Here is a 55041-nt window from a genome sequence, read left to right as displayed (position 1 = left end):
GAATTGAGCCTGACCAATGAACAGGTAGCTATTATTGAGGAGAACGTGCGATCAGAGTTGGCTTAGGGCCACACCGAGATCCCAGGGTTCTTTAAGAGCCTTGGGATCTCAGCTACAAAAATGTACCGTTTGATCAGCTATACAGGATCTTAATGCGATGAACTATTCTGAAGCAGAACAGAAATTAAAGAAGATTTTTGAATCTCAAAACTATGAGATCTTAGTCCAAAAAGGGCTGCGCCATGAAAAACATCGTTTAGCTTATAAGTGCTCTAACGGATCTGAGATTCATATTAGCTACCCTGGCTTAAAGACAGGATTTAGATACGGCAAGGTCGTCTATGATTATAGAGTTGATCTTGTTACCCCAGATTTTAAAGTCTCACTTTCTCATGTCAATATTATTGTAGATATCTACAATAAATGTCTTCATGGATTTGATCCTGAAGTTATGAGAAAACTTCTTGTCGAAGTAGCACAGAGAGGTCAAATTAGCTTCTCTGAAGAAGCTGAAGTTAGAGATTATTCTCTTCGTCCTGTTCATAAGGCTATCCTTAGACGTGCTGAAGAGGTTCATGCAAAATTAGGTAAAACTTACAATCCAACGGCTAATCAAAAAGACTTAGGCTTTGATGAATTATTCAATTCGATTTTTTGGATAGTCCTTCAAGAAGACATTAACTATCCCATGCCAAGGTTTCAGGGCAGAAAAATGCCTTTCGCACGGTATCTTGAGGCACTGCATTGCTTTCAGGACAACAAGCATAAACACAAGCTAGGCGAGGTTATGAAGCGAGCTTTAGTAGAAGGTCGGCCGCCGCAAGACTGGAGTGATATGAGTTATGCTTTTCGAGATCAAATTTATTAGTACTTTCTCTTCATAGAAATTAGTTATCTACGGGCAAAGGAATTGAGTATCCTGATCCTAAGATGTGTGCAACAAAATTAGTACGAGCATAGAAGGCTCTTGATGTGCTTCCGTGCCCCTGTCCCTTAGTTCTAGGCTGAACAAGCCTTCCCATTTTGCCACTAAGCCTCAAAAATCCTTCCTCTTTAATGGTGTTTCGGACAAGTTCATAGTCCGCCTTTACTTGATTGAAAATATCAGGATCGTCAAGATCAAAGGAAGCTACTGAATGCACTAAGGATCGATTATCGTTTTGACTTTCAAAGACACGGGCCACAACAACAATTTTCTTTAATTTGTTGAATAAGTGGCTTTCCTCAAACTCTTTATTCACAACTTCTACAGGATCAATCATAGTGATAGCCATCGTTTCCTTTACTCTAAGTTTTCCAGTCTTTCGAGCTACTAACGGCACCAATTTTAGTTCCCAACTACCGAAATTAGGAGAACGAGAGGAATTGAGAGCCAAGCCTAAGTAACGTTCAATAGTATGGCCAGCCCAGCCTTTATTTTTCTTTCCTTCTTGACTCCAGACCGTGACGTTAAATTGATCTGCTAATTGTCGGAGATCTTGACCTATCAGTGTTGTGAGTCTAGCTACTGCATCTACTCTTTCCATAAATGTCCTTGCTTTAGCATAGGGGGGAGTTTGACCTCAATAGGATTAGACAGTCGCTTGATGGATAGTTCAGCATGACCTGCATCTGCTTCGCAACCAATAAACTTTCGCCCCAAGGCTAAAGCTACAACTCCAGTAGTAGAAGATCCTGAAAAAGGATCAAAAACTAGATCTCCAGGATTTGTACTTGCACGAAGACATCGTGAAACAAGTTCGACAGGTTTTTGTGTTGGATGTTTACCATATAACTTTTCGCCCTTGCTAGGGGCAGACATTCTCCAGACATTTTTCATTTGCTTGTCGCCATTTTCGGCTTTCATCTCCTCATAATTAAATGTGTAACGCTCTTTCCCTTTACGTGCTTTTGTTGCCCACAAGATTAACTCTGTTGAATGAGTGAAGCAGCGACATCCTAGGTTAGGAGGAGGAGCAGATTTTTCCCAGATAATATCATTTAGAATACGAAAACCGATTTGCTGCATAGCAAAACCCACTGATGGATATACGTGCAGAGTCCCTGTTACCCATATAGTTCCTGTTGGCTTAAGCAGTCGATAGCAAGCCGTCAACCAAGTTCGATTAAACTCATGATCTAAGTCAGCGCCTTGGCTACGATCCCATTCACCTTTATTCACTTTAACCATGCGTCCAGAGACACAGGTAATTCCATCGTTAGAAAGATTATAGGGAGGATCCGTCCAGATACAGTCTACACTCTCAGCAGGTAGTGAGGCCATAAGATCCAAGCTATCACCATGATAAAGCTGGGAAGCTCCATCACTGGATTTCCAAACTAATGATGGCTGAATCATATCGACGTGGATCTGTTCAACTGGCAACTGCGCTGTCATTAGACTTACTTCTGTATCAACATAAGCTACACACACTATCTGATATGAGATAGGATTAGAATTATAATACTTTTCTGTATTTTTGGACAGACACCCTTAATTGCGTGCTATCGTTTTCAGTTCAAGAGTCCACCGCTTGAGTCGCTAGAGCTACCAATAAACGAAGAATCAGCGAGATGTGAAACCTCATGCTGCTGATGTTTGTTACTAGAATCTCACCAACTACTGGCAATACCTAATTTCTAAACATCCCAAGATTTCTATTTGAGGATATCTTGTTTACTGCTAGAAGTATATACACAGAAAGAGGTGAGCTATGCCAACTGAAATCCAGAAAATTTATACCCATATTCTATCAACATTATCCTCTAAAGAGCAATTACAACTAGCCACGCTAATCCTAAATAACCTAGTTCAAGGAACCGTCGGTGTAGACGACAGCGATACCTGGACAGAACAAGATCAGCTTGATCTCGCCACATTTTCCTTGCAATATGCCATGACTACATTTCCCGACGATGAGGAGATAGCCGAGTGAGCTTTAACCCAGGTGATATAGTAATCGTTGACTTTCCTGGCGTAACAGGCATTAAACGCCGCCCAGCCGTTGTATTATCTTCCAACGAGTATCACGCCATTCGTCCAGATATCATCATTGGCCTCATCACCTCTCAAACTAAAAGGCTAGGCACCACAGACTATATCCTCCAAGATTGGGAATCCGCAGGATTAAGGGTGTCATCCGTTTTCCGTAGTTTTATCGTGACATTACCCCGCTCCGATAACCTGGTTGTGGTTGGTCATGTGTCGGAACAAGACTGGCAAGGCATTACAGCCTGTCTTAAAGTTGCCTTGGCTCCAATGGATAATCAATAATCCGTTGAAATTTGAAACCTCCACACTGCTATATGGAGATGTTCACCAAGCCGAACTGCACTGGAATGAAGCCCACGGGGTAGGTCGGCACAACATGAAGGTTAAGCGTATCCTGGACTAAAACTGATGTATACCGTAGATTCAAACATCAAATTCGCCATCTGTATCGCCGCTGAAAAAGATAGCGATCTGGAAGCATGGAAGATTTATCGAGTCTTGCCAGATACAAAAGCCGCAGAAGTCGAATGCCTACGAGTCATTGACGAATCTGGTGAAGACTATCTTTATCCACAAAAACGATTTGTGATTGTGGAATTGTCCAAAGAAGTTCAAGAAAGGTTGCTAGCAACCATCGAGAACCGAGAATTACTTTGACTGAAAAACTTTCAATATTTCTAACCACTCACTTGACTTAAATTATACGGGCACTACAAACTGGGAACAAATGAAGTCTCAATATAAACTCGGTCAGTTTGTACAAGGTAAAGTTGAATTTCATATACCCTTTGGAGTTTCTCTCAAGATAGACGAATCTCCAGTCAAAGGATTAATTAAAATTCCTGATTTCTTAGATGAGGGAGAAATGAGTGGATCGATGTATCCAGAAATTGGTACAACTGTAGGTGCCGTTGTCGTTGGCTATAACGATAGCAACTGCCACGAAATTTACCTCAGTGCAAAACCCAGTATTCTACACAAAGCACTTGTTCCCCTAAAAATTCGGCAGAACGCGCCTTGCGTCCCGCCGTGATTTGGCGGCGCACCAGTTTTGGCGCTCAATCCCAGGCGGGCAGTGAGTTTGTCGCCCGTATGTTGACGGTAGTCACCTCCTTGCAGGCCCAACAGCGCGATGGGTTGGACTTCTTGACCCAGACCATTCAGGCCGAACGCTTTGGGCACGAGCACCCTGACCTGCGGCCTCAACCCTCGGCTGAGGATGAAACCCCTTTGGCGGCGTAGCCCCCTGAATCTTTACCAGGTTGCGTCGGTTTCCAAAGCCCGACCGAAGGAGCCGAAACTGGGGCCAAGTAATGCCAGATTGAACAATGCGCTGATCGGTAGCGGGGGCTTGCATCGTTCAGATTGGTAGTGAACCATCGGCTGCTCTTTCCTAGCTTGGCTTCCGATTGACGTTAGGCGGCGGGGCGACTGACAATCCCCGACCATTGCACCTGCTTTTTCCCAGTGCGGCGGTAGGAAAAGAACTGATCCGGTTCTTGGAAGGTGCAGTGGGGGGCGACGGAGATCTGATCGCGGCTGAGGCCGAATCGCATGAGTTGCCACACATTTACCTGGCGTACATCTAACCGCGCCTTACCCGGTTCAGGGTCGGGGAGGATGGGGGAGTGGTCTAGGGTTTCTAGGTGATCGACGAGGGTGGTATCGTCCTTGGTATGGTGGGTCTCTGGGGCAATGGTTCGGCCCACTTCAGCCGCAACGGTGGTGGCAACCTGGTACACCGATCCGTCTATGGCGGGGCCAATGGCAACGCGCAGATCCTTGAGCTGGCTACCTTGGGCCTGCATCTTGGCGACCGTGTGGAGCACAATTTCGAGCGCTGTGCCGCGCCATCCCGCATGGATCGCCGCCGTGTGGCCCGTGGCGCAGTCGCCAATCAGCACCGGGTTGCAATCGGCTGAGCAGACCCAGAGTGCCTGGTGGGGGGCATCGCTCATCAGGGCATCGGCTTCGTGGTGTTGGGCCTCCGGTGGAATCTGGGCCATCACGGTGGGGGTCAGCACTCGATTGCCATGCACCTGCTTCACCCGTTGCACCGCCGCCTGGGGATGGAGAACGGGAGTCAGATCTTCGGGGGTCTGGGGCCAAAAGTGGCGAGTAAAAAAGCCGTGGGGCCAAGGGTTGAGTAACTCACAGGTCAGGAAAGCTTGGCCATCCTGAGAAATCCATTGCCAGGGGGAAGAGTGCATGGGAGAACGCTAAGACAGGCCAATGACATATTTTCTCCATTCTTGGTGCACGCCGCTGTGGATTTGGCGGGTAACTTCAAAATAGAGACTGCTATGGGGTTTGCGGGGTTGGCTAAAGAGGGGCATTTCGGCCTCCCTGGGGGTGCGGTTGCCCTTTTTCACGTTGCAGCGCACGCAGGCGGTCACCATATTTTCCCAGGTTTCGCCGCCGCCGCGAGACCGAGGGATGACGTGGTCTAATGTCAGCCCTTCGCCGCCGCTATAGCCGCAGTATTGGCAGGTATGATTATCCCGCTGAAGCAGGTTGCGACGGGTGAGGGGGATGTCTTTGTAGGGCACCCGCACATAGTGGCGCAGGCGAATCACCGTGGGCAGCGGAAACCCAGCATAGATATACTTGCCGTTGTGTTCTAGCTGTTCGGCCTTGTCTTTAATTAGCAGTACCGCAGCGCGTCGCCAGCTCGTGATATTAAGTGGCTCGTAGGAGGCGTTGAGTACCAAAACCTTACTCATCCGCGTCTGTTGGGGTAGGTAAAAGATTAGCCCGATGGTAGCACAGAAGCCCAAGGACGGGGTTTGCGGCAGATACCCTGTGGGTGAACAAAAAAGCGCGACTAGCGAATTTAGGGCGCACGTACCCAAGTCTTTCTACGGCTGAGCGCGATAGATGATGGGACTCCGAGCCAAGATCTCGACTAGGTGAAACAAGACCCAAAAAACAGTCCTCCCATGGATGAAAGGACTGTTTCTCTCTAACTAGACGTTCTAACTAGACGTTGCGGACTAGGTTGGATTAGCTACGTCTGGCTTTAGCCCAGCAAAGCTTTGGCCTTGTTGACCACGTTTTCCACGGTGAAGCCAAACTTCTCCATCACCAGGCCACCGGGGGCGGAAGCCCCAAAGCGATCCACGCCAATCACATCACCTTCGGCACCCACGTAGCGGCACCAGCCCATGGTGATTCCGGCTTCTACGGCAAGGCGCTTGGTAACGGCCTTGGGCAGCACAGATTCTTGGTAGGCGGCATCTTGGGCGTCGAACAGTTCCCAGCAGGGCATGGAGACCACGCGCACCTGGGTACCAGCGGCCCGTAGTTCCTTGGCGGCATCCACACAGAGGCTCACTTCGCTTCCGGTGCCGATCAGGATCAGGTCGGGGGTGCCGTCGCAGTCATCCACCACGTAGGCCCCCTTGGCCACGCCCTCGATGGAGGCACCGGGCAGGTTGGGGAGGTTTTGACGGCTGAAGGCCATCAGCGTGGGGGTCTTGCGATGCTCTACGGCCACCTTGTAAGCTCCGGAGGTTTCGGTGCCGTCGGCGGGGCGAATCACCAGCAGGTTGGGGATGGCCCGCAGAGAGGCGATGGTTTCCACGGGTTGGTGGGTGGGGCCGTCTTCGCCCAGACCAATGGAATCGTGGGTCATCACGTAGATGACGCCAGCCTGGGACAGGGCGGAAAGGCGAATCGCCGCCCGCATGTAGTCGGCAAACACCAGGAAGGTGGCGCAGTAGGGGATCAGGCCAGAGTTGTGCAGGGCGATGCCGTTGCAGATCGCACCCATGCCGTGCTCCCGCACGCCGAAGCGTAGGTTGCGATTTTCGTAAGCGCCCTTTTGGAAGTTGCCGGAAACCTTCATCTCCGTCAGGTTGGAGTGGGTGAGGTCGGCGGAGCCACCGATCAGCTCAGGCAGGGCCGGAGCCAAAGCGTTCAAGGTCATCTCGGAGTTCTTCCGGGTGGCCAGGGCCTTGTCTTCCGGGGTGTAGGTAGGCAGGCTATTGGCCCAGCCTTCGGGCAGCTTGCCGGAGAGCATCCGCTCAAATTCGGCGGCTTCGGTGGCGTACTTGGTGCGGTAGGTGGCGAGGGTCGCTTCCCATTCGGCTTGCAGGCTGGCACCGCGCTCCACGGCCTTACGCATGTGGCTGAGGGCATCTTCGGGAATTTCAAAATCGCCGTAGCTCCAGCCCAGATTTTCGCGGGTGAGCTTGATTTCGTCGGCCCCCAGAGCGGCACCGTGGACACCAGCGGTGTCTTGCTTGTTGGGGGAACCGTAGCCGATGGTAGTGGTGACCTTGATCATCGATGGGCGATCGGTCACAGCCTTAGCGGCTTCGATGGCCTTGGCGATGGCCTCTAGGTCGGTGTTGCCGTTTTCCACGTGCTGAACGTGCCAACCGTAGGCTTCAAAGCGCTTGGCCACGTCTTCGGTGAAGGCGATGTCGGTGGAACCATCGATGGAAATATGGTTGTCGTCGTAGAGGGCAATCAGTTTGCCCAGACCCAGGTGACCCGCCAGGGAGCAGGCTTCCCCAGAAACACCTTCCATGTTGCAGCCGTCGCCCAGGATGACGTAGGTGTAGTGGTCTACCAGGGTGGTGTCGGGCTTGTTGAACTTGGCGGCCAGGTGCGCTTCGGCCATGGCCAGACCGACGGCATTGGCAATCCCCTGACCGAGGGGGCCAGTGGTGACTTCCACACCAGGGGTTTCAAAGTTTTCGGGGTGGCCGGGGGTGCGTGCGCCCCACTGGCGGAACTGCTTGATGTCGTCCAGGGTGACGCTGTCGTAGCCCGTCAGGTAGAGCAGGGCGTATTGCAACATACAGCCGTGACCCGCTGATAGCACGAAGCGATCCCGGTTAAACCACTGGGGGTTCTTGGGGTTGAACCGCATGAACTTGTCCCACAGCACGTAGGCCATGGGAGCCGCACCCATAGGCAGACCGGGGTGGCCCGACTTGGCCTTTTCCACGGCGTCAATCGCCAAAAAGCGAATGGAATTAATACAGAGTTCTTCTAGGGATTGGGTTGCAACAGCCATAGTTTCAACAGCTTAACGACGGGTTTATTCGGAGCAGCGGACGAGGAACCAGAAAATCTCGGAATCAGAGAATCGACGACAGAAAAACGAAACCAAAACCGACAAACACGACAACACACCTTGACTACCCAAGGCCATCCACAATTGCCCTCGCCTTCAGCAGACCGTTCAACCGGGCAATTGTCAACACCTTCACGAGGTAGAACCGACCCAAGACGGCTCCTAACGCCAAATCTTTAGGTCATTATACCTATGCTTTTGTAACTCTAGCTACGGTACTTCCGGAAAGCTAGGGTAACATTGTGGCCCCCAAATCCAAAGGAGTTGGACAGCGCCACCTCAATGGGCATGGGCCGACTTTGGTTGGGCACGTAGTCCAAATCGCAGTCGGGATCCGGGTTATCCAAATTCGCCGTGGGAGGAGCTACATCGTTCGCCATGGCCAGACAGGTCGCGACCGCCTCGATGCCACCAGATCCACCCAGCAAGTGCCCGGTCATCGATTTGGTGGAACTCACCGCCACTTTATAGGCCGCTTCCCCCAAGGCGGTTTTGATCGCCTGGGTTTCGGTGGGGTCGTTGGCTCCGGTGCTGGTGCCGTGGGCGTTGATGTAGCTAATTTGATCCGGCGTCAGTCCCGCATCCTTGAGGGCCATGCGAATACAGCGGGCCGCGCCTTCCCCACCGGGGACGGGGGCAGTCATGTGGTAGGCGTCGCAGGTCATGCCGTAGCCCACCATTTCGGCGTAGATAGTGGCTCCTCGGCTAAGGGCGTGTTCGAGTTCTTCGAGGATCAAAATGCCGCAGCCTTCGCCGATCACAAAGCCGTCACGGTCTTTATCAAAGGGACGGCTAGCACGAGTCGGCTCATCGTTGCGGGTCGATAGGGCACGGGCGGACGCAAATCCAGCTACGCCCAAAGGCGTCACCGCCGCTTCCGTCCCGCCGCAGATCATCGCCTGTACGTAGCCCGTTTGAATCAGCCGAAAAGCATCGCCAATGGCGTTAGACCCCGCCGCACAGGCCGTTACGGTACAGGTGCTTGGCCCCTTGGCTCCGGTGTGGATTGCCGTTAGCCCAGCGGCCATGTTGGCGATCATCATCGGAATCATGAAGGGGCTACAACGGCTAGGCCCACGGGTGAGGTAGATTTCCTGCTGGTCTTCCAACACCTTGAGGCCACCGATGCCTGACCCGATGCAGGTACCCACCTGCTCGGCATTCAGATCAGTAATTTGCAGGCCCGAATGCTGAAGGGCGCGTTGACTGGCGATCACCGCAAACTGGGAGAAGCGATCCATCCGCTTAGCGTCTTTCTTGTCCAGAAAGTCGGTGGGGTCAAAGTTCTTCACTTCCCCGGCAATTTGGGAAGCATGGTTAGACGGATCAAAATGGGTGATCCGAGCAATGCCGCTCTGCCCTGCCTTCAGCCCCTCCCAATAGTCCGCCAGACTATTGCCGATGGGGGTGATGGCATCCATGCCAGTGACAACAACACGCTTGAGTTCAGAATGAGCCATGACCAAAGGTGGATGAAAAATAGAACCAAGCCCCACGCAGGATTAATGCCCAGCGGAGGCTAGATTCGATGACGTTTTAGTAAACAGATCAATGAGGTTGCTTACCGATGCAGTCGGCTAAACCTCAAGAAGCTAGGAACAATGGCCTAGGCAGACTTCTCGACAATGAAGTTCACGGCATCTTGGACGGTGGCAATGCCCTCAGCGGCGTCATCGGGGATCTCGATGTCGAATTCCTCCTCTAGGGCCATCACCAGCTCAACGGTATCCAGGGAATCTGCGCCCAGATCGTTGGCGAAGCTGGCTTCGGGCTTCACGTCAGCCTCATCCACACCGAGTTGCTCGCTGACGATTTTCTGAACCTTATCAAAAACCTCTGCACTCATAGGACTCCTACGCCTCTCCTGGAAAATATATTGGACAACAGAAAACCTTATCACCTAGCGATCCGAATTCAACCTCAAGGATGGCTAGCCCCGGCACTAAGGCAACTTGATTTTGGGCATTGTTCCATACTACTCGTAAAGCGTCCCCCTTAAAATCAACTCATCACGGGGCGGGAGGATAGGCACGATGCCGTTGGTAACGTTGACCCAGGGACATCTAAAACTGTTGGAACTCTGCCCCCGACGGTTGCAGTACACGCATTTGGATCAACTGGCGGCTCCTGAGGATCCAGAAATGCTGGAACGGCAGCGGTGGGGCACCCGCTTTCACTTGGCCATGCAGCAGCGGGAATTGGGGCTACCCCTGGAACCCCTGCTAGCCCAGGATCCGGAACTGGCCACGGCCATCCAAGCCCTAGCGGAGCAGTCCCCCGACTGGTTTGGCCTTGAAAGCAACCCAACCGAGCCAGAAGTCCTGCGCCAGAGCGAACATCGCCGCAGTTTAGCTTGGGGATCCTATGAGTTGACCGTGGTGTACGACTTACTACGCCTGACCCCCCACAGCGGTCACATTATTGACTGGAAAACCTACCGCCAGCGACCTAAGAAATCTCAGTTAACCCAGGACTGGCAAACCCGCCTCTATCTCTATGTGCTAGTGGAAACCACCGACCTCGACCCGGCCCAACTGTCGATGACCTACTGGTTTGTGCCGCCCCCCTCGGCGGGGAAGCCCAAGGCGGTGGATCGTCCTGGAGCCGTTACCCTGGCCTACTCACTGAATAAGCACCGCCACACCGCCCGCGATCTCCGCCGTTTAACTCGCTATTTAGATGATCTTCTCGCCGCCAAGAATTTTCCTAAAGTCGATACCGCCCTAGGCCACTGCCTCCGCTGCCCCTTTGCCCTGCGCTGCCAGCGAGCCGCAAGGCCAGCGGATCCTCTGTTGTCTCCCATCCCGACCATCGACACCATCGACGAAATTCCGATTTGATACGCAAGTCGGCTGGTGTGGCTCTAATATCAGCGAGTGGGGAGACCTCACCCCTACCGCCTTATCGTTATTCTGATTGACTCCGATTAAGTCTACTGTTTAATAGCCGAGTGAGAGTGTAATAAAGCAACGGTCAACTACTACCTAATGTAACCCCTAACGTCTATCCCATCCTACCGATCCAGCGAATCATACTGTTCCCCCACCCAGGGCAGAGCCGCGAGGTCTTCAAAGGTGACCTAGCGTTCTTTGTCGAGGGCTTCGATGCGGCGTTTTTCGGCGTAGATTTGGCTTTGGTCGTAGGCGAATGGTTCGGAATCGGCGGCGCAGTCGGTCTTTTCCCAGAGGGCGAGGAAACTGAGGTCAACCAATGGCCGCAGATGGGCCGCTAACCGCTGGCTTGCATGGCTCGCTGAATTGTCGCCAAGCTCTGGCGAGAGCCAATAGTGTAAGGATGATCAGGGCCAAGGACTTCTTCTTGAATGCTGAGCGCCTCAGACATCAGGGTCGCAGCCCCTGAAAAATGCTTCATATAGGCATAAAGTACAGCCAAGTTATTCAGACTAGCAGCAGTATCAGGATGACGTTCCCCTAGCACGGCTTTTCTAATGTCTAAGGCTTCGGTGTAGAGAGGAGCGGCATCTCCATAGCGACCCATTGACTTGTACAACTCTGCCAAGTTATTTAGGCTAGTAGCAGTGTCAGGGTGGCGATCTCCCAGCACGGCTTTTCTGATATTTAGGGCTTCGATATAGAGGGGTTCGGCTTTCCCATAGCGGTTCATCAACTTGTACAGTCCTGCCAAGTTATGAAGGCTGGTAGCGATGTCAGGATGGCGATCTCCCAGCACGGCTTTTCTGATGTCCAGGGCTTCAGTATGGAGGGGTTCCGCCTCTTCATAGCGGCCCATCGATTTGTACAGCACTGCCAAGTTATTCAGACTAGTGGCAGTGTCGGGATGGCGTTCGCCCAGTTTGATCTTATGGATGTTCAAGGCTTCGATATAGAGAGGTTCCGCCTCTCCATATCGACCCATCGCATAGTACAGACCTGCCAAGTTATTCAGGCTAATAGCAATATCGGGATGGCGATCTCCCAGTACGGCTTTTCTAATGTCCAGGGCTGTTATGTAGAGGGGTTCCGCCTCTACATAACGGCCCATCGACTTGTATATCAATGCCAAGTTATTCAAACTAGCGGCGGTGTCGGGATGGTGATCGCCCAATGCCGATTTCCTGATCTCCAGAGCTTGGATGTAGAGAGTTTCAGCATCCCCATAGTGGCCCATGGTGTAGTACAGACCTGCCAAGTTATTCAGACTTTGGGCGGTGTCGGGGTGGTGTTTTCCTAGGGTGGCTTGCCGCAGGTCTAGGGCGTTGCGGTAGGCGGTTTCGGCTTCGGGGTAGCGGATGGCCTGTTGGTAGGCTTGGCCGAGGCTGGTGTAGAGGCTGGCCAATAGGGGTGAGTGGGGATTTTGGGCAGTAAGGGCGGCGATTTGGGCTTCGAGATCTTGGGGGACGGCTTGGGTGGTTGGGGTGGTTTCGGTGGAGGTTAGCCGTAGCTCTGGGGTGGGGTCGGGGGATGGTTGAGGGGTTTCTGGGGCCGAAAACTCGAACACGCCGCCCCGCCAGCTCCAGAAATCGGGGGCCTGTTGGGCTAGGGTGGTGGCCATCGCCGGAGTGACCCACAGGACGACGGGAAACGCAAATTGGCGCAGTCCTTCCCTTGTCCACTGCACCGAGAAAGAAAATTGTTCCTGGGCGGATTTGCTGTCCTGGAGCCGAATGCCCAGCAGTTCATCGGCCCCCAGTACCGTCACCAAGACTGGAGAAGTGCCCGTCGATAGGGTGGGATCTTCTGCAACCAAGGTTTGTAAGCAGGCTTTGAGGCTGGGCTGCTGTCGATCTAAGCGAACTGTAGGGCAGAAAACGCCTTCAGCCATGAGTTCTTGGGTGTAGGCGCGGATGAGGGCATCTCGGTAGGGGCGGTAATTACAAATAGCAATTAACAAATTGAACTGATGGGGATTGGCCCGCACCGACCAAAGTAACCGCCGGAGTTGGCGATTATCCTCTGCCGTTAGGTCAAGGGTAGGGGCAGAATTAGGCTGTTTCATGGTGCAATAGTCGCCCCTTTTGTCGCAATAATCCCACCACAATGGGATGAACATCGTACCAGAGCGCATCATTGATGTACTCCAGCACCATTAGGCCATGGAGTAGCTTTACAAAGCCAGGATCGCTTGTATCCGCCGCATCCGCCGTTTCATAGATTTCTACGAGTTGATCATACAAATCACTGCCAATTTGCCGAGAAAAATCATTCCGCAGATTGCGAAGGGCAGCGGCCAAAATATCAGCATCAATGGTTTGGTCAGTCTTATCCGGCTCTAGTTCAAGCTGCACCATGCATTCCGTACAGCATTCCCGCGCAATGCGTACCAATTCTCGCACCACACCACCACTGTGCAGCACCATTTCACGGGCAATATCGGGTTCTAGAAGATCAGAAGGGAGGCGTTTTTCTAGAATGGTCAAAAATTGCTGGAAGGTTTTGGCAATGGGGGCTACGTTTGGGTCACGACGCTGTTCCTTGGGGAAGAATTTGGCGACAGGAAAAGGATGAACCCGAACGATCCCTTCGGAATTGAGAGCGCCCACAATTTGGGGTTCTTGGGTTGCCGATACTGGGATGGTAAAGACGATCCGAAACTGTGGCGAGAAGAGGGATTTGATATTCTGACGATAAATTTCCTCAACAAGGGACAAATCCAGTTTATCGAGGTCGTCAATAATCACTAAGACCTGCTGCTTAGTAGCAATTTGAATGGCGGCGACAATCCGATCACACTGCCCTACCAGGTCAGAGATTTTTTTGCTGAAGGTTTTCTCCAACTCTTCGCGAAAGCTACGTTCCTTTTGAAGACTGGCCTGGAAGATTTGTAGCCAATTGCCCCCAACTCCCAGGCTACCACCATGGCCTTGGGTCGTGACCTGGGTTTTGACCGTGTCATTCCAGCCCAAAATGGTCTCTCGAATATCCTTAGCAATCTTGACCTTCGCCTGATCGGCATAGTCCAGCAGCATCAGGGCGATGGCGTACAAAATATTGGTGTGGGTAATGTCCGAGAGTTCAATCAGGTCGGCAATGGAGAAAAACACCACGGCCTGATCATGGTTAGCGGCCATGTCCAGCGCCAACCGTTTCAGCAGGGTAGATTTGCCACAGCCCCGATGCCCTGCGAAGACAAACTTACCGTTGGCTTCCGAGGCTTTGATCTCCTGACGCAGGCGGATCATCACCTCCAGGCCATAGTCCACCCGGAAGCGGGCAATCGTATCAGGCTCCACCAAAGGAAAGAGATCGAGATCCCGATAGGCTTGCTGAAATTTGGCGAGCAGGGCGTCATCCATCGCAGTCGTTACCTCAATACCTTATATATTAAGGGCTGTTTCGCCGCTGCTGCCCATCGGCTGCACCGCCGCCCATGCCATTGCTACGGGAGCCATGGGTTGCCGCCAGAAAAATTCCTTGCCCGCTAGTATACCCGCCCCGTCCTTGGGCTGACTCCCATGGGCTGAAGCGACCGCTTAAGAGAGCCCAGGACTAGAAGTCCAAGGCTCAAAGCAGAAATCCTCTCAAGAGGATTGGACATCAGGGGTACTACCGATCCAGCGAATCATACTGTTCCCCTACCCAGGGCAGGGCCGCGAGGTCTTCAAAGGTGACCTGGCGTTCTTTGTCGAGGGCTTCGATGCGGCGTTTTTCGGCGTAGATTTGGCTTTGGTAGTAGGCAAATTGTTCGGAATCAGCGGCGCAATCCGTCTTTTCCCAAAGGTTTAAAAAGTGACGATAGCGTTTTTCACAGAGATTTTTCTCCATGCAGGCGGCGGCGGCGCGGATGATCAGCGGGGCGCGGATGATATCACGTTTGGTCTTTTCGCCCAGGTGCAGCAGGGCTTGTAGGTGGGGGTTGGTAAGGCCCGAATCGGCAAACTGGTTGCGAAGGAGGCCGACGAGATCCGCCGGGGGCGTGGGGTGGTCGGCGGTGGGGGTGAGGAGGTGCTGCATTTGTCGCCACAGTGCGCGATGGTGGGAGTAGCTGAACTGAAGGTCGCGATCTTCGAGGACTTGGCGGATTTCCTCGCGGCTGGTGGGGTGGTGAAGGAAGACCCGCAGTAGGGCGGCTTCGGCTTGCTCTAGGGAACTGCCGCTGGGGGTGGCGCTGGGCAGGGTGCGGCTGGGGGGGGCATCGCTGGAGGTGGCGCGGCGTTGGCGGCGCACTTGGGTAATTAGGTTTTCGGCCAGCAGGGGTACCAGGCGGCTGTCGCCATTGCTGAAAATTTCGGCGCAGTAGCGGACGTAGTGGGTGCGGGTGTCGGCGTTGGCAATGTCGCTCAGCAGTTTGACCACGGATTGGGTGGTCTGCTGAAACTGGTCGGCTTGCCGCAGGTCTTTGCCCCGGATTAGGTTGTGGATTTGCCAATCGATCCACAGGGGCGCATCGTTGACCAGATCGCGGTAGTCGGCGGGGCTGTGGTGGCGCAAAAACTCGTCAGGGTCTTTGCCGTCGGGGATGTTCAGCACCCGCAGTTGCACGTCGCCGCGATAGGCCATTTCCTCCACTTCGCCAATGGCCCGCTGGGCGGCCTTCACCCCGGCGGCATCGGCGTCAAAGTTCAGCAACACCTGCTTAGATTCGGTGTAGCGCAAGACCTGGCGCACCTGGGCGGCGTTGATGGCGGTACCGAGGGCGGCCACCGCATTTTCAATGCCCGCAGCATGGAGGGCAATTACGTCAAAGTAGCCCTCGACCACGATGGCGCGATCCTGTTTGGCAATGGCGGCACGGGCTAAATCCAACCCATACAAGGTTTTGCCTTTATCAAACAGTTCCGTATCCGGTGAGTTGAGGTATTTAGGCTTCTCGTCCCCCAGGGAACGCCCGCCAAAACCAATCACCCGGCTCTGGGCATCGCGGATGGGAATCATCAGCCGTTCTCGGAAGCGGTCGTAGTAGCCTTCGCCCTTTTTGCGTGGCACAATCAGGCCCGCTTTTTCTATTAGCTCGACCGGATAGTTTTTTTGCTCAACTAAATAGTCGTAAAGGGTCTGCCAGCCCCCCGGCGAAAAGCCTAATTGAAACTTCTGAATCGTGGCATCCTGCAAGTCCCGTTTTTCCCGCAAGTAGGCCAAGGCCTCGGCCCCATCGCTTTGGTGCAGGGCGTGTTCGTAAAATCGGGCGGTGAGGGCGAGAATTTCGTAGAGCTGTTCCCGCAGGGTAAGCTGGCGCTGAAGTTCCTGGCGTTTGGCAGGTTCCAACGTAGTGACGGGCACCTGGTAGCGCTGGGCCAAATCTAGCACCACATCGGCAAAGGATCGCTTATTCAGCTCCATCAAAAACTTAAAGGCATTGCCCCCCGCCCCACAGGAAAAACAATAATAAAACTGCTTGCCGGGGCTAACGCTAAAACTGGGAGATTTGTCCTCATGGAAAGGACAAAGACCGACGAAATCTTTGCCCTGCTTTTTCAGCACCACATACTGCGACACCACATCCACAATATCAACGCGATCCCGTACCGCTTCGATGGTGTCGGGGTGAAGGCGAGGGGTGTCCATGGGAGAGGTGAAGGGGTGAGGAGGTCAGGGGTAAAAAGCCAGGGTCAGGAGGACTGGATTGAGAGGACTGGACGGGAACAGAAGGCCAGCGGTGCCATTAGTGTAGCCCGTTTTTTTAGAGTTGAAATGTACTACAATATCAATCAATCTTTGGGCCAACTGCTGTGCCGTTCGTGGGGATTCACCATGACCACCGTCCAACGCCGCCCCCTCAACCCGCTACCGCCCATCACCTGGGAGAAACTGCCAGCGGATTTTCCCCTGCCCGATGATCCCGTGGATAATACTCTTCAACCTTTGCTTGCTGCTGCCCTGCGCGAAGCCCTGGAACTGGCTGGGCTGATCCTAGAATCGGCCCTGATTGCTACGAACTTTGGGGTTTGTGCCACCGTGGGCGATAAAACCGTGGTGAAAGCGCCAGACTGGGTCTATGTGGCCTCGGTCAATCCGGTGCCATCGGGCCACGTTCGCCGCAGCTACACCCCCCATGCCGAAGGCGATATTCCCACCCTGGTGATGGAGTTTGTCTCCGAAACCGAAGGGGGCGAATATTCCATCAATCCCCACTATCCCTACGGCAAATGGTATTTCTATGAGCGCATCCTCCAAGTGCCGCTCTACGCCATTTTTCACCCCCAATCTGGCCAGTTAGACCTGTTTCGCCTCATTAACGGCCAGTATGTCGAGCAGCAGGCCGATGAAAATGGTCGCTACTGGATTGCCGAACTTAACCTTTTTCTGGGCCTCTGGTCTGGGAAAAAGGCGGAAATGACCACAACCTGGCTGCGCTGGTGGGATGCCGACGGCAATCTGCTGCTGTGGGGCAGTGAACAATTGTCTCAAGAGCGCCAGAGAGCCGAGCAAGAACGCCAGCGGGCCGAACAGGAACGTCAACGGGCAGAACAAGCACACCAGCGGGTCGAACAGCTTACAGAACGCCTGCGGCAATTGGGCGTTGATCCAGAGGAATTGCCCTAGGCCAATGCGCCAATGCCGTCCTGCCCCGATAGGGGAGCGGTTCCCGCGCCCCCAGCCCCAAGGAAAATCATCGAGGGCTATGGCCTGCGTTCGGCTGTTGCCCTAGCCTAGTGCGGCAATCCTACCCCAGCCCGCCGCTGTAGCCATGGCACTATGAAAGCACGGTTTCGATATTACCCCTTCCACCCCAAAAGCCATGCACAACCCCGCCCAAGCCTTCTATAGCTGGTACAAGAATACCCTCAATCATCCCAAATATCGCTGGATTTTGGTGGCGGGTACGCTGCTTTATTTACTCAGCCCCATTGATATTTCCCCGGATTTTATTCCCATCATCGGCTGGATTGACGATGGCATTGTGGCCTCGATTTTTGTGGCCTCCTTATCCCAAATTCTGCTGTCGGGTCTCACCAAAGGGCGCACCGATTTAGGGGATGATCGCAATAATGCCACCGTGGATGTCAACCCTGAAATCTAGGGCGACTTCTGGAAGCAACTATCATACCGACGATATCCATGGCCCTCAGCCCATCAATCCGCGCCACTATGGGGATCGAACCTGGTTGACCGAAAAACAGCGCAAATTCGCCATGGTTAGCCCAGCCCAAGCAGCGGCTATTGTCGCTGACCTAGAATACAAAGCCACCCAGGATGAGTTTCAGCGACCCATGATTGAGCAAGTGATTAAGCAAGCGCTGCAAAATTACTGATTGCAGCGCCCGTTGAGCCCTTCGCAACCTCGATCACCCTCGTAGGTAATCCCGCACATCCACGACTTTGCCTGAGAGGGCGGCGGCGGCCACCATGGCCGGACTCATCAACAACGTGCGGCCCGATGCGGAACCCTGCCGCCCCTTAAAGTTACGGTTCGAGGAGGAGGCGCTGATCTGCCGTCCCTGGAGTTTGTCGGGGTTCATGGCGAGGCACATGGAGCAGCCTGCTTCCCGCCATTCCAGCCCCGCAGCGGTGAAGATTTCGTCCAGTCCTTCGGCTTCGGCCTGTTGTTTCACTTGCTCGGAACCGGGCACCACAAAGGCTTTGATGCCCTCGGCCACGGTGTGCCCTTTCACGACCTTGGCGGCTTCCCGTAGGTCGCTGATGCGGCCATTGGTGCAACTGCCGATGAAGCACACATCGATAGGCGTCCCTTGTAGCGGCTGACCGGGCTGCAAATCCATGTAGGCGAAAGCTTCTTCGGCTAGGGCGCGTTCTCCCTCGGCAAAGCTGTCTAGGGTGGGCAGGGCTTCGTCCACGCCAATGCCCTGACCGGGGGTGATGCCCCAGGTGACGGTGGGGGCAATGTCGGCGGCGTTGAACACCACCACATCGTCATAGACGGCATCGGCATCGCTGCGGAGGGTGTTCCACCAGGCCACGGCCTTGTCCCAGGCTTCCCCTTGGGGGGCAAATTCTCGCCCTTGCAGATAGTCGTAGGTGGTTTGGTCGGGGTTGACGTAGCCGCACCGGGCACCGCCTTCGATGGCCATGTTGCAGATGGTCATCCGCCCTTCCATGCTCATTGTGTCCAGCGTGGTTCCGGCAAATTCGTAGGCATAGCCGACGCCGCCCTTTACGCCCAACGTACGGATGATGTGGAGAATCACGTCCTTGGCGTAGACGCCCTGGGGCAGGGGGCCGTTCACCTCAAGGCGGCGCACCTTGAGTTTACCGAGGGCCAGGGTTTGGGAGGCCAGCACATCGCGCACTTGGCTGGTGCCAATGCCAAAGGCAATCGCCCCAAAGGCTCCGTGGGTGGAGGTGTGGCTGTCGCCGCAGGCAATGGTCATCCCCGGCTGGGTGAGCCCCTGTTCCGGCGCAATCACATGGACGATGCCCTGGTGGCCGGAACCGATGTTGTAGAACCGAATCCCGAAATCCTGACAATTCTGCTCTAGCGCCTGCATCATCGACTCGGCTAGGGGATCAGCAAAGGGGCGGGCCTGGTTTTCCGTGGGGACGATGTGATCCACCGTGGCCACCGTGCGCTGGGGGTACATCACGGGTAGGTTCCGCTCCCGTAGCATGGCAAAGGCTTGGGGGCTGGTGACTTCGTGGACGAGGTGCAGCCCAATGAAAAGCTGAGTTTGGCCAGAGGGCAGGGTGCCCACGGTGTGCAGATCCCAAACTTTATCGAACAGCGTGCCCTTGCTCATAGCTAACCCGATGTGATGGCGTAAACGGTTGGATCCCGGCGATCCAAAAGACTCCTTATTGTACCGCACCAGCATGGGGCGGCATGGGTAGGGTCGAGGTTCCCTCGACCTCAGGACTCGCGCTGAGGCGTTGAATCTGCTCCGTGAAGTAATCCTGCCGATGGTGGAGTTGCTGGGCGAGGGCTAACCCTTCGGTATAGGCTTGCAGTGCCCCGACGGGGTTATCGGTTTGCTCGTAGAGTTGGCCCAGGTGGTCGAAGGTGTCCATCAGGCCATAGGCGTCCAGGGCTTGCCGTTCCACCGCCAGCAGTTGTTGGTAGAGGTAGTCCACATCGGGCCATTGCTCCAACTGGCGATAGAGATCGGCTAACCCACGTAGGGTTTGGGCGGCGATTTCAAACTGTTCGCCCTCAATGGCGTTGGTGTAGGCCACCTGATATTGGCGCGATGCAGATTCTAGATCGCCTAGCCGCAGATGGTTTTGGGCCATGGCATACTGAAGCCCAGCCACCTGATTCCAGCGGGTTTCCTCGGCCCGATAGCGTTCAAGCAGTTGTTGTTGAGCCATCAGGGCAGCCTCGAATTGCTGGGCAAAGTCTAGGTTTTCAATCTGCCCCACCAAAAAGCGAATCACGTCATCCTGCTGGTGTGCTGCCCCGTGATCGGTGACTAAGGCCACCAGTTCGCCATAGGTGGCAGCGGCCTCTGGAAAATAAAACCACTCGGCATAGAGCAAGGCTAGAGCCTCTAGCTGGGCTTGGTGTTCCTGGGTATCCCCTCGGTCTAGGGCGACATTGGCCAAGCTGCGACGAAGATTCGCGGCGGTCTCCACGCTGCCCAGGGTGGCGTAAATAGCGGTGATGCGCTCCAATTGTTCTCGATCTTCATGATGGGCTAGATCTAGGCTAGGGGTGATCTGATCGAGCCGTAGCGACAATAGTTGCAAGGCTTGGGTGGCGCTTCTGTCTCGCAACCACTGGGCCACTCGGTCGATGGCCTCTAGTTCCGCATCCAGGCCCAACAACCGCCGCAGCCGCACCTCCCGCATCCAGAGTTCCTGGGCGGCTTCGGAATCCTCCGTCTCCGCTAAGGTCTCTGCCTCACGGGCCAGTTGATCCAACGCCTGTTCCAGGGCCAACAACTCCAGGGGGCTGAGGGGGCGCTCCACCGTGGGCGTCGGCAGCAGCGGATCACGGGGATCATCCGTCAAAGGATCCGCTAAGAACCGATCCCGCACCTCAGGTGGCAACGCCTGGGCCAGTGCCGGAGATCCCAACCCCAGGCGGATCGGGCGACCCAGCTCCAGCAGCCCCGTCCCGCCCAACGTGAGCACCAACACACTCAACATCCGCCATGGGGCAAGACCTTGGAGCCAACCCCGGCGCTGACGAATACCCCAAGCAAAGAAATAGGACACAGAGACAACCCCAAGCAGCCCGATAAATCCAGCGTTTAGATCCTATTACGGGAACGGAATCGCCGTAGGGCTAGGGGACAGTTCCGCCAAGTGTGACAACCCCTTAACATCTCCCCAGGGCGCATGAAGGGGGGTACCGAGGTAATGTACCCTAAATATTCTGTGACGATCTGTCGTTACCGTTGGTAATCCTTCGTCATCCCCAGTCATCTTCGTTTACAGATCATGCCATCCCTCGCCTCCCCCGCTGTTTCGGCCACCCCTCGCACCATTCGCATCGTGTCTCGCAAGAGCCAGTTGGCGCTGATTCAAACCCACTGGGTGCGCGACGAGCTTCAGCGGCATTTTCCCGAATTCCAGTTCGAGGTGGTGACGATGGACACCCAGGGCGACAAGGTGCTAGATGTCTCCCTATCCAAAATTGGCGATAAGGGGCTGTTCACCCAGGAACTCGAAGATTCCATGCTGCGGGGCGACAGCGACTTTGCCGTGCATTCCCTCAAGGATTTGCCCACCCGTCTCCCCGAAGGCTTGATGCTGGGCTGCATCACCGAGCGGGAAGACCCCGCCGATGCCCTCGTCGTCCACGAGCGCCACCAAGATAAAACCCTGGCCACCCTGCCCGAAGGCGCTGTAATTGGCACCTCTTCTCTGCGGCGGCTGGCCCAACTGCGCCACCACTATCCCCACCTGGCGTTTAAGGATATTCGCGGCAACCTCAATACCCGCCTGCGCAAGCTGGATGACGGCGAGTACGATGGCATCATCCTCGCGGCGGCGGGGCTGCACCGCATGGCTATGGACGACCGCATCCACGAACTGCTCCCCGCCGAGATTTCCCTCCATGCCGTGGGGCAGGGAGCGTTGGGGATTGAGTGCCGCACGGGCGACGAGGACATTCTCTCCCTGCTGAGCGTGTTGTCCCATGCCCCCACCACCGCCCGCTGTTTGGCCGAGCGGGCCTTCCTGCGCGAACTTGAAGGCGGTTGCCAAGTGCCCATCGGCGTCAACACAGTGCTAGATGGCGACACCCTCACCCTTACCGGGCTGGTGGCCAGTTTGGACGGGCAGCAATTGATTAAAGACACCGTGCAAGGCCTTGCCAACACCGCTGAAGCCCTGGGCACTCAACTGGCCCAAACCCTTCGCAGCCAAGGAGCCCAGGCCATCCTCGACGACATCAACGCCACCAACCGGGCCTAGGGTTCAGCCGTAGGGGCACAGGGAATCGGGAGGGCAGAGACAGCAGCGCCCATCTCAACCGCTCGTGGGCCAAGCGTTTAGCGATAGTTGGCAACGATTTCACAACTCAGTGTGCCGAAATTTTTCCCATGAAGTAAGCTTAACGGCAAGTGTTCAGGAGAAGGCACATGAACAGCGTACGGCGTTGGATGGGGAATGCAGCATTCGCTTCGCTGCTGGCGGTCGCGGTGGCGGGGGCCGGGTCTGCCCTTCGTCCAGAGACAGCGCAAGCCCAGGTCGCCTACGGCAGCTATGTGGGTTTGGGGGCTGCGGTTGGCTTCACCGATGATGCGGCCACCGGACAAGGTAGCGGCATTCAGGGGGTCATCGCCGGACGCTATCGGTTCCTGACCATGCCCATTTCTGCCCGCGCCCAAGCCTTTGTCTTTGGCGATAGCTTTGCGGTCGTGCCCACAGTTTCCTACGACTTCCCCCTCAGTTGGAATGCCGATGCCTACCTTGGAGCCGGGATCTCTATCCCGAGTGGCGGCAACACCCCTAGCGTGGTAGGCGACAAAACCGCCTTCGTCTTGCAACCTGGGATAGACTACATGTTCCCCAACAGCAACCTGGTGGCCTTTGGAAATGCCATCTTTGCCTTCGATGCCTATCGCAATGGTGGCAACACCGCAATTTCGGTTCAGGGCGGTGTGGGGATGCAGTTCTAGGCCCATCCGGTCATCTGCGGCGATCGGCTCCATTCCCCCAGGAAAATCCACTAAACTCATTCCTAATGGTGTTCACCCTAGGCGAGGGTAAGGATTAACCTGTGCCGTCAGTTATTGGGATTCTCTCCTTTATTATCATCGGCTACTTGATTAGCTCGGTGCGCATCATCAACCAGGGCGAAGAGGCGCTGGTGGAGCGTCTTGGCCGTTACCACCGCAAGCTCAAGCCCGGTTTGAACTTTATTGTGCCGACGCTAGACTACATCCGCCTGAAGGACAGCGTGCGGGAGCGCATCCTCGACGTGGCCAAGCAAGGGGCGATCACCAAGGACAACGTCTCCCTAGAGGTGGATGCGGTGGTCTATTGGCGCATCCTGGAGCTGGAACTCACCTACTACGCCATCGAAGACGTAGAAAAGGCAATTCAGGAATTGGTGATTACCACCCTGCGCTCGGAAATTGGGAAAATGGAGTTTGAGAACACCTTTTCCTCCCGCGACGAACTGAACCGGGCGCTGCTCTCTCAACTGGATGAAGCGACGGAACCCTGGGGCGTGAAGGTGACACGGGTGGAGGTACAGGAAATTGTGCCCCCCGAAGAGGTGCGCCGATCCATGCAGAAGCAGCAGGCCGCCGAACTGGAACGACGGGCCACCGTCCTCAAGGCCCAGGGGGATCAAGAAGCCGCCATCAAACGGGCTGAGGCCACGGTGCAATCCATCCAAATGCTCTCCGATGCCCTGCAACAGCGGGAAAACGGCCCCAGCATCCTGCAATTTCTCATTGCCCAAGACTATGTAGAGGCCAATCAAAAGCTGGGGGCCAGCGAAAACTCCAAGGTCGTTTTTATGGATCCCAAAAACCTCACCGAAGGCCTCGCCCGCCTGATCGAACCCGATTCCCCCCACAAACCCAAATCCGACGACGACGATTTTCCCAGCCGCCGCCGTCGTTCCGCCCCCTAGGCCATGGGCTGAGTTGGTGTCGGTGGGTAGTGCCCCTAACCACTGTGCTATAATCAAAAACCCTGGCACAAATTCATTCTTAGAGAACGAACTATCCCATGACTCTGTTGCAAGCGCGCAAGCAGGAAATTATTTCCGACTACCAAGTTCACGAAACTGACACCGGATCCGCTGATCTTCAGATCGCGATGTTGACCGAGCGTATCAATCGCCTCAGCGCTCACCTGCAAAAAAATAAGAAAGACTACTCCTCTCGCCGTGGCCTGCTGAAGATGATTGGCCACCGCAAGCGGCTGATGGCCTACCTTCAAAAGCAAGACAGCGACCGCTATCGGGCACTGATCCAAAAGCTAGGCATTCGCGGCTAGACTCACAACGACTCCGTGCTTAGCAACGGGAGTTTGGGGACTGGCTAGGATTTAAGCTAGGTCAAGGGATAGAATCTCTTGGCCTAGTTTGATGTAACAACGTTAGGTTTTGGAACGCTATGGCTCCAGATTCTTCTCGCAAGCGCCTGCCCTTTGAACCGGGCAAACAAGGTAAGGGGGCTAGTGCGGCCTCTGAACCTGCCAAGTCTACGACCACTAAGGGCAAGCCAGACAAGCCCCAGGGCAAGGCATCCCCCAGCGAGGCTAACTCGGTTTCTCCAGCCGCAGCGGCCAAGGCCAAGGCCATTAGCGATGCGGCGAAGGCTAGGGCCGAGAAGAAAGCCCAGGCCCAGCAACGGGCTGCCGCTACGGCCATTCCAGAGGTCGTTAGCCAGCGGATGCTGCGCCGGATGCTGGTATTTTCGGGGACTCCCACCTTTTTTGGGGTAGCCACCTTTTTTGTCAGCTATGGGCTGATTGTGAAGGGCAATGTTGATCTGCCGCCCTATGCCGTGTTGCTGGTCACCCTGGGCTGCTTTGGCCTGGGGGTGGTGGGGCTCACCTATGGGGTGCTATCTGCCTCCTGGGATGAGGATCGCCCTGGCGACTGGCTGGGGATCGCCGAGTTTAAGGTCAACTTTAGCCGCATGACCAGCGCCTGGAGCCAAAAATCCAAGGGGTAGGCCAGCGGCAAGGGCTGAACCTAGGGGCAAACCTAGGGGCGATCTGGGGTTTCCTGGGATTGGATGAGTTGGTTGATTTGAGCTTCCATGGCCCGCAACATATTGCTGACGGCGATCAGGGTAGCTGTGGGCGGCTTGTCCTTGGGGAGGCTTTGGCCAGATCGGTCGCGAATGGCGTGGATACGTTGCTGTAGGGTTTGGGCAATGCCGAGGGCATCTCGGCCCAGTTGCTCAATCTGCTGTTGCTGATAAAACTTGAGCGCCGCCCCTCGCAGGACTTGCAAGGTGGCTTCTTCCCCATGGGGACCAGCAATAATTCGGAGACGTAGCAGCACCCGCTCCTGGCGATACAGACGCTCGATTTCCACCTGCTTGGTTTTGGTGACGGGCAGCAGCGACAGGTGGGTAAGCCGTTTGAGTTCGTTGATGACACTCTGAAAGAGATCCAGGCTGAGATCGTCAATCACCGACTGCAAGACCCCATCCTGGCTGCATAGCACTTTGCCCCCGTGGGCCTGTCGTTCAAAATAGAGGCGACCAATGCCCTCCCTGAGCACCTGCTGAACCAAGCCCTGCATCAACGCCTTGGGGGACATCAATGCAATATCGCCTATCCCGCTATCGGCATCAACGGCATCAAGGTCGAGTTGAAGGGGAGATGAGACAGCCTGGGGATTCTTGGACGGCGACGGCACGGGGGGCGGGGCCGGGGGATGGGTTACCGGGGGTGGGCTAGACGCCGCCGAGATCGCGGTAATATCCGTGGGGCTATCGACAACAAAGGTGGCGAACTCGCTATTAACCGGAGGAGGAGAGGTGGGCCAAGCGGGCGTTTGCCCTGACCGAAGCGGGCTTTTCTGCTGCTTTACCTTGGCGGCATAGCTGAGGTACTTCGACAACATTTGCCGATGCCAATCGGAGGCAACGGGGCAAGACACCACAGAATATTTGATGTAGGAGACCTGTCGTCGCACATAGTCTAGAGCCACGGTATCCGTGGGGTCTACCATGCCCAGATTGAGATGTCCGGCTTCAATGGAGAGAGGAATAATTTGGTGAAATAAACACGCCTCAAAGGGCAAAATGCTATCCACCAAGGACAACATTTGATCCACATTGATACGCTGATCCAGCGCCTCATCGTTGCTCTGGGCAGAAAAGCCGATCTCCTCGGATGGTACCGGGGCATTGAGTTCCGGCATGGCTCTATTGTAAAGAAGACGACTGCAAAGGAAACGACGTTAATTTAGGGAGCACACCTTACCTCCATATCCTAGGGGATATCCCCTAAGCTGGCGACCCCTACACGCGAAACGTTACTAAACCCCCAGGACTAGGCACGGAGATCCTGCGCTTGGAGGTAGATCTTCACCCACTGCCCCTGTACGTGTCTGGGTTTGAGCCCTAGATGTTGGGCGATCTCCTCTAGGGATTGGTCGGTTCGGGCATAGTCAAGAATCTGCTGTTGTTCGGCGGACAACTCCTGCCAGAAGGTTTGCCACTGGGTAGGGGTGAGGCCAAAGCTATGATCTTGGAGCGAGGTTTTGAGCCAGTGAAGCACGAGGGCGGGCTGCTCTTTGAGGGCAAAAATTTTCAGGGCGTGGTAACTAATTTTTTCCCGCAGACGATAGACCTGCTGCACGGGCAAATCCATCCTCTGGGCAATTTGTTCCTGGGAAAACCCCTGCAAATGCAACTCCAGCCACCGCACGGCCTCCCCATTCAGGTGGCGGTGTAAGTAGGTGATCAGTGCGTCCTTCACCTGCTGGCGCTGTACCTGCTGTTCGAGATCCTGCTGCCCCTCTAGATACTGGTTCCAGGCTTCGCCATCGAGTAAGTTGAGGGCATCGTCGTCACCGTCGGGGGCAATTTCATCGGACACCAGGCGAATTAAGGTTCCGGTGGGAACCTGGGTCATGCCGCCCCGCTGGCTGCGGCGCAGGTAGTTCACAAAGCGGTACATGATCAAGGGCTGATTGCGAATGGGCCGCAGGCAATATTCCTCCAGACTGGCCAGCATCAGCAGATTTCGCAGTCGGGCCTGATCGGTGCAAGTGCTAATTCGCTGGACTTCTTGGCCCAGGTAGCGATCACTGCGCATCATTTCCTGCACCACCTCCTGCACCACATCCACCACGGTGCGGCGACGGTCGCGACTGAGGGCAATCCAAGTACTAATTTTGTTGCGAATTAAAAACAGCCCGCTGAGGCGCTGAATCAACCGACGATACCCCTGTTCTGGCCCCACTCCCCAATAGCGCTGCTGCAAAATGCGATAACGGTAGGCGATGGCCTGCTGAGCCACACTGGTCTGCTCCGGCGAGAAAGACTCCCAGCGATCCGGCGGATGCCCCAACAACCAGCCCAAAACCCCCTCATATACCTCCTCTGGCTGGTCAGGATAATCCACCCTTACCCGCGACAGCCACTGATCAGCCACCTTGTCTGCCATATTCATCAACTTGTGATCCTTCCTGCACCACCTAAGGCCAACGGTAGGCTTTCATCTTAAATCGCTGTGCTCCCCATGTTCCTCTCCCTTGGGCCTGGGCAGACACCGTGCAGGGCACCAAGATTGATGAACTTTATTAAACCTTCATATTAACAGGTGCCCTTCAAAGTTTTGGCAAAGCTACTTCATACCGTCACAGATCCTTCCGGACAAAACCTTATAGTCTCCCTTACGACCTATGTAGATATACGGTGGTACACCTGTCTTAGCCGCCATTTGTTTAAGGAATGTTTCGCTAAGCCACAGGACTACCTAGGTCATCGTTAGCCCGCTGCTAGGCTCTCCTAGTATTCACGATTTTCACCCGATTGCGGCCTTTCCTAGCCGAATTTCGTTGCCACTGGCTGCAAATGCTCGAATAACGATAACGCTTAAATAACAGGGTCTCTCATGCTGTCACTTCACCGTGAACCAATTACTGAATCGCCGCTGCTTCGGCACCATCCCTCCGTCACCTGCACCATTAAGCGATCCCTCGATATTCTGGGCGCTCTAGTGGGGTTGGGACTGCTAGCCATTATTGGCCTACCCATTGCCCTAGCCATCAAGTTGGACAGCCCCGGCCCAGTGCTGTACTCCCAAGAACGCTACGGCCTGAAGGGTAAGCCCTTTCGGATTTGGAAATTCCGCTCCATGGTGCAAAACGCCGACGCCCTAAAATCCTCGGTGACCAACCAAGCCCAAGGGCTAATCTTTAAAAATGAGGCCGATCCTCGCATCACCCGTGTGGGGAACATTCTGCGTAAAACCAGTCTGGATGAGTTTCCCCAATTTTGGAACGTGCTACGCGGCGAAATGAGTCTCGTCGGTACTCGCCCCCCCACGGCGGATGAAGTGTCGCGCTACCGCCCCCATCACTGGAAACGCCTCAATGTGAAGCCTGGGCTAACCGGACAATGGCAGGTGAGCGGACGTTCCGCCATCAAGGATTTTGAGGAAATCGTCAAGCTTGACCTAATCTACCAGCGCATTTGGTCGCCCTGGTATGACCTCAAGTTGATTCTGCAAACCGTGACGGTTCTGCTCAACCGCAAAGGCGCTTACTAAGGCATCGTCATAGGGTATCGCTAAGCCCCCGGTTTCTCGCCCCTCGGGGCAGGGTTCCCTAAGGGAAACCACACAGAAACCAGGGGTTTTGCCATGCAAGCTTAGGATAGCCCCATCAGACGGGATCTCGGTTGGAGGCTCTCCATTTGGCGCAGTTCTTCGTATAGGGCTTTTTCCCGATCACTCAATCGCGTCGGAATCACGACCTCTAGTTCGATAATCAAGTCCCCCCGATCTTGGCCGATGGGATAGCCCCGCCCCACCAGGCGAATGCGCTGACCCGTTTGCGCTCCCTGAGGGAGGGTCGTGCGCTGGGGGCCGTCTAGGGTGGGAATTTCAATGGTGCTGCCGAGGGCGGCTTCGCTGGGAGTGATGGGCAATCGGCAGAAAATATCGCTGCCCTGAAGCTTAAACAGCGGATGAGGCTCAACCTCAATGCGGAGGTACAGGTTGCCGCCGCCTACGCCCTGGCCTCGCAGACGAATCCGCTGCCCTGTTACCATGCCAGGGGGCATCTGCACTTCTAGGGATCGACCATCCTCCAGCCGAATCCGTTCCCGTCCACCCCGGAAGGCTTTTTCCAGGGGAACGGTGAGGTTGGCTTCGGCATCGCGGCGTCCTCCTCGGCGGGGTTCTGGTTGAGGAGGTTCCCCATAGCTGGCCCCATTGGCGTAGGCAGGGGCATCTACGGTGGATTTAGCCGGATCAGCCCGACGGTTCAAGAGTTGATCGACGAAGTTGTTGAAGTCTGGGAATTCCCCAAAACCAAAGTCCTCTAGGGAAATTCTCCCACCGCTGCGGTTGGACGTGGCCTCACGGGTCGCTGCGGCTTCGGCCTGACGCTGAAAGCCCTTTTGCTTCCAATACTGGCTAAATCGCTCGTACTGGGCGCGTTTGTCGGTGTCCGACAGGATTTCGTAGGCTTCCCCCAGCAGCTTAAACTTTTCCTCGGCCACTTGGTCGCCGGGGTTGAGGTCGGGGTGATACTGGCGGGCTAATTTACGGTAGGCCTGCTTGATCGTGCCAAAGTCGGCCTCCCTTGAAACTCCCAGAATCTCGTAGTAGTTCCGAAAGTTTTGCATATCAAGCGTTCAGGGATACGTCGGGATAGGGGATCGGGAGCGGGCCGATCTAGAGCCATTCGTCGCGGCTGGCCCAATCGCTGCCATAGTCGGAGTCGGGAGGCGGGCTAGGGCGGCGGGGTGGTTCGCGTCCGTCGGATGCTGGCGGGTTGGGGAGGCGTTCCGAGGAACTGGTGTCGGCCCAAGGATCGTCATCCCAGTTGCTTGTGCCGGAGCTGCTGGAGGTCGTTCGGGATGGGCTGGTTCCATTGGCGGGTGGCCTTTGTCCAGCCGTCGAACCAGAACCAGCGGAACTGAGGCCATAGTCAGCGGCAGGTCTAGGGCTGAATCGGTCTTCCCTCGATTGGTCGGGCCTAGGTCGTTCTTCCCTGGGGGCGGGTGGGCGATTAGCTGGGGCGGCACCGTACCCTGATTCTGGGGCGGGGGGCCGATTGGTCGGGGCTTCGTAGGGCCGATTGTCGTAGGCGCGATCCGCACCCTGGTTGCCATAGCTGGGATCGGCGGGACGATTGCCGTAGCCGGAATCCTGGCCATAGCGGGCATCCTGATAGCCCCGACGACCGTAGCCCGGATTGTCGTTAATACCGGGTCGGTTGTCAGCGGGACGATTGTCAATAGGTCGGCTATTGGCTGGGCGGTTGTCGTAGCTGGGGGGCTGGCCGTAGCTGGGGCGGTTATCCACGGGACGGCTATCTAGGGGGCGATTATCTGCCGGACGATTATCGTAGCCCTGGCGACCGTAGCCCGAATTGGGGTAGGTGTCGTAGGCTGCGCCGCCGTAGGTGGGTCGGTTGCCGCCATAGCTCGGTGCGTTGTAACCGGGCTGGCCGTAGCTGGGCGGTTTATAACTCGGCGGTTGACCGTAAATGGGGGGCTGGCCGTAGTTTTGGCCACCACGCCCTCGGCTGTCGTAGTCCCAATCGTCGTCCCAGTTGCCCCAGGAATTGCCCTGGTAGCCGTAGTTGGGGCGGGCGTCGAGGTCGTCGTCGAAGGAGAAGGTTTTCTTCAGGGTGTTGCCGATTTGGCCCAGAATGCCGCCCTCTTGGTCGTCCTCGGCTTCGTAGAGGTAGGCTTCGCGGTTGAGGTCGTAGAGTTCGTCTTGCAGTTCGGTTTGGGCGATGTCGATGCCGCGTTCGTCCCCCCGTTCCAGACCGTCCCGCAGTTCTTGTACGAGGCTTTCAATGCGGCGACGACGCTCCCGGGCAAACTGCATCCCAAAATCTAGGGCCACCTCCCGCAGCAGGCGTTCGGCTTGGAAGGTGAGGGCTTCGGCGCGATTGCGTTTTTCCACCCGTTCCCGCTGCAAACGGTCGGTTTCGGCGTATTCCTCGGCTTCCTGGATCATCCGCTGCACTTCGCTTTCGTCCAGGTTGGCGGCTCCCTGCACCGTCAGGCTTTGCTCCCGCCCGGTGGTTTTGTCCATGGCGGAAACCTGCAAAATGCCGTTGGCATCGATATCAAAGGACACCAACACCTGGGGCACGCCCCGGGGCGCGGGGGGAATGCCCATCAGCTTGAAGCGGCCTAGGGATTTATTGTCCGCCCCCATTTCCCGCTCGCCCTGAAGGACGTGGACTTCCACGGAGGTTTGGTTATTCTCTGAGGTGGAAAAAATATCCGACCGCCGCACCGGAATGGTGGTGTTGCGGGGAATCACCTTCTTCATGACGCCGCCGATGGTCTCCAATCCCAGCGACAGAGAAGTGACATCCAGCAGCATGATGTCCTGCACCTCCTGGGTGAGGATCCCCGCTTGGATGGCCGCGCCCACCGCCACCGCCTCATCGGGGTTGACGTTTTGGCTGGGTTCTAGGCCAATCAGCGACCGCACCAGGTCTTGGGCCATGGGCATCCGGCTACCGCCCCCCACCAGCACCACTTCGTCAATGTCGTTGGGCGACAGGTTAGCATCGCTGATGGCCTGCTTCAGGGGGCCACGCAAACGGCTGATTAAATCGCCGCACAGCCCCTCAAACTGGGAACGGCTGAGGCGAGTTTCGATGTGCTTGGGGCCGTCCTTGGTGGCGGTGATGAAGGGCAGGCTAATTTCCGTCGTCGCCACCCCAGACAGCTCGATTTTGGCCTTTTCCGCCGCTTCGGTCAGCCGTTGCAGGGCTTGACGATCCTTGCGTAGATCAATCCCCTCCTGCTCTAGGAACTGATCCGCCAGCCAGGTGACGATCTTTTGGTCAAAATCTGCTCCGCCCAGTTGGGTGTCTCCAGCGGTGGATCGCACCTCAAACACACCGTCGCCCACATCCAAAATGGAGACATCAAAGGTGCCGCCCCCCAGGTCAAACACCAGGATGGTTTGGTTGTAGGATTCGTCAAAGCCGTAGGCCAGGGCGGCGGCGGTGGGCTCGTTTAAAATGCGCTTCACATCCAGTCCGGCGATGCGTCCGGCGTTGCGGGTGGCTTGGCGCTGGGTGTCGTTAAAGTAGGCGGGCACCGTAATCACCGCCCCGGTGACGGGCTGGCCCAGGTAGCGGCTGGCCTCATCCGCCAGCTTCCGCAGCACCATGGCCGACAGTTCCTCCGGCGCAAAGTCTTTCTCTAGGCGCGGACAGCGCACCTTCACGTTGCCCACCTCGTCGCGGCGGATGGTGTAGGGCACCCGCTTGGCGGCGTCATCCAGTTCCGCATACTTGCGACCCATGTAGCGCTTGACGCCGTAGAAGGTGTTTTGAGGGTTCAGCACCGACTGCCGCCGCGCCAACTGCCCCACCAGGCGTTCCCCTTCCTTACTAAAGGCCACCACCGAAGGCGTGGTACGCATCCCCTCCGCGTTGGCAATCACCACTGGCTTGCCACCTTCCATGACAGAAACAACCGAGTTGGTGGTGCCCAGGTCGATGCCAACTACTTTTCCCATTCCCTTTGGCGTCTCCTTCGTGGTCGGTCGAGGTGTCAGTCTGCAAGGTGTTGACAGGCTAACACCGCAAAGGTACGGCGTCTGCTGCCTGACTTACATCTTTCTTAATGATAGTCTGCCATGACCTAGCCTTAAATTTTAGCCCCTGCCCCATGGATTCGCGCTGGCCAGTGGCGTCCTAGCGAATTTACACCTCGCCCTTGCTGCCCCTACCGCAGCCTTGCCCACCATCCGTCGATTGCCCTTCCCCCGTCGAATTGCCCTTCCCCCGTCGAATTGCCGTGACCACAGTGTCCCGTTGGGATTCTATATAATCAACGTAAATAATCAACGTAGACCCGTACCATAGGCGATCACCTCTACGGCCACGATTCCTTGGCCAGAATTGCCGCTCAGTTCAGCGGTTTGCAGGCGTACATTCACGACCTGATTGGCTCCCCAGGCGAGGGCCGCTTCTTCCATGCGCAGCATCGCTTCTCGGCGGGCGCGATCTAGCAAAATCTCATAGGTTGAAATTTCGCCACCAATGAGATTAATTAAACCTGCAATAAAGGTCTTAAAAAAGTCCGAAGAAATCACCACGCTGCCTATAAAGAGTTCGGCTTCTTGGACTTGGGGAAATGCTTCCTTTCCCCCCGAAACACTAATACCCAGGTGCTGAACTGCCTGCTCCCGTCGCTGGAGGGATTTCAGGTGTTGCTGTTCTGCCTGACTGCCAAAATATAGCCCCACAATGAGCAGCGTGGCAAAGATCAAGAGCTCTATCATGACTACTCCACCCGCACTGCTGTTCCGTAGGCAAACAATTCTGCCGCACCCTGGGTTAGGGATGACGTGGCAAATCGCACGTTAACAATGGCGTTGGCCCCTCGCTGCTGGGCCTCATGGATCATGCGCTGGGTCGCCTGTTCACGGGCTTCTTGCAGCAGTTCTGTATAGCCCTTCAGTTCGCCACCCACAATATTTTTAAATCCCGCCGCAATGTCTCGGCCAATGTGTTTTGACCGCACAGAACTACCCTGCACTAAACCGAGTTGCCTCGTAATTGTTTTGCCAGGAACACTTTCGATATTGGTAAGAATCATTTGCTGAGCCGAAATTCTCGATGGCACAGTCATCCTATTCCGCCCTATTGACGAAGCAACCACCGCAATCTTAGCCCCTATAATTAGTCGCCGCGAGGATTGTTAACCATTTCCCTACCATTGCTTGTAATTCGTTACAGATTCGCGCCATACCCAAGAAAAACCCCAGGCTGGAGGTGACGGCACTGGTGTGCAGCGTCAGAGTATCTGGCCCGATGGTTTGCGCTTGCCCAGGGATGTGGTGGTGCATAGCCCGCGCCTTCTAGCCAACGTCAACCTGCGGAATGATGGCTTGGGGATACAACTCCATCACCCGGCTGAGGTCTAGTCGGGATTGGGCACTGAGACCAAAGGTGGAACGATGGCCTCGGTTGAAGTGGTCGGCGGCGGCGCAGGCAATCATGGCCGCGTTGTCGGTACAGAGGCTCAGGGGCGGGAAGAAGACTCGCAGGTTCTGGGCTGTAACGGCAGTTTGCAGGTGTTGACGCAGGGCGCTATTGGCCGCAACGCCACCCCCGACCGCGATGGTCGTAAATCCGTGATCACGAGCACAGTGAATTGCCCGTTTCGTCAAGCTTTTGGCCACCGTCGCCTGGAAACTTGCGGCCAAATCTGCCACAGGCAGCGGATCGACACCCTCAGACCTCAGTTTTTCCACCAGCCGCAGCACCGCCGTTTTCAGACCGCTAAAGCTGGAGTCGTAGGGATGGAATCCGCCTTCGGGTAACGAAATGTTACCTTCCGGGAGGGGAAAAGCTTTATCGTTACCTTCCTTAGCAAGGCGATCTATCACTGGCCCGCCGGGATAGCCCAGCCCTAATAATCGCGCTACTTTGTCGAAGGCTTCCCCTGCCGCATCGTCGCGGGTTTGGCCCAAGGTTTGGTAGTCGCCGCAGTCGTTGACGCCGATCAGGCTGGTGTGCCCGCCAGACACCAGCAGGCAGAGGTAGGGCGGCTGAAGGTCGGGCTGGGCCAGATAGTTGGCGTAGATGTGTCCTTCCAGGTGATGGACGCCCAAAAACGGCTTGTTGTGAACCATCGCCAGGGTTTTCCCCGTCGTTAGGCCTACCATCAACGCACCGACGAGGCCGGGGGCACTGGTGGCGGCGATACCGTCAATCTCGTCCCAACCTAGCCCTGCCTTGTCCAGAGCGGCTTCTAGCTCAGCCCCCAGGGTCAGGACGTGCTGGCGGGAGGCCACTTCGGGCACAATGCCGCCGTAGCGTTGGTGGATGTCAATTTGGGTGGAGACGACACTGCTGAGGATGGTGCGGTCGCGGACAATGGCCACCGCCGTTTCGTCACAACTGGTTTCGAGCGCTAAAATTGTGGCCATTGGGTTAAGGGACGTAACGTTTGGCGAAATTTGTAGAGATGTAAACACCCTACCGATCTTAGCTTTACGCTGTTTCGGCGGCGGGGTATTATGGCCTCCAAGTTGGGTGAATTTTTGTACAAAAAACTTAACGTTCGTTTGAATCGCCCCAGTTTCTTAGGTCATTAAAAGGAACAGTTTATGCGACGGTTTTTTGCTGTAGCTCTGGTCATTTGTCTCTGGTTCGGGATTGCCGCCCCGGCCTCCGCTAGCATCGCTGGCGATAACGTCTCCGGCCTCACCCCCTGTGGTCAAAACCCCGCCTTCCTGAAGCGGGCCGCCACCGCTACGTCGGATAAGGATAAGGCTCGGTTTGACCTCTATGGTCACTCTACTCTGCTCTGTGGTGATGATGGTCTGCCCCACCTGGTGGTGGATGGCGATCTGGCCCACGCTGGGGAATTCCTGATTCCTAGCCTACTCTTCCTGTATATCGCAGGTTGGATTGGCTGGGTGGGTCGTGCTTACCTGATTGCGGTGCGCGGCGAGAAGAACCCTGAAGAGAAGGAAATCATCATCGATGTGCCCCTGGCGATCAAGTGCTCGCTGACGGGCTTTGCATGGCCCCTAGCGGCGTTCAAAGACATCGTTAGCGGCGAAATGTTTGCCAGCGAAGACGAGATCACCGTTTCCCCTCGCTAGGCGCTCCCTAGCCCCCTGATGTATTCCTTGCTGTTCAGGAGAACGTTCCATGGATAACCTGCTCAAGTATCTGTCTACCGCTCCGGTGTTGGCCACCGTTTGGATGGTGATCACCGCTGGCATCATCATCGAGTTCAACCGCTTCTTCCCCGACCTGCTGCTCCATCCCTAGGCTTGTCCTAGGTATAAAGGGGGACAATCCCGCCCTGCGGTTCGGGAAAAGCCCATCTTTTCTAAGCTGTTCCAAGGTCTGAGTGACTGTTTGATGAGGTTCAAGACTGTCCCTGTCGCCTAGCGATTTCCCTCGCCCAGCGATATCGACCCGATCTCAGTCAGCAGTCACTTTTATTGCTGTGATACCTGTTTGAGTTGGAGAACAACATCCTATGTCCGATGTGATTAAGCCCGCCTTTGGCGATCCCCAGATCGGCAACCTGGAAACGCCGATCAATTCCTCGGCCTTCACCAAAGCCTTCATTGGCAACCTACCCGCCTACCGGGCTGGCCTGTCTCCCCAGCGTCGCGGCCTGGAAATTGGCATGGCCCACGGCTATCTGCTCTATGGCCCCTTTGCCCTGCTCGGCCCCCTGCGGGATTCTGATATCCCCGGTCTGGCTGGCCTCCTAGGCGCTGCCGCCCTGGTAGTGATCCTCACCGCTTGCCTGTCCATCTACTCTGGGGCTGGCATCAATGCCGCCGTTACCAAGGCCACCGCACCTTTCACCCCTCCCGCTGGTTTCGATACCAACGAAGGCTGGAGCGAGTTTGCCGGAAGCTTCCTAATTGGCGGCATCGGCGGAGCCACCTTTGCCTACCTGTTGGCGGCTAACATGCCCATGCTGACCGGATTGGTGAGCGGCGGCCACAGCTAATTGGCCCAACCGCACCCTAGCCCCTAGGCATGGGTGCAGTTGTCGGAATTCACCCGAACCTACAAACGCCGCTCGGTATGTCATGTACTGGGCGGCGTTCTGCTTTAGGGCAATCGGGTAGGGCAATCAAGACCTATGGAATAGACAAGCGGGAGTACCCGACCCTATGGCGGTTGGTATAGTGAAGCAGCCTAGGCACTGTGGAGCAAAAAATCTGATGGAGTGGATCATCACTGGGGGGCTGGTATGGATGTTGGGGGCAGCGGTGGGCAGCTTCCTCAATGTGGTGATCTATCGCATCCCGGCGGGGGTGTCGTTGCTGCATCCCCCCTCCCGTTGCCCAAAGTGCTATACGGGTCTAAAGCCCTACGACAATGTGCCCGTGCTGGGTTGGCTGTGGCTGCGGGGAAAATGTCGCTACTGTCGGGCTCCCATTGCCGCCCGCTATCCGCTGGTTGAAGCCTTCACCGCCTGTTTGTTCCTGGCCACGTTTCTGCAATGGGGGACGGCCTGGGTCACCTTGGCCTATTGGGCGCTGCTGAGCTGGCTGGTGGCCCTCACATTTATTGATTTGGATACCCTCACCCTGCCCAACCCCCTCACCCAAAGCGGCCTATTGCTAGGATTAGCGACCCAGACGGTGATTCCGGTGCTGATGACGGGGGCATGGCAGGCGGGCATTGTGGGCTTCATGGGCGGCGTGGTGGGAGCGGTGCTGGGGATTTGGCTGTTCGACATCATCACCCTGCTGGCGTCCCTGTCCATGGGGCAAACGGCCATGGGCGGCGGCGATGCCAAACTGGCGGCCATGCTGGGGGCTTGGTTGGGCTGGCTAGGTGTGTTGCTGAGCAGCTTTTTGGCCTGCCTGCTAGGGGCTATCATCGGCGGTGGGGCCATGGCCCTAGGCTGGGTCAGCCGCCGCCAACCGATCCCCTTTGGCCCCTTCCTCGCCCTGGGGGCGGCAATTACCCTATTTTGGGGTGAGGCACTGATCGGATCCTACCGCGCCCTGTTTTTCCCTGGCTTCTAGCTCACCATGGTCGGAGTAAGGGGTTAGGGCCATGGATTCACATCCCCTGGAGTGAGAAAATCGAGGCAGACCCAAAGTCCCGCTCCTTAGGAGAGCAGGATTTCGGGTCAGGTCTATCAGAGGATAGGGCCGCTGAGTTTACCCCGAACTAAGGTTAACTTAATGGTGTAGGCCATCATCATGGGCCTAGTCCAAACGTTCAATTTTTTCACTTATCCCATGCTCGATACCGTAGATCTCAAGCGCGACCTCGACCAGATCAGCCATCGCCTGGGTAAAACCCAGGACTATCTTTGACATTCCTGCCCTGGAAGCGAAAATTCAAGACCTGGAGCAAATTGCCGCCCAGCCCGACTTTTGGGATAACCAAACCAAGGCCCAAGAGACCCTTCAGGAGTTGAGCGACTATAAGGCGAATTTGGCCCAGCTCACCCAATGGCAAACCAGCCTGGAGGATGCCGCCGCCATCCTAGAACTATTGCAGGTAGAGAGTGATGACGCCTTGCTCCAGGAGGCCTGCGACAATGTTGCCCAACTCAGCCATGAGCTCGATCAGTGGGAGCTTCAGCAGCTTTTGGCTGGCCCCTACGACAAAAAGGGGGCCGTGCTGACCATCAATGCCGGGGCGGGCGGCACCGATGCCCAGGATTGGGCGGAAATGCTGCTGCGGATGTATACCCGCTGGGCCGAACGGCAGGGCTACGGCGTGCATTTGGTGGAAATGTCGGAGGGGGAAGAGGCGGGGCTGAAGTCCGTCACCCTGGAGATTACGGGGCGCTATGCCTTCGGCTACCTGAAGTCGGAGAAGGGCACCCATCGGCTGGTGCGAATTTCGCCCTTTAATGCCAATGGCAAGCGCCAAACCAGCTTTGCCGGGGTGGAGGTGATGCCGATTTTGGATCAAACCGTGGAGTTAGACATCCCCGAAAAGGATCTGGAAATCAAGACTTCGCGATCTGGCGGGGCGGGCGGCCAAAACGTCAACAAGGTGGAAACGGCGGTGCGCATTACTCACCTGCCCACGGGCATTTCCGTGCGCTGCACCCAGGAGCGATCCCAACTGCAAAATCGCGAAAAGGCCATGGCCATCCTGAAGGCAAAGCTATTGATTATCGCCCAGGAGCAGCACGCTCAAGCCATTGCCGAAATTCGCGGCGATATGGTGGAAGCGGCCTGGGGTACCCAAATTCGCAACTACGTGTTTCATCCTTACCAAATGGTCAAGGATTTGCGGACGGGGGTCGAAACCACCGCCATTACCGATGTGATGGACGGCGAATTGGAAGCCTTCATCCAAGCCTATCTACGCCAGGAGAATTAGTTAATCCAGGATCAAACCGTTTTGGGGCGGCTACCCTTTGCCCTTTCAGGGAGGGATGGAGCCTTTCCTAGGCCACTAGGCAATGCCAGCGATTGGCCAGCAATTCTCAGTATGACTAGGCTGGCAAATAAAATACCCGCTCAGGCTGAGCTGTGAGCCTGTCGAACAGTCGAAGCCTTTGCACCCTTCGACAGGCTCAGGGCGAACGGCCAATTTGCCAAAATGAGAATTGCCAGCGATTGGCAGTCCCAAAGGCGAAGTACCCCAAGATCACCGATAATGGAGAACGACGTGTAACGTTTTGTGAATTATGCCTTTTCCCAACAATCTCACCACCCTAGACGGCACCCCCCTGTCTCCCGCCGTGCTGGAAAATAAAGTCATCCTGTTTGTGAACGTAGCCAGTAAGTGCGGCCTCACCCCCCAATACAGCGACCTCGTGGAACTAGACACCGCCTACGGTTCTCGCGGTCTGGTGATTGTGGGTGTGCCCTGTAACCAGTTTGGGGCTCAAGAACCGGGTACCCCCGAAGAAATTAAGGAATTCACCAAAACCAAATACGATGTCGATTTCACGCTGCTCGAAAAGCAAGATGTGAACGGCCCCAACCGTAGCCCTCTGTATCAATTCCTAGTAGGCGATGGCCCCGATATCGGCTGGAACTTCGGCAAATTCCTGGTGGGCCGCAATGGTGAAGTGATCGCCCGCTTCGAGCCCAAAACTCCCCCCAACGATCCCGACCTTAAAGCCGCCATCGAAGCGGCCCTAGGCTAAGAGTCAGCCAACAAATCAAGCATTCAGTCTTGGCTCTCATCCCCTGCCCTTCTCCCTCAGGGGGAGGGGCAGGGGTGTAGTGGTGGGATGTAGGCATCGCCTTCTCGAAGGGGGCATTGACGAAGCCGAGTGGCATACCGACCAAGGCCTAGTGATACCCGACAGCCTTCATCGGAGTGTCTGACTGCCCTACTCACCTGAGTTACCGTAGTGCCCCGCCTGACAAGGCTCATCATTTCGGGGGTATGCGATTCGGATTTGGTACAGAACGAACGGAAACCAATGTCGTAAGGTGTTTTGAAAAAGTAGCAGCCCCGTCGTATTGACACCAACAGAGGGGGTCAGACGGGGCTGGAGACGCAGTTAGGAGGTATCTTGGCTAATAGCATATCGGCCCTCCCAGATTTGGAGCCCAGCCTTAACAAGTTTTTAATGTCTTGGGGGATTTAGTCTACTAAACTCCACCAGCCCAGGCTGGGGCCGACGAATCGCAGGGTAATCCAAAAGGCAATGATGAGGATAATCATGGCCCAGGTGCCACGGGTTGTCCATTTCATGAAGTCTTGGGATTGCTGCTTGGTGATGGGTAGCCAGGGCAAAATGGGTTCTGCTTGGCCATATTTTTCGCCCAGTTTTTCGCGGCGGCGTTTCGATTCCCCCATGGCGATCCTCCTTTCTTAGGTCGTAATGGTTGCCTGAAGCATGATTGCCTGGATCATACCAACTGTGTGGGCCTAGTAACGTTGGGTTGGGGCATTGGGGCTCAGATTCCAGTCGGGACGAAGGGATCGGGTGGTGGCTGAGGGGCTGAGGGCGTCTAGGATTTGCTGGCCATAGCTGCGGTAGTGGACGCGGGTATCGAGCAGCGCTACGAGCCCTTGGTTGGCACGGAGGGGAGCGATGGCCCGCTGAATTTCGGCCATGGCGGTGGGAAACAGGTACAGCCGAAACCAGTCTTGGCGGCGGCGTTTGTGGAAGGCCACTCGACCCGCGACGAGGGGATGTTCTAGGGAGGGCAGGGGCAGGGTGGCCATAATCAGCAGGGCGGGGGTGGGTAAACGGTGGCGGTGCTGGTGCCAAAAATCCCAGCCGCTCATCAGAATGGTGTTTTCGGTGATCTCCAAGCTTTCTACCTGCACCCGCGAGCCAAATTCCCCCGCCAAGGCTGCCGCCAGTTGGCCCTTTAGGGGGAGATCGTTGACCAAAATCAACACGGGGCCGGGACAAGTTGCCCAGACCAGCAACCGCCGAATTTCTTGATGGACGCGGCTTTGAAACTGGGGCGTATTGGGCAGGGGCAGGTGATCGGGCAGGTAGAGGTTGACGAGGTCGTTGTGGCGGTCGGGGGAAAATTTCAGGCAGGTTAAGTCTTCTAGGCCAAAGCGTTGGCAGAAAATATCCGCCTTGGCGTCGTGATCTAACGATGCCCCAATCAACACCACGGGCTGCGGTTGCCAGAGCTTGTCGCGATGGATGGCCAAATCCACCGGGGTGCAGTGCAGGGTAATGTGGCCCGATTGACGGTCAGTGACAAACCAGCGCAGGTGATCGGCATTGGCAAAGACAGACCAAAATCGCTGCCAGGTGGGGGGCATGGCCTCCGCCCGTCCGTCGGTGGTGAGCACCTGGTGGAGATGATGAAGTCGGGCGCTGTCGCTCTCTTCTAGGAGATGGCAGTGGTAGGGGTTGGGCGGATGCTGAAAGGCCACAAAGGTGAGCGCCACACGGGTATCGCGGATTAGCTCCCGATACTGGGGATAGGCTAACCCCAGGGCTTCCCAGTCGGCCTGGGTGAGGGTGGCGGTGAGCAGATTGCCTAGCCAGGTTTCGAGGTGATCCACATCGTCGATCAGGGTAGGAATCCCGCTGGGAAACTGGGTGGCCTCGCCCAAACGGTCAGCCAGCCAAGCCTCTGGGCTGGTGATGAGCACCCCGGTAAAGTCTTGTCCCGGCCAAGCCTCGCCCACCTGCACGGGCTTCGTTAGGCCCAAGCGATCCTGTAATCGGGGCAGGTCTCCCAGGAGTAATCGTTGCCGTGTCTCCTCGGCCACCACCAACACCGCTGGCCCCGGCCACAGCAGCAGCGCCACCAAATAGCTCAGCCGATAGTCGCCCTGGTAGGCCGACAAGCCCCCCACCTGCAACAGGGCACTGCGTCCCAATCGCAACGCCCGCGCTACTAACCGGGCCAGGGTCAGATGGTGGGGCCAGGTCGAATCGCCGCAGTCTCGCAGAAACTCGCGCAGTTGTTGATGGACTTGGGCTTCAATCACCATAATCCGCCACCACGGCAGAGAAACGACAACGGAACGACCGAAAGAATAAGCCTCCATTGTTGCATACCTGACTGGGCCTCGAGTCGCGAGGGATACGGGGGCCGTCACCCGATCCAGGTGAGGATGGGCGGCAGGTGGCTTAGGCCCAGAGACCGGAACGACTAGAATGAACCTGATAGTCCTGCGCTCCTGCGGTTGTGATGATGGTGCCTAGCTTCGCCCTTGGGATTGATTTTGGTACCTCCGGGGTGCGGGCGGCGGTGGTGGATGGACAGCGCCAGGAGCGATGGCAGTATCGCACCGACTATGGGGATCAGCCGCTATCCTACGCCGCCTGGAAGCGTGCCCTCTGGACAGTGCTAGCGGCCCTACCGCCGGATCTCGCCCCCCAGATTGGCCGCCTTGCCCTGGATGGCACCTCTGGGACGGTGTTGTTGTGCGATGAGTTTGGCCAACCCCTCACCTCGGCCCTGATGTACAACGATGGTCGGGGCAAGGCCATCTTACCCCAGGTGAAAGACCTGGTCTCTGCCGAGAGTCCGGCCCGTAGTGCCACGTCAAGTTTGGCGAAATTACTGTGGTGGCAAGCGCACCTGCCCTCTGATCTCTGGGCACAAGGCCGCTATGTGCTACACCAGGCCGACTGGCTCAGCGCCCATCTGCATGGCTGTTGGGGCATTAGCGACTATCACAACAGCCTTAAGCTGGGCTACGACGTCGGAGCCTTAGCCTACCCCGATGCCCTGATTCACCAGCCTTGGGCGCATCGGCTCCCCCAGGTGTTAGTGCCCGGTCAGGTTGTCGGTCGGGTGACAGCGGATCTCGTTCAGCGGTTTGGGCTGTCGGCCCAGTGCGAAGTCGTGGCGGGCACCACCGACAGCATTGCCGCCTTTTTGGCCAGTGGTGCCCATCGGGTAGGGGATGGCGTCACTTCCTTGGGGTCAACCCTGGCGATTAAGCTGCTCAGTGCCCAGCGGGTAGACGCCAGCGAGTACGGAATTTACAGCCATCGTCTAGGGGATTACTGGCTGGCGGGAGGCGCTTCCAACACCGGGGGGGCGGTGCTCAAGCAGTTTTTTGATACCGATACCCTGGCCCACCTCAGCCAGCAGATCGATCCCACCGTTCCGCTTAACCTGGACTATTACCCCCTGCTACAACCGGGGGAACGCTTTCCCATCAACGATCCCCACCTTCTCCCCAGAATTACCCCCCGCCCAGCGGAGGACGCCACCTTTCTGCATGGCCTGTTGCTGGGCATGGCTCGGATTGAACAGCTCGGCTATGACCTCCTGGCCCAACGGGGGGCTTCTCCTCTCCAGCGCCTCTATACCGCTGGCGGCGGCGCACAAAACCCCACCTGGACGACGATTCGGGAACATCTCCTGAAAGTGCCCATAAAAAATGCCCCCACAACCGAGGCGGCTGTAGGGGCGGCATACCTAGCCCAAGGGGGAATCAGGCCATTTAGCGCTGACCCATCCCACTGAGTCCATCAATTGATAGCCCCATGCTGGGTTTATCAATTGACCCTAAAATCCTAGAGGTCGAACTGGTTGCCCCGGCGATATTGCAGGTAGGCCGCCACAAACAGCCCCGCCAACGTCACCGGAATTAGTCCCAGAACAATGCCACTCAGCAACGGCTCAACCACAGTCGAACTCCTTAAACTCGATACATCAACAACGTGAACCTATCATACCACTTGGCTTTGGTGGGGAGTCGGGAGTGGGGAGTCAGGAGTCAGGAGTCAGAAGTCAGAAGTCAGGAGTTAGGAGTCAGAAGTCAGGGAGTCGGGAAACAGGGGGGACTGGATGTAGGGACTTTGGCAGGCGGATGCTGTGGGTGAATTCTGTAGAGAGTCTGTGATTTTTGGTAGGCTGTTGAAAAACCCTGTTTGATTGTGTACAGTGCTGAAAGATTGTCGATTTCTGCTTGGCAATGACTTTATTTTCCTCCATCCAAGGAGAGTGATGAAAGGGGTTTGTATCCAGGAAAAGAACCGTTCTATCACGTTCCTAGGCTAGGGAAATGCTGCGTTTTTGACGGAAACAACAACGACTTTAAAGCCTTTTCTCTGCTGGAATGGCGTGGCCTCAGAGGTTAGGAAAACTAAAGCAACAAGCGCTGTAAAAGATGTGTTTGAGTTTAGGAAAGGTTTCATGATCCACTATCTTCATCGAATGACGAATCAGGTTGCCCAGGGGCTCGTTGCTGGGGTGTGTGCCCTAGTATTGATGGGTGTTACGCTGTTTGGCTCTGGGTCTCCGGCCTTGGCTGCCACCGGGGGTTCCGTGGCCGAGGCGATGGATCTAAAGATGGATAAAGCAGCCCAGGAATTTGTTTCCGCCATCCTGGGAGAGTATGAGGATGTGCTGGAGGATAGCTTTAACGGCACGCTCAAGCCGCTGAAATCGGTCACGAAGGACCTGACGAAGCAACTCAGCAAAATTGCGATTTCTCCAACACCCGACACAACCACCCTGGGGCCTAAGCTGACGGCCTCCCAAGCAGCCCTAGAAACCGCCGCCACCGCTTTTAGCACGCTGGTAGACGATACGGCTGCTTTCAAAAAAGCCCTCTCCACTAGCCCCGATATGCTTAAGGAGACCCTCGAAACCCAGATCGGCACCAAGTTTGACGATCTCCAAGCGGCCTTTGATGGGGTATCTAAGGCGCTTTCATCCCTGAGTGAGGATACCGCCGCTGTGGATGGGGCCGATGCCACCGTTGCCGTGGGTAAACTCACGGAGGATAGCACCGCCCTCGCCCAGGCTATCGAACTGGCCAAGACCGCCATCAGCAGCTTTGGCGATTAGATCCCTTAGATGGCTGGCGTTACCTTTCAGGCTTTCTCCTAGCTTTCTCCTAGCTTCCCTGGTGCCAATCTGGGGAAGCTTTTTCATGGCCTAGCTCTGGCTGGTTGGCGAGGGTGCCTCGGAGGGGACCGTTGCGCCCAGCCCCTGCACCACCAGCACCGCACAGGGGGATCGATGCATGACATAGCTGCTCACGCTACCGAGAAGCAGTTCGCCCAGACCCTGCATTCCCCGCCGTCCTAGCACGATCAGATCCGCTGACCAGTCTTGAGCTAGGGTGCAAATTGCCTTACCCGGATCACCCACTAACTGGGTGGCGGTGGCGACAATCCCCCGTTCGCGGCTCAGCTCAATCCAGATCTCCAGTTGTGCTTGGCTTTGCTGCTTAATGCTTTCCCAATTCGCTTGATACAGCTCGTAGTTTTGTAGGTTAATGGCATTCAAGGCTCCGTCGATGGTCATGTAGGCCGGGTCGGGGTAGCCGCTGCGCAGGGGAGAAAGCACGTGTACCAGGTGCATCTCGGCCTGGTGGGCGGTGGCCACGGCTTGGGCCTCGGCCAAAACCTGGGCAGCCATGGTAGATTCGCGGTCTACGGCCACCAAAATGCGCTTAAACATCGCTGTCCTCCCTCAGATATTCTTCAGTATGGCAAGGCCGTCCCCCCCGGTGATACCTGTGCAACCTGTCTTAACCCTTTGTCTAGACGGAGCCAGGGTTTAAGATGCTTTCGTTAGCCGTTTAGTCGCCGTTCAGTCTGGTTGGCCTTGGCCAGATGATCCGGTCGCGTTGTCTCTCCAGGTGAGTCCTATGGGTCAGTATCAGCGTATTTTGGCCGCCATCGATCAGTCGGCGTTGTCGGAGCAGGTGTTTGCCACCGCCCTGGGGCTGGCGAAATCCCAAGGGGCACACCTGCATTTGGCCCATTGTTTTACCCTGCCACTGCCAACCAATTTAGACTTTGGCGACCGTTACCGCGCCAGTGCGAAGGAGTTTTTAGCCATCGCCCAGGAACAAATGGATGCCACCCTGGAACATACCCGTCAGTGGTTGGACACCCTAGAGGCCCAAGCCCAAGAGGCGGGGATTGAGGTGTCTTGGGACTGGCGCGGCGGTGAAGTGGGGCCACAAATTTGTGATATTGCCAAGCAATACGAGGCAGATTTGATCGTGATTGGGCGACGGGGACGAGGACGGTTGCAGACGGCCCTTCTGGGCAGCGTGAGCAACTATGTGCTGCACCATGCCCACTGCTCGGTTTTGGTGGTGCAACACAGCAATGACAAAAAAAATCCCCAGCCCTAGGGCCGAGGACTTGATCAGGGTGCATCTACCTTTCTATAGTTCGGCGATGGAAAGGCAAATCAGGATGATTTACTCAATATGTCTAGACAGATTCTTGCGGAGTCCGATGGAGTCGTAAGCCGATTGCGTCAGAGTCCGATTGTGTTGGAGAACATCCAGGAATTCGGCAAGCCGCGCTATGGTGACCTATAGTCCTCCCAAAGTCCCCCTATGACAGCCCCACTATGCCCGATACCTTGAGCCTGACGGCCTACGATTTGTGGAAACAATACGACGACAGACCTGTCGTGCAGGGGGTGAGCTTTGCCCTGCATCCAGGGGAAATTGTGGGACTGCTGGGGCCAAACGGGGCCGGAAAAACCACCACCGTAGGGATGCTGTTTGGCACGGTGATCCCCACCCGGGGCTTTGTGCAGCTTGGCCCTTGGCAAATTCCGGCCCAGGCCGCCCAGGCCCGTGCCCAGATGGGCATTGTCACCCAGGACGATAACCTTGACCCCGACTTTACGGTCTTCAAGAACCTCACCCACTTCGCCCACCACTACCGCATCACCGGAGCATCGGCCAGACAGCGGGCGGGGGAATTGTTGGATTTAGTGAACTTGACCGACCGATCTACGGCCCAGGTGGACGAACTCTCTGGCGGCATGAAGCGGAAGCTCGTACTGGCCCGTGCCCTGCTGAATCATCCCAAAATTATCTTTTTAGATGAACCCACCACCGGACTCGACCCCGATGCCCGTCAAGACTTTTGGCGGCTGGTGCTGCACCTGAAGGCCCAGGGCTGCGGCATTTTGCTGACCACGCACTATATGGACGAAGCACAACGCCTATGTGATCGCCTGCTGCTGCTGCAACAGGGCCAGGTGATCGACGAAGGTACCCCCGATGACCTGATTTTGCGGGTGATGGGTCGCGAAATTGCCGAGGTAGAAGGCGTTGCGGAGGACATCATCAAATCCTTGGGTGAGAAGGCTGGGGTTTGGTCGCGATCCTTTGGCAGTGGATATCTCATTGCCTTGCCCGACGACGACCCGGAAACCCTGTGGAGCCAGATTGAATCTCACCATCCCACCCGCCTTCTGCGCCGACAGGCTAACTTAGAAGATGTGTTTCTTCGCCTCACCGGGAGCCTGCTGGAATGAAAGCCATCGCCGGACTAAAGCCCGTTTCCGTCAGCCCCTGGGGGGTCTACTCTGTGTGGTGGCGGCATTTCCAGGTCTATCGCAGCACTTGGCTGGTGAACTGTTTGCCACCCATTTCCGAGCCGATTGTCTACCTGCTGGCCTTTGGCTATGGCCTGACGCCGCTGATTGGAGAAGTGCAGCACCTCGGCCAACCCGTTCCCTATCCACAATTCCTGGCACCGGGAATGATCGCCATTGGTGTGCTGTTTCAATCCTTTTTTGAGGGAGCCTACAGCAGCTTCATTCGCCTCAACTTTCAAAAAACCTGGCAGGCGTTGCTCACCGCGCCCCTCAGCTACACGGACGTGTTTTTGGGGGATTGGTTTTGGGCCGCCACCAAGGGCACCATCGCCGGATTTCTCACGGGCCTAGTCGCCGTGCTGGCCAACCTTTATGACCTCTCCAGTCTGCTACTGTCCATCCCGCTGATTGTGCTGGGTAGCCTGCTGTTTGGAGCCTTTGGCCTGCTGGTGGCAGGGGTGGTGAACAAGGTTGATCAGGTGAATGTGCCCATTTTCCTGGTGATTATCCCCATGTTCACCCTCTGCGGCACCTACTTCCCACGGGATACCCTGCCGCCCCTGCTGGCCAAGTTTGCCGGATTGTTGCCCCTGGCTTCCCTAGTGGATTTGCTGCGCTGGCCCCTAGGTTTACCGCCTTGGTGGCCCCTTTCCCTAGTTTGGCTGCTGGCCTGGATGGTCGTCATGGCCCGCCTTGCTGCCCTAAGAATTTATCCTCGATTGTTTAGCTAGTGCATTCAAAATCAGATCCCAGGGTACAGATCCCAGGGTTCTTCTCTGCTGTGCCGATAATTCGCTGGACAAAGCCGCAAGAACCCTGGGATCTCTGGATTTAATGGGATCTCTAGATCTAAACCGACTGGGAAAACTGCCGGATGGTTTTGTTTCGCAGGTAGGTATCGAACACGGCAGCAATATTGCGAATCAACAACCGTCCGGCGGGTAGGACTTCGATGTGGTTGGGAGTCAGCCGCACCAGACCATCGGCCTCTAGGGCTTGCAGGTCTTGGCGTTCGCGGGCGAAGTAGTCATCGAAATCCTGGTCGAAACTGAGGTGATATTTTTCCTCAATGGCGGCCTTGGATAGTTCAAACTGGCACATCAATTCCATAATTACCGTGCGGCGCAGAATGTCGTCTTGGCTGAGGACTACCCCCCGCTCAATGGGCAACACGTCGGCATCCATGGCTTTGTAGAAATCCCGCAGGCCCTTGTGGTTTTGAGCATAGACATCGTGCAACATGCTGATGGAGGTCATCCCAAAGCCCAGCAGGTCGGATTCGGGCTGGGTGGTGTAGCCCTGGAAGTTGCGGTGTAGTTGGCCCTGGCGCTGGGCGATGGCGAGTTCGTCGTCGGCCTTGGCGAAGTGATCCATGCCGATGAACTGGTAGCCGCCAGCGGTGAGACGATCAATCGTCATGTGGAAGATTTCCAGCTTTTCCTCAGGCCCAGGCAGGGTGGCGGGGTTGATGTGCTTTTTCTGCACAGGCTTCAGCCAGGGCACATAGGCAAAGTTGAACACCGCAATCCGGTCAGGATCCAGGCGCAGGGTTTTCTCAATGGTGTTTTGGAACGTGGCCAAATTTTGGTAGGGCAGACCGTAGATCAAGTCCACGTTGACGCTTTCAAACCCGGCTTCCCGTAGCCAGCCCATGGCATTAAACAGCATGTCCTCTGGCTGAATTCGGTTCACCGCCGCCTGCACTTTGAAATCAAAGTCTTGCAGACCAAAGCTGACCCGCTTAAAGCCTAGGTTTTTGAGGAAATAGATATACTCCCGATCCAAATCCCTGGGGTTAACTTCGATGGAAATTTCCGCCGCTGGATCAAAGTCAAAATTTTGGTGCAATACATTCCACAACCGTTCGACTTGAGCCTGGGTAAGATAACTCGGTGTACCACCACCCCAGTGCAGTTGGTTGACTTGACGGTTAGAAACCTTATCCGCCATCTGGATAATGTTGTGTTCCAGATAATCCAAATAGGGATCGGCTACTTTTTTATGGCGCGTAATCACCGTGTTGCAACCACAGAAATAACAGGCCGATTCGCAAAAGGGAATATGACAATAGAGGGAAAGCGGCGTTTGCTTATAGTTGCCAACGGCAATGGAGGCTTCCAAATCCCTAACACTAAAGCTCTCCTTCATTTCCGTAGCGGGCGGATAGCTGGTATAGCGGGGTAGGGCTTGGTTGTACTTGTGGAGCAGGGCAGAATCAAAAACAACGGGATTGGCAACAGACAGCATGGTTATCGGGAATTTATGAAGGGTGGACTGGAAAGTCTGTGCCCCCAGATTGGATCCCCCCTAGCCCCCCTTAGGAAGGGGGGAACTGGAGTGAGTCAAAGTCCCCCTTTTCAAGGGGGATTTAGGGGGATCGCCCAGAATTTTGCTACTAGCGGCAAGATCTGTGTACGTAGTAGCCCGACCTGGGAGAGGGGGACTGAGGGGGTGAGGGCGGGTTCGATGCGTGAACTATTCCGTTGCCATCAGGGCCACCATGCCGTGGTGGGGGTGGCGTTCGGTGCTGCCAGGACGGTCTTGGCGGGTGATCAGGTCAAACACATGATCGCCCACGGCGGCGCGGACATCGGGTTCCAACTCGTGAAAGACATCGCGGTTGAGGGCAAAAGCCAGGTTGGCTTCGTTGATCAGTTCCTGAACCAGCACCTCATCCACGGGCAGGCTGTTGAGGGCTTCCCGATAACGAATTTTGAAGTCGCGCTTAGCTTCTACGGTAGGCAGTTGGTCGAATTCATGGAGGCCCGTACCCTTGTCGGGGGGCAGGTTTAGGGCCGAGCGCACGATATGCCGTAACCCCTGCCCACCGGAGAGATCCCCCATATAACGAACATAGGCATGGGCCACCAACAGGGCCGGATTGCTGCGAGACACTTCCCGAATGCGACTGATGTAGTGGGCACCAGCGGGGGTCGCCTGGATGAGGTCGCGCCAGTTGTCGCCATAGTAATAGGCCAGATCCTCTTCCAGTTTGGCCGTCCGCAGCAGTTCGCCAAACACCATCGGCCCCACCACAGGATGATCGGCATGGCGAGCCATTTCTTCCTCTAGGGCGCTGTAGAGAAAATACAGGTCGGCGGTGAGCTTTTTGAAGGGTTCTAGCTCCACCACGCCCTTGAGAAAGCACTTCATAAAGGCGGTATTTTCCGACAGGGTGTGGGAGGTTTGGCTACCTTCCCGCAGCCGCTGAGCCAGATCAGTCATGGATGTACCTCGCAGTAACAATGTTTCGAGAAAAATCTTTTCATCACTATACAGCTATGAAGCGTAAAACCTAGACTGGCAAGTTAAGTTTTGTGTTCCCTCCAGCCTCGGCTCGTCGGGGCATTGTCCAGCCTGAGCCTGGGATGTAGGCGAGACGCTGGGAACCCCTCGTTAGGAAACGTTACGACGACGGGCATGGAAGCTCAAATCCTCCCCATTCCTAGCCTTTACAGCACCTTGCGAGGAACGCCGAGGTAGCGGGTCAACCCAATTTTCTTGAACAACTGAAAAAAATGGTCAAGGGCTATGCTATGTTTTATAGCCATAAAGCGATAAAGCAATTCTTCTGGGTCATAAAGCCCTGTCGCTAATGTTTGCAATCTTCTCTCTCAACCCGTCCCCTCCCCGGAGGGGACTTTTGTAGGGCCATGTGCCCCCTTGTTTAATTGCCCTTTATGGATTCCGAAATAGCCCTATGGTGACCGCTCTCCCCAAGCCCGCTCCCCAATCTGGTAGCCAAGTCAAAACGGCCATTGAAGAAAACCTCCTTTCACCCCGCTTTTACATCACTGATTTTGAGAAAGCTGCTGACCTCGACCTTTCCCTAGAAGCGGAAGGCATTCAGGCGATGATCGAGGAAATGCGGGCCGACTATAACCGCCACCACTTCATTCGGGATGATTCTTTTAATCAGGTGTGGGATCACATCGAAGGCGAAGAACGCAAGGCCTTTATTGATTACCTAGAACGCTCCTGTGTCTCGGAATTTTCCGGCTTCTTGCTGTTCAAAGAACTGTCCCGTCGCCTGAAAGAACGCAACGCGCCCCTGGCGGAAATCTTTCACCTGATGGCCCGCGATGAAGCCCGCCATGCCGGATTCCTGAACAAATGTATGCAGGATTTTGGCATTTCCCTAGATCTGGCCAAGCTGACCAAAAACCGCACCTACACCTTCTTCCCAGTAGAGTGGATTATCTACGCCGTTTACCTCTCAGAAAAGATTGGCTACTGGCGCTATATTCTGATTTTCCGTCACTTGGAAAAGCATCCTGAACACAAGTTCTATCCCCTGTTTAACTACTTTGAAAGCTGGTGCCAGGATGAGAACCGCCACGGTGATATTTTCAAAGCCCTGATCCGTTCTCAACCCCACATGTGGGACACCTGGAAAGGTCGTTTGTGGAGCCGATTCTTCCTGCTTTCCGTATTTGCTACCCACAGCTTAACGGTGCATGAACGGGCCAAATTCTACGAAATGCTGGGCCTAGACGCTACGGAATTTGATACCCAGGTGGTACGGAAAACCAACGAAACCGCCGCCCGTGCCTTCCCAGTGTCCCTGAACGTGGATCATCCCCAGTTTTTCCCGCGCCTAGAACGTTCCGCCGCCCGCAACCTCAAAATTAAGCACATCAGCGAAGGGGCTGGCCCCAACTGGCTGAAGTCTCTGCGGAAACTGCCTCTGGTGATGGGTATTGTCGGCGATCTGCTGCGGCTCTACCTGATCAAACCCGTGGACGCTGAAGGTCTGCGCGGTACGGTCCTTTAGGACATGGATCGAGGTTCCAGGGTTCTATCCGAGAAAATTCCCAAGGCCCTCAGCCATGGCCTATCTGGTGGAACGGGGTCTGATTCTGGAGCCCTATCCGGTAGACCGCAAAACCAATGAGATCAAAGCGTTACCCGCATTTATCGAGCAACTCGCGCTCAAGGGTGTGGTCATCGCCTTCGATGCGATGACCACACAAAAATCAGAACACTCTCTCCTATTTCCAGAACGTTTCAAACTCTGACAATCAAGGGCTTACACAAAAATCAGGACACTCTCGCGTTAGGTCTGCTGTAACGCATCAAAGCCTTGCCCTGTATGGGTTACGCTGCGCTAACCCATACTACAGACTGTTTATACCCAATTTGGGAGGGTGAGAAAACCTCACCGCTACGGCAACCTCATTTAGGTACTCTGTAACCAAGGAACCCCTGAGAAACTGTGGTGTTTACAGAAGTTCAGGGGTTCAAAGCGTTGATTAGGACGAATGGATGAGGCCAACCCTAGACGATACCTACCCTAAAGTTTTACAAAGTCTAGATTTAATAATCTGTAGGATTGGCGCGGATGTAGCGAGAGAGATGATAAGCCGTTAGCTTTACATCCTCTGCTGAAATACGCTGAGGTTCATGCTCTAGAAATTTAGGGAGAGCCTTAGGGTTAAGTACCCATACGGGAGAGGACTTGGCTTCTGGTGTTTTTTCAATAAACCACCCTGGAAAAACCACCACGGGCTTTACAGGGAGATCTCGACCTGTGCTTTCCTGGAGCAAATCATGGAGCCATTTCGCCTGGGATTGGGCTTGTTGTACGGCATCCTGTTGTAGCGGTTTGCCATTGCGGGTAATTTGATTGACGTCAAATACCAGCGTCGGTCGTCCCGATGAGGGCTTGCTGTAGGTTTTAGTTTCAACCGTGAAAATGCCACGATCACTGACGATTACGTGATCAATATTAAAATTTTTACCAATGATGTCGTGATAGACACGATGCCCTTGCTCCCGTAGGTCTGACAGATATTGCCCGACGGCTTTCTCACCGTCACGCGCCATTTTTAAGCGCCGCCTTAGTTGCTTGGCTTTATAAAGCTTCAAAATCATAAACAGCATTAAGGGAATTAATAAAAGCGTGACCACTAGCGGATGAGGATCAATATTGAAGATCCATTGCACCCATTCATAGATCAGTAACGTGAAAGTCAATGACAATATTCCTATTGCCTCAGAAATATCTTCATCCCAGATTCTCTGTAGCTCTTCATCTAAGGATTGGCCTGGGTTGCGAAGAAGGTTATCTGTAATAGGGGAGATTTTGGCTGACTGACGCTTTTTGAACATGGGACATCGACTCCTCGACAATTCAAAATCCTCTGAGTCGCTGTCATTTTACAAAGCCTCAGAGGATTTTGATATTTGCTGAATTCCATCCAGCTTTAGACACCTTGATACTCTAGAACTTGGGTGACTTGATAGTTGTCATCCAGATCGACCAATAACGCCTTAGAGGAGCCTAGATAGGATGTGGGTTGATTGATTTCCTTGACTTTTACCTGGATGGAAGCTTGCAGATCTCGATAGAGATCCATGGCCTCATCACGTTTAGCAACGGCACCGTTAAGAATCTGCGACCTTGCTTCTGCCAACGGTCGGCCTCCACCAAACAAGCTAGAAATTGCATCAATTGGCAGATAAGAATTTGTATCGTTGACAACCTTATCTTGAAAAACAGGGAAAAATTCCTTCTGCAATTGATTCCATTCATCTAGTTCTGTATTCAACTGCTGCAAGATGCGTTCGACTCTGAGTTGATTTCCTGGAATCAAAAGCCTCAATGAAGCGGAAGTAAATTGAACAAAAACTGACTTAACGGCAAGCTCAGCATATTCAACATATTTTAATCCTTGCTTGGCAGACTCCTTAACTTTTTCTCCAGTAAAACCTGAAAAGCTTTGCTGCTCAAACTTTTTAACATATTGACTCATGAGACTCAAGTATTTTCTTGTCAGCTTGCCACATTCGCGATCAATCGAATCCAGAGTAGCCAAATTCAATGATAGTGTCTGATCATCAGAAATCATGGAATTAATAGATGAGGCAATGGAATCTACTTGCTTAATGATACTTTGAAGAAGACTACGATCTTCCGCCTCCATATATTCTTTAATGTCATCAATGCCTTACTGAATTTGACTCAGCTTCGAGGAAATTTCCGGCAAATAGTGCTGTGCCGTAATCATGGCTAACATTTGCCATGCGATAGTTGTGGCTGCAATGGCTTGAAGATGACCTGCTTCATGTAGGCTAACGTGCTTAAAAATTTCTCCGTTTTTAGCGTCAACTACAATACCGCGCACTCCTCCTGTCTTGGCATCCATCATTTTGAGAGAACCATCTGCCATGCCTTTGACAACTTCAGGGGGAAAACGCATGACATAGGTTTGGCTAGTTGCAACGGCAAGATTACTAGCCAAGCTGGGGACGTGCTGAAAAATTCCCCCAAACTGCTTAAGCTGTGTCTTGGAAAGTGGGAGTGGCTTACCTTGCTGATGGGCGGATGGGTTGATAGGTTCAATTTCGGCAAAGGTCTGGTCGTCATCACCGATCACGATCTTGGCGTAATTATCGCTGGCTAACATTGTGGGGCTCCTTATAGACCTGGTTATATGACTGAAGACCTGAGGAAAGACCTACCTATTTAGCGGCTTGTGCCGCTTCCTTAATATGCCCAGATGCTTCAGGATATTCCCAATCTCTCGCAGGGTGGGAGGGGATTGTAATTCTTCTTTATGGTGGGGATTGAATTTAGAATTTTCTGCAACGCAAGAACCCCTGGATTGCTGTGGTGGTCACAGAATGCTGACTGCCTGACAGAAGTGGGTGAAAGGCTTGAAACCTCGTGCTGCGAGGGGGAAAAGGTGAGGTGACATGAGACGCTGGAATTGCATATCTCAGGGTCTTTGCCATGCCAGCCACCACCTGTCTCTATGATCAAGTGCTGTCCTTGCTGCGTCAATATAGCCATCGTCGGGATCTGCGACACCTCAAGGCCTTGGCGT

57 protein-coding genes and 2 pseudogenes (1 of these 59 only partly in view) are annotated in these 55041 nt (G+C 55.3%); 30 read left to right on the top strand and 29 right to left on the bottom strand.

Annotated elements, in window-relative coordinates; all coding sequences use genetic code 11:
* Both H6G62_RS11040 and H6G62_RS11035 read left to right on the top strand, forming a co-directional pair.
* Nucleotides 1-66 carry the end of a tubulin-like doman-containing protein gene (locus H6G62_RS11040; protein ID WP_347239335.1) on the top strand. 2547 nt of this gene lie to the left of the window's left edge, so 66 of the gene's 2613 nt are visible here — the last part of the coding sequence; its start codon lies beyond the left edge, outside the window; the stop codon is at nucleotides 64-66.
* A 91-nt stretch (nucleotides 67-157) separates the two neighbouring features.
* Nucleotides 158-868: a hypothetical protein gene (locus H6G62_RS11035; RefSeq protein ID WP_190495028.1), complete on the top strand. Its 711-nt coding sequence runs from the start codon at nucleotides 158-160 to the stop codon at nucleotides 866-868.
* Between the two features lie 19 nt (nucleotides 869-887).
* Here H6G62_RS11035 and H6G62_RS11030 read toward each other — a convergent pair whose 3' ends face one another.
* Together H6G62_RS11030 and H6G62_RS11025 are read right to left on the bottom strand one after the other, a co-directional pair.
* A complete protein-coding gene (locus tag H6G62_RS11030; RefSeq protein WP_190495027.1) occupies nucleotides 888-1526 on the bottom strand; it encodes an MvaI/BcnI family restriction endonuclease in 639 nt (212 codons plus the stop codon).
* Nucleotides 1514-2377 carry a site-specific DNA-methyltransferase gene (locus H6G62_RS11025; protein ID WP_199324901.1) on the bottom strand — a complete coding sequence of 288 codons (864 nt, stop codon included), beginning with the start codon at nucleotides 2375-2377 and terminating at the stop codon, nucleotides 1514-1516. The genes H6G62_RS11030 and H6G62_RS11025 overlap by 13 nt, the downstream gene beginning before the upstream one ends.
* 316 nt (nucleotides 2378-2693) lie before the next feature.
* Here H6G62_RS11025 and H6G62_RS11020 point away from each other — a divergent pair, with 316 nt between their 5' ends.
* From H6G62_RS11020 to H6G62_RS27340, 5 genes and pseudogenes are all read left to right on the top strand, one after another.
* A complete protein-coding gene (locus tag H6G62_RS11020; protein WP_190495023.1) occupies nucleotides 2694-2915 on the top strand; it encodes a hypothetical protein in 222 nt (73 codons plus the stop codon).
* Entirely contained in the window at nucleotides 2912-3253 is a 342-nt protein-coding gene (locus tag H6G62_RS11015; RefSeq protein ID WP_190495021.1) for a type II toxin-antitoxin system PemK/MazF family toxin, read from the top strand. The genes H6G62_RS11020 and H6G62_RS11015 overlap by 4 nt, the downstream gene beginning before the upstream one ends.
* Before the next feature lie 126 nt (nucleotides 3254-3379).
* Nucleotides 3380-3628, top strand: a complete 249-nt coding sequence (locus H6G62_RS11010; RefSeq protein ID WP_190495020.1) for a hypothetical protein — start codon at nucleotides 3380-3382, stop codon at nucleotides 3626-3628.
* Nucleotides 3629-3698: 70 nt separating this feature from the next.
* Nucleotides 3699-4004, top strand: coding sequence for an RNA-binding protein (locus H6G62_RS11005; RefSeq protein ID WP_190495018.1), 306 nt, complete (start codon nucleotides 3699-3701; stop codon nucleotides 4002-4004).
* Nucleotides 3971-4213 (top strand): annotated as a pseudogene (locus H6G62_RS27340) (IS66 family transposase); the annotation flags it as partial. The gene H6G62_RS11005 and the pseudogene H6G62_RS27340, both read left to right, overlap by 34 nt.
* Nucleotides 4214-4386: 173 nt before the next feature.
* On the opposite strand, the gene pgeF reads toward H6G62_RS27340, so the two are convergent.
* The 5 genes from pgeF to acpP form a co-directional block, all read right to left on the bottom strand.
* On the bottom strand, nucleotides 4387-5181 hold the full coding sequence (pgeF, locus tag H6G62_RS10995) for a peptidoglycan editing factor PgeF (protein WP_190495017.1): 795 nt from the start codon (nucleotides 5179-5181) through the stop codon (nucleotides 4387-4389).
* A gap of 9 nt (nucleotides 5182-5190) precedes the next feature.
* Entirely contained in the window at nucleotides 5191-5694 is a 504-nt protein-coding gene (locus tag H6G62_RS10990) for an HNH endonuclease (protein WP_190495015.1), read from the bottom strand.
* A gap of 296 nt (nucleotides 5695-5990) precedes the next feature.
* Nucleotides 5991-7997, bottom strand: a complete 2007-nt coding sequence (tkt, locus tag H6G62_RS10985; protein ID WP_190495013.1) for a transketolase — start codon at nucleotides 7995-7997, stop codon at nucleotides 5991-5993.
* Nucleotides 7998-8263: 266 nt separating this feature from the next.
* Complete coding sequence (gene fabF, locus H6G62_RS10980) at nucleotides 8264-9517, bottom strand: beta-ketoacyl-ACP synthase II (RefSeq protein ID WP_190495011.1); 1254 nt, start codon at nucleotides 9515-9517, stop codon at nucleotides 8264-8266.
* Between the two features lie 146 nt (nucleotides 9518-9663).
* Nucleotides 9664-9903 carry an acyl carrier protein gene (gene acpP, locus H6G62_RS10975; RefSeq protein ID WP_190495009.1) on the bottom strand — a complete coding sequence of 80 codons (240 nt, stop codon included), beginning with the start codon at nucleotides 9901-9903 and terminating at the stop codon, nucleotides 9664-9666.
* Between the two features lie 187 nt (nucleotides 9904-10090).
* Between acpP and H6G62_RS10970 the strand changes: the two genes are divergently transcribed.
* Entirely contained in the window at nucleotides 10091-10897 is an 807-nt protein-coding gene (locus tag H6G62_RS10970; protein ID WP_190495007.1) for a PD-(D/E)XK nuclease family protein, read from the top strand.
* 239 nt (nucleotides 10898-11136) lie between these two features.
* On the opposite strand, the gene H6G62_RS28320 is transcribed toward H6G62_RS10970, so the two are convergent.
* From H6G62_RS28320 to dnaG, 4 genes are all read right to left on the bottom strand, one after another.
* Nucleotides 11137-11268 (bottom strand): hypothetical protein, encoded by a 132-nt coding sequence (locus H6G62_RS28320; RefSeq protein ID WP_277883019.1) that lies wholly within the window; start codon nucleotides 11266-11268, stop codon nucleotides 11137-11139.
* Nucleotides 11269-11285: 17 nt separating this feature from the next.
* Nucleotides 11286-13013 carry a tetratricopeptide repeat protein gene (locus H6G62_RS10965; RefSeq protein ID WP_199324899.1) on the bottom strand — a complete coding sequence of 576 codons (1728 nt, stop codon included), beginning with the start codon at nucleotides 13011-13013 and terminating at the stop codon, nucleotides 11286-11288.
* Entirely contained in the window at nucleotides 13000-14310 is a 1311-nt protein-coding gene (locus H6G62_RS10960; protein ID WP_190495004.1) for a P-loop NTPase fold protein, read from the bottom strand. Before H6G62_RS10960 ends, H6G62_RS10965 begins: the two co-directional genes overlap by 14 nt.
* Before the next feature lie 250 nt (nucleotides 14311-14560).
* A complete protein-coding gene (gene dnaG / locus H6G62_RS10955; protein WP_190495003.1) occupies nucleotides 14561-16519 on the bottom strand; it encodes a DNA primase in 1959 nt (652 codons plus the stop codon).
* A gap of 186 nt (nucleotides 16520-16705) precedes the next feature.
* On the opposite strand from dnaG, the gene H6G62_RS10950 reads away from it, so the two are divergent.
* The 3 genes from H6G62_RS10950 (at nucleotide 16706) to H6G62_RS10940 (ending at nucleotide 18207) form a co-directional block, all read left to right on the top strand.
* Nucleotides 16706-17497 carry a Uma2 family endonuclease gene (locus tag H6G62_RS10950; protein WP_190495001.1) on the top strand — a complete coding sequence of 264 codons (792 nt, stop codon included), beginning with the start codon at nucleotides 16706-16708 and terminating at the stop codon, nucleotides 17495-17497.
* Between the two features lie 196 nt (nucleotides 17498-17693).
* A complete protein-coding gene (locus H6G62_RS10945) occupies nucleotides 17694-17975 on the top strand; it encodes a YkvA family protein (protein WP_190494999.1) in 282 nt (93 codons plus the stop codon).
* Nucleotides 17956-18207 (top strand): hypothetical protein, encoded by a 252-nt coding sequence (locus H6G62_RS10940; protein ID WP_190494998.1) that lies wholly within the window; start codon nucleotides 17956-17958, stop codon nucleotides 18205-18207. Before H6G62_RS10945 ends, H6G62_RS10940 begins: the two co-directional genes overlap by 20 nt.
* Nucleotides 18208-18240: 33 nt before the next feature.
* On the opposite strand, the gene leuC is transcribed toward H6G62_RS10940, so the two are convergent.
* Nucleotides 18241-19650, bottom strand: coding sequence for a 3-isopropylmalate dehydratase large subunit (leuC, locus tag H6G62_RS10935; protein WP_190494996.1), 1410 nt, complete (start codon nucleotides 19648-19650; stop codon nucleotides 18241-18243).
* A 55-nt stretch (nucleotides 19651-19705) separates the two neighbouring features.
* Nucleotides 19706-21067: a hypothetical protein gene (locus H6G62_RS10930; RefSeq protein ID WP_190494994.1), complete on the bottom strand. Its 1362-nt coding sequence runs from the start codon at nucleotides 21065-21067 to the stop codon at nucleotides 19706-19708.
* 225 nt (nucleotides 21068-21292) lie between these two features.
* On the opposite strand from H6G62_RS10930, the gene hemC reads away from it, so the two are divergent.
* The 5 genes from hemC (at nucleotide 21293) to H6G62_RS10905 (ending at nucleotide 24993) form a co-directional block, all read left to right on the top strand.
* Nucleotides 21293-22270, top strand: a complete 978-nt coding sequence (gene hemC, locus H6G62_RS10925) for a hydroxymethylbilane synthase (RefSeq protein ID WP_190494992.1) — start codon at nucleotides 21293-21295, stop codon at nucleotides 22268-22270.
* A 167-nt stretch (nucleotides 22271-22437) separates the two neighbouring features.
* Nucleotides 22438-22977: a hypothetical protein gene (locus H6G62_RS10920; protein WP_242051929.1), complete on the top strand. Its 540-nt coding sequence runs from the start codon at nucleotides 22438-22440 to the stop codon at nucleotides 22975-22977.
* Nucleotides 22978-23078: 101 nt separating this feature from the next.
* Nucleotides 23079-23942, top strand: coding sequence for an SPFH domain-containing protein (locus H6G62_RS10915; RefSeq protein WP_190494990.1), 864 nt, complete (start codon nucleotides 23079-23081; stop codon nucleotides 23940-23942).
* 98 nt (nucleotides 23943-24040) lie between these two features.
* A complete protein-coding gene (rpsO, locus tag H6G62_RS10910; protein ID WP_190494988.1) occupies nucleotides 24041-24310 on the top strand; it encodes a 30S ribosomal protein S15 in 270 nt (89 codons plus the stop codon).
* Between the two features lie 119 nt (nucleotides 24311-24429).
* Nucleotides 24430-24993, top strand: coding sequence for a PAM68 family protein (locus H6G62_RS10905; protein WP_190494986.1), 564 nt, complete (start codon nucleotides 24430-24432; stop codon nucleotides 24991-24993).
* 32 nt (nucleotides 24994-25025) lie between these two features.
* Here the strand turns inward: H6G62_RS10905 and H6G62_RS10900 are convergent, their stop codons facing one another.
* Nucleotides 25026-26195, bottom strand: a complete 1170-nt coding sequence (locus H6G62_RS10900; protein WP_190494984.1) for a hypothetical protein — start codon at nucleotides 26193-26195, stop codon at nucleotides 25026-25028.
* Nucleotides 26196-26326: 131 nt separating this feature from the next.
* Entirely contained in the window at nucleotides 26327-27451 is a 1125-nt protein-coding gene (locus H6G62_RS10895; protein WP_190494983.1) for a HetZ-related protein 2, read from the bottom strand.
* 444 nt (nucleotides 27452-27895) lie between these two features.
* Between H6G62_RS10895 and H6G62_RS10890 the strand changes: the two genes are divergently transcribed.
* A complete protein-coding gene (locus tag H6G62_RS10890) occupies nucleotides 27896-28552 on the top strand; it encodes a sugar transferase (RefSeq protein WP_190494981.1) in 657 nt (218 codons plus the stop codon).
* Nucleotides 28553-28653: 101 nt separating this feature from the next.
* Here H6G62_RS10890 and H6G62_RS10885 read toward each other — a convergent pair whose 3' ends face one another.
* The 5 genes and pseudogenes from H6G62_RS10885 to tsaD form a co-directional block, all read right to left on the bottom strand.
* Nucleotides 28654-29634 carry a J domain-containing protein gene (locus H6G62_RS10885; protein WP_190494979.1) on the bottom strand — a complete coding sequence of 327 codons (981 nt, stop codon included), beginning with the start codon at nucleotides 29632-29634 and terminating at the stop codon, nucleotides 28654-28656.
* A 973-nt stretch (nucleotides 29635-30607) separates the two neighbouring features.
* Nucleotides 30608-32506, bottom strand: a pseudogene (gene dnaK / locus H6G62_RS10880) (molecular chaperone DnaK); the annotation flags it as partial.
* Nucleotides 32507-32833: 327 nt separating this feature from the next.
* Entirely contained in the window at nucleotides 32834-33274 is a 441-nt protein-coding gene (locus H6G62_RS10875; RefSeq protein WP_190494975.1) for a heavy metal-binding domain-containing protein, read from the bottom strand.
* 2 nt (nucleotides 33275-33276) lie between these two features.
* On the bottom strand, nucleotides 33277-33624 hold the full coding sequence (locus H6G62_RS10870; protein ID WP_242051928.1) for a YbjQ family protein: 348 nt from the start codon (nucleotides 33622-33624) through the stop codon (nucleotides 33277-33279).
* Nucleotides 33625-33853: 229 nt separating this feature from the next.
* Nucleotides 33854-34927, bottom strand: a complete 1074-nt coding sequence (gene tsaD / locus H6G62_RS10865; protein WP_190494973.1) for a tRNA (adenosine(37)-N6)-threonylcarbamoyltransferase complex transferase subunit TsaD — start codon at nucleotides 34925-34927, stop codon at nucleotides 33854-33856.
* 180 nt (nucleotides 34928-35107) lie between these two features.
* On the opposite strand from tsaD, the gene H6G62_RS10860 reads away from it, so the two are divergent.
* The 6 genes from H6G62_RS10860 to H6G62_RS10835 all read left to right on the top strand — a co-directional run bounded on the left by H6G62_RS10860 (nucleotide 35108) and on the right by H6G62_RS10835 (nucleotide 39606).
* Nucleotides 35108-35608 carry a Photosystem I reaction center subunit III gene (locus H6G62_RS10860; protein WP_190494972.1) on the top strand — a complete coding sequence of 167 codons (501 nt, stop codon included), beginning with the start codon at nucleotides 35108-35110 and terminating at the stop codon, nucleotides 35606-35608.
* 49 nt (nucleotides 35609-35657) lie between these two features.
* Nucleotides 35658-35780, top strand: a complete 123-nt coding sequence (psaJ, locus tag H6G62_RS10855) for a photosystem I reaction center subunit IX (RefSeq protein WP_190494970.1) — start codon at nucleotides 35658-35660, stop codon at nucleotides 35778-35780.
* Nucleotides 35781-35994: 214 nt separating this feature from the next.
* Nucleotides 35995-36480, top strand: a complete 486-nt coding sequence (locus tag H6G62_RS10850; protein WP_190494968.1) for a photosystem I reaction center subunit XI — start codon at nucleotides 35995-35997, stop codon at nucleotides 36478-36480.
* Between the two features lie 217 nt (nucleotides 36481-36697).
* A complete protein-coding gene (locus H6G62_RS10845) occupies nucleotides 36698-37510 on the top strand; it encodes an A24 family peptidase (protein ID WP_190494966.1) in 813 nt (270 codons plus the stop codon).
* 219 nt (nucleotides 37511-37729) lie between these two features.
* Nucleotides 37730-38831 (top strand): peptide chain release factor 2 gene (gene prfB / locus H6G62_RS10840; protein ID WP_190494964.1). Its coding sequence is split into 2 segments (ribosomal slippage): nucleotides 37730-37804 and nucleotides 37806-38831, totalling 1101 coding nucleotides; the frame shifts between segments, so codons are not numbered across the junction.
* Nucleotides 38832-39141: 310 nt separating this feature from the next.
* Entirely contained in the window at nucleotides 39142-39606 is a 465-nt protein-coding gene (locus tag H6G62_RS10835; RefSeq protein ID WP_190494962.1) for a glutathione peroxidase, read from the top strand.
* 446 nt (nucleotides 39607-40052) lie between these two features.
* Here the strand turns inward: H6G62_RS10835 and H6G62_RS10830 are convergent, their stop codons facing one another.
* Both H6G62_RS10830 and H6G62_RS10825 read right to left on the bottom strand, forming a co-directional pair.
* Nucleotides 40053-40268, bottom strand: a complete 216-nt coding sequence (locus H6G62_RS10830; RefSeq protein WP_190494961.1) for a DUF2839 domain-containing protein — start codon at nucleotides 40266-40268, stop codon at nucleotides 40053-40055.
* A gap of 72 nt (nucleotides 40269-40340) precedes the next feature.
* Nucleotides 40341-41939 (bottom strand): ATP-dependent DNA helicase, encoded by a 1599-nt coding sequence (locus H6G62_RS10825; protein ID WP_199324898.1) that lies wholly within the window; start codon nucleotides 41937-41939, stop codon nucleotides 40341-40343.
* 143 nt (nucleotides 41940-42082) lie between these two features.
* Between H6G62_RS10825 and H6G62_RS10820 the strand changes: the two genes are divergently transcribed.
* Nucleotides 42083-43372, top strand: coding sequence for an FGGY-family carbohydrate kinase (locus tag H6G62_RS10820; protein ID WP_190494960.1), 1290 nt, complete (start codon nucleotides 42083-42085; stop codon nucleotides 43370-43372).
* Nucleotides 43373-43422: 50 nt separating this feature from the next.
* Here H6G62_RS10820 and petG read toward each other — a convergent pair whose 3' ends face one another.
* A complete protein-coding gene (gene petG / locus H6G62_RS10815; RefSeq protein WP_106882944.1) occupies nucleotides 43423-43536 on the bottom strand; it encodes a cytochrome b6-f complex subunit V in 114 nt (37 codons plus the stop codon).
* A 508-nt stretch (nucleotides 43537-44044) separates the two neighbouring features.
* Between petG and H6G62_RS10810 the strand changes: the two genes are divergently transcribed.
* Nucleotides 44045-44701: a hypothetical protein gene (locus H6G62_RS10810; RefSeq protein WP_190494958.1), complete on the top strand. Its 657-nt coding sequence runs from the start codon at nucleotides 44045-44047 to the stop codon at nucleotides 44699-44701.
* 90 nt (nucleotides 44702-44791) lie between these two features.
* Here H6G62_RS10810 and H6G62_RS10805 read toward each other — a convergent pair whose 3' ends face one another.
* Entirely contained in the window at nucleotides 44792-45319 is a 528-nt protein-coding gene (locus H6G62_RS10805) for a universal stress protein (protein WP_190494956.1), read from the bottom strand.
* A gap of 190 nt (nucleotides 45320-45509) precedes the next feature.
* Between H6G62_RS10805 and H6G62_RS10800 the strand changes: the two genes are divergently transcribed.
* The 3 genes from H6G62_RS10800 (at nucleotide 45510) to H6G62_RS10790 (ending at nucleotide 47943) form a co-directional block, all read left to right on the top strand.
* Nucleotides 45510-46004 carry a universal stress protein gene (locus tag H6G62_RS10800; protein ID WP_190494954.1) on the top strand — a complete coding sequence of 165 codons (495 nt, stop codon included), beginning with the start codon at nucleotides 45510-45512 and terminating at the stop codon, nucleotides 46002-46004.
* A 224-nt stretch (nucleotides 46005-46228) separates the two neighbouring features.
* A complete protein-coding gene (locus H6G62_RS10795; RefSeq protein ID WP_190494953.1) occupies nucleotides 46229-47149 on the top strand; it encodes an ATP-binding cassette domain-containing protein in 921 nt (306 codons plus the stop codon).
* The gene (locus H6G62_RS10790) at nucleotides 47146-47943 is read left to right on the top strand and encodes an ABC transporter permease (RefSeq protein ID WP_190494951.1); all 798 of its coding nucleotides are present in this window, start codon (nucleotides 47146-47148) and stop codon (nucleotides 47941-47943) included. The genes H6G62_RS10795 and H6G62_RS10790 overlap by 4 nt, the downstream gene beginning before the upstream one ends.
* 118 nt (nucleotides 47944-48061) lie before the next feature.
* Here the strand turns inward: H6G62_RS10790 and hemN are convergent, their stop codons facing one another.
* Nucleotides 48062-49459, bottom strand: a complete 1398-nt coding sequence (gene hemN, locus H6G62_RS10785; RefSeq protein ID WP_190494949.1) for an oxygen-independent coproporphyrinogen III oxidase — start codon at nucleotides 49457-49459, stop codon at nucleotides 48062-48064.
* A gap of 228 nt (nucleotides 49460-49687) precedes the next feature.
* Entirely contained in the window at nucleotides 49688-50437 is a 750-nt protein-coding gene (locus H6G62_RS10780; RefSeq protein ID WP_190494947.1) for a heme oxygenase (biliverdin-producing), read from the bottom strand.
* A gap of 475 nt (nucleotides 50438-50912) precedes the next feature.
* Here H6G62_RS10780 and acsF point away from each other — a divergent pair, with 475 nt between their 5' ends.
* Nucleotides 50913-51986: a magnesium-protoporphyrin IX monomethyl ester (oxidative) cyclase gene (acsF, locus tag H6G62_RS10775; protein ID WP_190494945.1), complete on the top strand. Its 1074-nt coding sequence runs from the start codon at nucleotides 50913-50915 to the stop codon at nucleotides 51984-51986.
* A 55-nt stretch (nucleotides 51987-52041) separates the two neighbouring features.
* On the top strand, nucleotides 52042-52230 hold the full coding sequence (locus tag H6G62_RS10770; protein WP_190494943.1) for a hypothetical protein: 189 nt from the start codon (nucleotides 52042-52044) through the stop codon (nucleotides 52228-52230).
* A gap of 298 nt (nucleotides 52231-52528) precedes the next feature.
* On the opposite strand, the gene H6G62_RS10765 is transcribed toward H6G62_RS10770, so the two are convergent.
* The 3 genes from H6G62_RS10765 to H6G62_RS10755 all read right to left on the bottom strand — a co-directional run bounded on the left by H6G62_RS10765 (nucleotide 52529) and on the right by H6G62_RS10755 (nucleotide 54621).
* Nucleotides 52529-53323 (bottom strand): nuclease-related domain-containing protein, encoded by a 795-nt coding sequence (locus tag H6G62_RS10765; RefSeq protein WP_190494940.1) that lies wholly within the window; start codon nucleotides 53321-53323, stop codon nucleotides 52529-52531.
* A gap of 95 nt (nucleotides 53324-53418) precedes the next feature.
* Nucleotides 53419-54138, bottom strand: a complete 720-nt coding sequence (locus H6G62_RS10760) for a hypothetical protein (protein WP_190494938.1) — start codon at nucleotides 54136-54138, stop codon at nucleotides 53419-53421.
* A gap of 24 nt (nucleotides 54139-54162) precedes the next feature.
* Nucleotides 54163-54621, bottom strand: coding sequence for a hypothetical protein (locus H6G62_RS10755; protein WP_190494936.1), 459 nt, complete (start codon nucleotides 54619-54621; stop codon nucleotides 54163-54165).
* Between the last annotated feature and the right edge of the window lie 420 nt (nucleotides 54622-55041).

It is taken from the genome of Phormidium sp. FACHB-1136, from assembly GCF_014697375.1.
Taxonomy (GTDB): Bacteria; Cyanobacteriota; Cyanobacteriia; order Phormidesmidales; family Phormidesmidaceae; genus Nodosilinea.
The sequence above is the reverse complement of the archived record's forward strand: the minus strand, read 5'-3'. Positions and strand labels throughout refer to the sequence as shown.

What these genes read in the sequence shown, in the direction of transcription:
- hemC (WP_190494992.1), top strand. Translation starts at nt 21,293, where the DNA reads ATGCCATCCCTCGCCTCCCCCGCTGTTTCGGCCACCCCTCGCACCATT.
- H6G62_RS10830 (WP_190494961.1), bottom strand. Translation starts at nt 40,268, where the DNA reads ATGGGGGAATCGAAACGCCGCCGCGAAAAACTGGGCGAAAAATATGGC.
- H6G62_RS10960 (WP_190495004.1), bottom strand. Translation starts at nt 14,310, where the DNA reads ATGGATGACGCCCTGCTCGCCAAATTTCAGCAAGCCTATCGGGATCTC.
- H6G62_RS10990 (WP_190495015.1), bottom strand. Translation starts at nt 5,694, where the DNA reads ATGAGTAAGGTTTTGGTACTCAACGCCTCCTACGAGCCACTTAATATC.
- tsaD (WP_190494973.1), bottom strand. Translation starts at nt 34,927, where the DNA reads ATGGCCACAATTTTAGCGCTCGAAACCAGTTGTGACGAAACGGCGGTG.
- H6G62_RS10870 (WP_242051928.1), bottom strand. Translation starts at nt 33,624, where the DNA reads ATGACTGTGCCATCGAGAATTTCGGCTCAGCAAATGATTCTTACCAAT.
- tkt (WP_190495013.1), bottom strand. Translation starts at nt 7,997, where the DNA reads ATGGCTGTTGCAACCCAATCCCTAGAAGAACTCTGTATTAATTCCATT.
- H6G62_RS10945 (WP_190494999.1), top strand. Translation starts at nt 17,694, where the DNA reads ATGCACAACCCCGCCCAAGCCTTCTATAGCTGGTACAAGAATACCCTC.
- H6G62_RS10760 (WP_190494938.1), bottom strand. Translation starts at nt 54,138, where the DNA reads ATGGAGGCGGAAGATCGTAGTCTTCTTCAAAGTATCATTAAGCAAGTA.
- H6G62_RS10940 (WP_190494998.1), top strand. Translation starts at nt 17,956, where the DNA reads ATGTCAACCCTGAAATCTAGGGCGACTTCTGGAAGCAACTATCATACC.
- H6G62_RS10850 (WP_190494968.1), top strand. Translation starts at nt 35,995, where the DNA reads ATGTCCGATGTGATTAAGCCCGCCTTTGGCGATCCCCAGATCGGCAAC.
- H6G62_RS11010 (WP_190495020.1), top strand. Translation starts at nt 3,380, where the DNA reads ATGTATACCGTAGATTCAAACATCAAATTCGCCATCTGTATCGCCGCT.
- H6G62_RS10780 (WP_190494947.1), bottom strand. Translation starts at nt 50,437, where the DNA reads ATGACTGATCTGGCTCAGCGGCTGCGGGAAGGTAGCCAAACCTCCCAC.
- rpsO (WP_190494988.1), top strand. Translation starts at nt 24,041, where the DNA reads ATGACTCTGTTGCAAGCGCGCAAGCAGGAAATTATTTCCGACTACCAA.
- H6G62_RS10805 (WP_190494956.1), bottom strand. Translation starts at nt 45,319, where the DNA reads ATGTTTAAGCGCATTTTGGTGGCCGTAGACCGCGAATCTACCATGGCT.
- dnaG (WP_190495003.1), bottom strand. Translation starts at nt 16,519, where the DNA reads ATGGACACCCCTCGCCTTCACCCCGACACCATCGAAGCGGTACGGGAT.
- H6G62_RS10810 (WP_190494958.1), top strand. Translation starts at nt 44,045, where the DNA reads ATGATCCACTATCTTCATCGAATGACGAATCAGGTTGCCCAGGGGCTC.
- H6G62_RS10920 (WP_242051929.1), top strand. Translation starts at nt 22,438, where the DNA reads ATGAACAGCGTACGGCGTTGGATGGGGAATGCAGCATTCGCTTCGCTG.
- H6G62_RS10875 (WP_190494975.1), bottom strand. Translation starts at nt 33,274, where the DNA reads ATGATAGAGCTCTTGATCTTTGCCACGCTGCTCATTGTGGGGCTATAT.
- H6G62_RS10770 (WP_190494943.1), top strand. Translation starts at nt 52,042, where the DNA reads ATGGCCTATCTGGTGGAACGGGGTCTGATTCTGGAGCCCTATCCGGTA.
- H6G62_RS10835 (WP_190494962.1), top strand. Translation starts at nt 39,142, where the DNA reads ATGCCTTTTCCCAACAATCTCACCACCCTAGACGGCACCCCCCTGTCT.
- H6G62_RS11005 (WP_190495018.1), top strand. Translation starts at nt 3,699, where the DNA reads ATGAAGTCTCAATATAAACTCGGTCAGTTTGTACAAGGTAAAGTTGAA.
- H6G62_RS10795 (WP_190494953.1), top strand. Translation starts at nt 46,229, where the DNA reads ATGCCCGATACCTTGAGCCTGACGGCCTACGATTTGTGGAAACAATAC.
- H6G62_RS10820 (WP_190494960.1), top strand. Translation starts at nt 42,083, where the DNA reads ATGATGGTGCCTAGCTTCGCCCTTGGGATTGATTTTGGTACCTCCGGG.
- leuC (WP_190494996.1), bottom strand. Translation starts at nt 19,650, where the DNA reads ATGAGCAAGGGCACGCTGTTCGATAAAGTTTGGGATCTGCACACCGTG.
- pgeF (WP_190495017.1), bottom strand. Translation starts at nt 5,181, where the DNA reads ATGCACTCTTCCCCCTGGCAATGGATTTCTCAGGATGGCCAAGCTTTC.
- H6G62_RS10970 (WP_190495007.1), top strand. Translation starts at nt 10,091, where the DNA reads ATGCCGTTGGTAACGTTGACCCAGGGACATCTAAAACTGTTGGAACTC.
- H6G62_RS10890 (WP_190494981.1), top strand. Translation starts at nt 27,896, where the DNA reads ATGCTGTCACTTCACCGTGAACCAATTACTGAATCGCCGCTGCTTCGG.
- H6G62_RS10905 (WP_190494986.1), top strand. Translation starts at nt 24,430, where the DNA reads ATGGCTCCAGATTCTTCTCGCAAGCGCCTGCCCTTTGAACCGGGCAAA.
- H6G62_RS10765 (WP_190494940.1), bottom strand. Translation starts at nt 53,323, where the DNA reads ATGTTCAAAAAGCGTCAGTCAGCCAAAATCTCCCCTATTACAGATAAC.
- H6G62_RS10895 (WP_190494983.1), bottom strand. Translation starts at nt 27,451, where the DNA reads ATGAATATGGCAGACAAGGTGGCTGATCAGTGGCTGTCGCGGGTAAGG.
- H6G62_RS10790 (WP_190494951.1), top strand. Translation starts at nt 47,146, where the DNA reads ATGAAAGCCATCGCCGGACTAAAGCCCGTTTCCGTCAGCCCCTGGGGG.
- H6G62_RS10800 (WP_190494954.1), top strand. Translation starts at nt 45,510, where the DNA reads ATGGGTCAGTATCAGCGTATTTTGGCCGCCATCGATCAGTCGGCGTTG.
- H6G62_RS10755 (WP_190494936.1), bottom strand. Translation starts at nt 54,621, where the DNA reads ATGTTAGCCAGCGATAATTACGCCAAGATCGTGATCGGTGATGACGAC.
- H6G62_RS11035 (WP_190495028.1), top strand. Translation starts at nt 158, where the DNA reads ATGAACTATTCTGAAGCAGAACAGAAATTAAAGAAGATTTTTGAATCT.
- fabF (WP_190495011.1), bottom strand. Translation starts at nt 9,517, where the DNA reads ATGGCTCATTCTGAACTCAAGCGTGTTGTTGTCACTGGCATGGATGCC.
- H6G62_RS10900 (WP_190494984.1), bottom strand. Translation starts at nt 26,195, where the DNA reads ATGCCGGAACTCAATGCCCCGGTACCATCCGAGGAGATCGGCTTTTCT.
- hemN (WP_190494949.1), bottom strand. Translation starts at nt 49,459, where the DNA reads ATGCTGTCTGTTGCCAATCCCGTTGTTTTTGATTCTGCCCTGCTCCAC.
- H6G62_RS10825 (WP_199324898.1), bottom strand. Translation starts at nt 41,939, where the DNA reads ATGGAGGCTTATTCTTTCGGTCGTTCCGTTGTCGTTTCTCTGCCGTGG.
- H6G62_RS10965 (WP_199324899.1), bottom strand. Translation starts at nt 13,013, where the DNA reads ATGAAACAGCCTAATTCTGCCCCTACCCTTGACCTAACGGCAGAGGAT.
- H6G62_RS11025 (WP_199324901.1), bottom strand. Translation starts at nt 2,377, where the DNA reads ATGACAGCGCAGTTGCCAGTTGAACAGATCCACGTCGATATGATTCAG.
- acpP (WP_190495009.1), bottom strand. Translation starts at nt 9,903, where the DNA reads ATGAGTGCAGAGGTTTTTGATAAGGTTCAGAAAATCGTCAGCGAGCAA.
- H6G62_RS10950 (WP_190495001.1), top strand. Translation starts at nt 16,706, where the DNA reads ATGACCACCGTCCAACGCCGCCCCCTCAACCCGCTACCGCCCATCACC.
- acsF (WP_190494945.1), top strand. Translation starts at nt 50,913, where the DNA reads ATGGTGACCGCTCTCCCCAAGCCCGCTCCCCAATCTGGTAGCCAAGTC.
- H6G62_RS11030 (WP_190495027.1), bottom strand. Translation starts at nt 1,526, where the DNA reads ATGGAAAGAGTAGATGCAGTAGCTAGACTCACAACACTGATAGGTCAA.
- H6G62_RS10845 (WP_190494966.1), top strand. Translation starts at nt 36,698, where the DNA reads ATGGAGTGGATCATCACTGGGGGGCTGGTATGGATGTTGGGGGCAGCG.
- H6G62_RS11020 (WP_190495023.1), top strand. Translation starts at nt 2,694, where the DNA reads ATGCCAACTGAAATCCAGAAAATTTATACCCATATTCTATCAACATTA.
- H6G62_RS10885 (WP_190494979.1), bottom strand. Translation starts at nt 29,634, where the DNA reads ATGCAAAACTTTCGGAACTACTACGAGATTCTGGGAGTTTCAAGGGAG.
- H6G62_RS10860 (WP_190494972.1), top strand. Translation starts at nt 35,108, where the DNA reads ATGCGACGGTTTTTTGCTGTAGCTCTGGTCATTTGTCTCTGGTTCGGG.
- psaJ (WP_190494970.1), top strand. Translation starts at nt 35,658, where the DNA reads ATGGATAACCTGCTCAAGTATCTGTCTACCGCTCCGGTGTTGGCCACC.